The sequence below is a fragment of the Paraburkholderia ferrariae NBRC 106233 genome (assembly GCF_000685035.1).
In the GTDB taxonomy this organism is placed as follows: Bacteria; Pseudomonadota; Gammaproteobacteria; order Burkholderiales; family Burkholderiaceae; genus Paraburkholderia; species Paraburkholderia ferrariae.
The window spans coordinates 1-49,583 of the sequence record NZ_BAYB01000051.1 but is presented as its reverse complement, the minus strand read 5'-3'; the positions used below and the strand labels follow the sequence as shown (position 1 = coordinate 49,583).

At 62.1% G+C, this 49,583-nt stretch carries 45 protein-coding genes, 2 tRNA genes and 2 pseudogenes; 15 read left to right on the top strand and 34 right to left on the bottom strand.

Annotated elements, in window-relative coordinates:
- The 8 genes and pseudogenes from BFE01S_RS34225 to xylA all read right to left on the bottom strand — a co-directional run.
- A partial coding sequence (locus BFE01S_RS34225) for an ATP-dependent Clp protease ATP-binding subunit (RefSeq protein ID WP_169742701.1) occupies positions 1-671 on the bottom strand: 671 nt, incomplete at its 3' end.
- A gap of 491 nt (positions 672-1,162) precedes the next feature.
- On the bottom strand, positions 1,163-1,531 hold the full coding sequence (locus BFE01S_RS34220) for a DUF1493 family protein (protein WP_028229371.1): 369 nt from the start codon (positions 1,529-1,531) through the stop codon (positions 1,163-1,165).
- Between the two features lies 1 nt (position 1,532).
- Positions 1,533-1,745 (bottom strand): annotated as a pseudogene (locus BFE01S_RS46690) (STM2901 family protein); the annotation flags it as partial.
- Positions 1,746-2,040: 295 nt separating this feature from the next.
- Complete coding sequence (locus BFE01S_RS34205) at positions 2,041-3,240, bottom strand: sugar ABC transporter permease (protein ID WP_028229370.1); 1,200 nt, start codon at positions 3,238-3,240, stop codon at positions 2,041-2,043.
- Positions 3,237-4,778 carry a D-xylose ABC transporter ATP-binding protein gene (gene xylG / locus BFE01S_RS34200; protein WP_407668259.1) on the bottom strand — a complete coding sequence of 514 codons (1,542 nt, stop codon included), beginning with the start codon at positions 4,776-4,778 and terminating at the stop codon, positions 3,237-3,239. The genes BFE01S_RS34205 and xylG overlap by 4 nt, the downstream gene beginning before the upstream one ends.
- A gap of 85 nt (positions 4,779-4,863) precedes the next feature.
- Positions 4,864-5,892, bottom strand: a complete 1,029-nt coding sequence (gene xylF, locus BFE01S_RS34195) for a D-xylose ABC transporter substrate-binding protein (protein WP_028229368.1) — start codon at positions 5,890-5,892, stop codon at positions 4,864-4,866.
- Between the two features lie 188 nt (positions 5,893-6,080).
- A complete protein-coding gene (xylB, locus tag BFE01S_RS34190) occupies positions 6,081-7,571 on the bottom strand; it encodes a xylulokinase (protein WP_028229367.1) in 1,491 nt (496 codons plus the stop codon).
- Between the two features lie 71 nt (positions 7,572-7,642).
- A complete protein-coding gene (gene xylA, locus BFE01S_RS34185; RefSeq protein ID WP_028229366.1) occupies positions 7,643-8,965 on the bottom strand; it encodes a xylose isomerase in 1,323 nt (440 codons plus the stop codon).
- 273 nt (positions 8,966-9,238) lie between these two features.
- Between xylA and BFE01S_RS34180 the strand changes: the two genes are divergently transcribed.
- Positions 9,239-10,459 carry a XylR family transcriptional regulator gene (locus BFE01S_RS34180; RefSeq protein WP_028229365.1) on the top strand — a complete coding sequence of 407 codons (1,221 nt, stop codon included), beginning with the start codon at positions 9,239-9,241 and terminating at the stop codon, positions 10,457-10,459.
- Positions 10,460-10,529: 70 nt separating this feature from the next.
- Positions 10,530-11,594: an aldose epimerase family protein gene (locus BFE01S_RS34175; protein WP_028229364.1), complete on the top strand. Its 1,065-nt coding sequence runs from the start codon at positions 10,530-10,532 to the stop codon at positions 11,592-11,594.
- 32 nt (positions 11,595-11,626) lie between these two features.
- Here BFE01S_RS34175 and BFE01S_RS34170 read toward each other — a convergent pair whose 3' ends face one another.
- The 5 genes from BFE01S_RS34170 to BFE01S_RS34150 form a co-directional block, all read right to left on the bottom strand.
- Positions 11,627-12,481: a 3-hydroxybutyryl-CoA dehydrogenase gene (locus BFE01S_RS34170; RefSeq protein WP_028229363.1), complete on the bottom strand. Its 855-nt coding sequence runs from the start codon at positions 12,479-12,481 to the stop codon at positions 11,627-11,629.
- A 141-nt stretch (positions 12,482-12,622) separates the two neighbouring features.
- Positions 12,623-12,943 carry a DUF190 domain-containing protein gene (locus BFE01S_RS34165; protein WP_028229362.1) on the bottom strand — a complete coding sequence of 107 codons (321 nt, stop codon included), beginning with the start codon at positions 12,941-12,943 and terminating at the stop codon, positions 12,623-12,625.
- A gap of 39 nt (positions 12,944-12,982) precedes the next feature.
- Complete coding sequence (locus tag BFE01S_RS34160; protein WP_028229361.1) at positions 12,983-13,549, bottom strand: acyloxyacyl hydrolase; 567 nt, start codon at positions 13,547-13,549, stop codon at positions 12,983-12,985.
- An 876-nt stretch (positions 13,550-14,425) separates the two neighbouring features.
- On the bottom strand, positions 14,426-15,358 hold the full coding sequence (locus tag BFE01S_RS34155; RefSeq protein ID WP_028229360.1) for a DMT family transporter: 933 nt from the start codon (positions 15,356-15,358) through the stop codon (positions 14,426-14,428).
- Positions 15,359-15,931: 573 nt separating this feature from the next.
- Complete coding sequence (locus BFE01S_RS34150) at positions 15,932-16,342, bottom strand: hypothetical protein (RefSeq protein ID WP_156967259.1); 411 nt, start codon at positions 16,340-16,342, stop codon at positions 15,932-15,934.
- Positions 16,343-16,774: 432 nt separating this feature from the next.
- Between BFE01S_RS34150 and BFE01S_RS34145 the strand changes: the two genes are divergently transcribed.
- The 7 genes from BFE01S_RS34145 (at position 16,775) to BFE01S_RS34110 (ending at position 24,764) form a co-directional block, all read left to right on the top strand.
- Entirely contained in the window at positions 16,775-17,131 is a 357-nt protein-coding gene (locus BFE01S_RS34145) for a hypothetical protein (protein WP_028229358.1), read from the top strand.
- A 214-nt stretch (positions 17,132-17,345) separates the two neighbouring features.
- Complete coding sequence (locus BFE01S_RS34140; RefSeq protein WP_028229357.1) at positions 17,346-17,621, top strand: hypothetical protein; 276 nt, start codon at positions 17,346-17,348, stop codon at positions 17,619-17,621.
- Complete coding sequence (locus BFE01S_RS41345) at positions 17,621-18,265, top strand: tail assembly protein (protein ID WP_042339661.1); 645 nt, start codon at positions 17,621-17,623, stop codon at positions 18,263-18,265. Before BFE01S_RS34140 ends, BFE01S_RS41345 begins: the two co-directional genes overlap by 1 nt.
- A gap of 121 nt (positions 18,266-18,386) precedes the next feature.
- Positions 18,387-21,218 (top strand): phage tail length tape measure family protein, encoded by a 2,832-nt coding sequence (locus tag BFE01S_RS34130; protein ID WP_028229356.1) that lies wholly within the window; start codon positions 18,387-18,389, stop codon positions 21,216-21,218.
- 129 nt (positions 21,219-21,347) lie between these two features.
- A complete protein-coding gene (locus BFE01S_RS34125; RefSeq protein WP_028229355.1) occupies positions 21,348-22,823 on the top strand; it encodes an HK97 family phage prohead protease in 1,476 nt (491 codons plus the stop codon).
- 56 nt (positions 22,824-22,879) lie between these two features.
- Positions 22,880-23,128: a hypothetical protein gene (locus BFE01S_RS34120; RefSeq protein WP_028229354.1), complete on the top strand. Its 249-nt coding sequence runs from the start codon at positions 22,880-22,882 to the stop codon at positions 23,126-23,128.
- 283 nt (positions 23,129-23,411) lie between these two features.
- Positions 23,412-24,764 (top strand): phage major capsid protein, encoded by a 1,353-nt coding sequence (locus BFE01S_RS34110; protein WP_028229353.1) that lies wholly within the window; start codon positions 23,412-23,414, stop codon positions 24,762-24,764.
- A 1,130-nt stretch (positions 24,765-25,894) separates the two neighbouring features.
- Here the strand turns inward: BFE01S_RS34110 and BFE01S_RS41335 are convergent.
- Positions 25,895-26,419, bottom strand: a complete 525-nt coding sequence (locus BFE01S_RS41335; RefSeq protein ID WP_052421072.1) for a hypothetical protein — start codon at positions 26,417-26,419, stop codon at positions 25,895-25,897.
- A 232-nt stretch (positions 26,420-26,651) separates the two neighbouring features.
- On the opposite strand from BFE01S_RS41335, the gene BFE01S_RS43685 reads away from it, so the two are divergent.
- The gene (locus tag BFE01S_RS43685; protein WP_084170396.1) at positions 26,652-27,200 is read left to right on the top strand and encodes an HNH endonuclease; all 549 of its coding nucleotides are present in this window, start codon (positions 26,652-26,654) and stop codon (positions 27,198-27,200) included.
- Between the two features lie 160 nt (positions 27,201-27,360).
- Complete coding sequence (locus BFE01S_RS34085) at positions 27,361-28,185, top strand: hypothetical protein (protein WP_028229350.1); 825 nt, start codon at positions 27,361-27,363, stop codon at positions 28,183-28,185.
- Here BFE01S_RS34085 and BFE01S_RS43680 read toward each other — a convergent pair.
- A complete protein-coding gene (locus BFE01S_RS43680; RefSeq protein WP_169742700.1) occupies positions 28,175-28,543 on the bottom strand; it encodes a potassium channel family protein in 369 nt (122 codons plus the stop codon). The genes BFE01S_RS34085 and BFE01S_RS43680 overlap by 11 nt on opposite strands.
- 452 nt (positions 28,544-28,995) lie before the next feature.
- Here BFE01S_RS43680 and BFE01S_RS46685 point away from each other — a divergent pair.
- A pseudogene (locus BFE01S_RS46685) lies at positions 28,996-29,262 on the top strand (hypothetical protein); the annotation flags it as partial.
- A gap of 47 nt (positions 29,263-29,309) precedes the next feature.
- Positions 29,310-29,744: a lysozyme gene (locus BFE01S_RS34080; RefSeq protein ID WP_052421070.1), complete on the top strand. Its 435-nt coding sequence runs from the start codon at positions 29,310-29,312 to the stop codon at positions 29,742-29,744.
- Between the two features lie 24 nt (positions 29,745-29,768).
- Here the strand turns inward: BFE01S_RS34080 and BFE01S_RS34075 are convergent, their stop codons facing one another.
- Complete coding sequence (locus tag BFE01S_RS34075; protein WP_028229348.1) at positions 29,769-30,425, bottom strand: hypothetical protein; 657 nt, start codon at positions 30,423-30,425, stop codon at positions 29,769-29,771.
- Positions 30,426-30,505: 80 nt separating this feature from the next.
- Here BFE01S_RS34075 and BFE01S_RS41325 point away from each other — a divergent pair, with 80 nt between their 5' ends.
- A complete protein-coding gene (locus tag BFE01S_RS41325; protein WP_052421069.1) occupies positions 30,506-31,354 on the top strand; it encodes a hypothetical protein in 849 nt (282 codons plus the stop codon).
- A gap of 140 nt (positions 31,355-31,494) precedes the next feature.
- On the opposite strand, the gene BFE01S_RS42160 is transcribed toward BFE01S_RS41325, so the two are convergent.
- The 16 genes from BFE01S_RS42160 to BFE01S_RS33990 form a co-directional block, all read right to left on the bottom strand.
- On the bottom strand, positions 31,495-33,045 hold the full coding sequence (locus BFE01S_RS42160) for a site-specific integrase (RefSeq protein ID WP_052421068.1): 1,551 nt from the start codon (positions 33,043-33,045) through the stop codon (positions 31,495-31,497).
- A 94-nt stretch (positions 33,046-33,139) separates the two neighbouring features.
- Positions 33,140-33,216, bottom strand: a tRNA-Pro gene (locus BFE01S_RS34060).
- Between the two features lie 72 nt (positions 33,217-33,288).
- On the bottom strand, positions 33,289-33,687 hold the full coding sequence (locus BFE01S_RS34055) for a MerR family transcriptional regulator (RefSeq protein WP_028229347.1): 399 nt from the start codon (positions 33,685-33,687) through the stop codon (positions 33,289-33,291).
- A gap of 96 nt (positions 33,688-33,783) precedes the next feature.
- Positions 33,784-34,194: an integration host factor subunit alpha gene (locus BFE01S_RS34050; protein ID WP_028229346.1), complete on the bottom strand. Its 411-nt coding sequence runs from the start codon at positions 34,192-34,194 to the stop codon at positions 33,784-33,786.
- Between the two features lie 113 nt (positions 34,195-34,307).
- The gene (pheT, locus tag BFE01S_RS34045) at positions 34,308-36,749 is read right to left on the bottom strand and encodes a phenylalanine--tRNA ligase subunit beta (protein ID WP_028229345.1); all 2,442 of its coding nucleotides are present in this window, start codon (positions 36,747-36,749) and stop codon (positions 34,308-34,310) included.
- 104 nt (positions 36,750-36,853) lie between these two features.
- Positions 36,854-37,867, bottom strand: coding sequence for a phenylalanine--tRNA ligase subunit alpha (pheS, locus tag BFE01S_RS34040; RefSeq protein WP_028229344.1), 1,014 nt, complete (start codon positions 37,865-37,867; stop codon positions 36,854-36,856).
- A 207-nt stretch (positions 37,868-38,074) separates the two neighbouring features.
- Entirely contained in the window at positions 38,075-38,434 is a 360-nt protein-coding gene (gene rplT, locus BFE01S_RS34035) for a 50S ribosomal protein L20 (RefSeq protein WP_028229343.1), read from the bottom strand.
- A 30-nt stretch (positions 38,435-38,464) separates the two neighbouring features.
- A complete protein-coding gene (gene rpmI / locus BFE01S_RS34030) occupies positions 38,465-38,662 on the bottom strand; it encodes a 50S ribosomal protein L35 (RefSeq protein ID WP_028229342.1) in 198 nt (65 codons plus the stop codon).
- A gap of 288 nt (positions 38,663-38,950) precedes the next feature.
- On the bottom strand, positions 38,951-39,472 hold the full coding sequence (infC, locus tag BFE01S_RS34025) for a translation initiation factor IF-3 (RefSeq protein ID WP_084170393.1): 522 nt from the start codon (positions 39,470-39,472) through the stop codon (positions 38,951-38,953).
- Positions 39,473-39,522: 50 nt separating this feature from the next.
- Entirely contained in the window at positions 39,523-41,430 is a 1,908-nt protein-coding gene (thrS, locus tag BFE01S_RS34020; RefSeq protein ID WP_028229340.1) for a threonine--tRNA ligase, read from the bottom strand.
- A gap of 277 nt (positions 41,431-41,707) precedes the next feature.
- Positions 41,708-41,784, bottom strand: a tRNA-Val gene (locus BFE01S_RS34015).
- Between the two features lie 107 nt (positions 41,785-41,891).
- A complete protein-coding gene (locus BFE01S_RS34010) occupies positions 41,892-44,117 on the bottom strand; it encodes a RelA/SpoT family protein (protein WP_028229339.1) in 2,226 nt (741 codons plus the stop codon).
- A gap of 123 nt (positions 44,118-44,240) precedes the next feature.
- Positions 44,241-44,594 (bottom strand): RidA family protein, encoded by a 354-nt coding sequence (locus tag BFE01S_RS34005; RefSeq protein ID WP_028229338.1) that lies wholly within the window; start codon positions 44,592-44,594, stop codon positions 44,241-44,243.
- 92 nt (positions 44,595-44,686) lie between these two features.
- Complete coding sequence (locus tag BFE01S_RS34000) at positions 44,687-45,559, bottom strand: alpha/beta fold hydrolase (protein WP_028229337.1); 873 nt, start codon at positions 45,557-45,559, stop codon at positions 44,687-44,689.
- Between the two features lie 181 nt (positions 45,560-45,740).
- Complete coding sequence (locus BFE01S_RS33995; RefSeq protein WP_028229336.1) at positions 45,741-46,382, bottom strand: CoA transferase subunit B; 642 nt, start codon at positions 46,380-46,382, stop codon at positions 45,741-45,743.
- Between the two features lie 13 nt (positions 46,383-46,395).
- Positions 46,396-47,097, bottom strand: a complete 702-nt coding sequence (locus BFE01S_RS33990) for a CoA transferase subunit A (protein ID WP_028229335.1) — start codon at positions 47,095-47,097, stop codon at positions 46,396-46,398.
- 320 nt (positions 47,098-47,417) lie between these two features.
- Between BFE01S_RS33990 and BFE01S_RS33985 the strand changes: the two genes are divergently transcribed.
- Positions 47,418-48,029: a PAS and helix-turn-helix domain-containing protein gene (locus BFE01S_RS33985; RefSeq protein WP_156967257.1), complete on the top strand. Its 612-nt coding sequence runs from the start codon at positions 47,418-47,420 to the stop codon at positions 48,027-48,029.
- A gap of 60 nt (positions 48,030-48,089) precedes the next feature.
- Here the strand turns inward: BFE01S_RS33985 and BFE01S_RS33980 are convergent, their stop codons facing one another.
- Both BFE01S_RS33980 and BFE01S_RS33975 read right to left on the bottom strand, forming a co-directional pair.
- Complete coding sequence (locus tag BFE01S_RS33980) at positions 48,090-48,530, bottom strand: acyl-CoA thioesterase (protein WP_028229333.1); 441 nt, start codon at positions 48,528-48,530, stop codon at positions 48,090-48,092.
- Positions 48,531-48,585: 55 nt separating this feature from the next.
- The gene (locus tag BFE01S_RS33975) at positions 48,586-49,365 is read right to left on the bottom strand and encodes an SDR family oxidoreductase (RefSeq protein WP_028229332.1); all 780 of its coding nucleotides are present in this window, start codon (positions 49,363-49,365) and stop codon (positions 48,586-48,588) included.
- Between the last annotated feature and the right edge of the window lie 218 nt (positions 49,366-49,583).

Here is a 49,583-nt window from a genome sequence, read left to right as displayed (position 1 = left end):
TGCCGCAGCGCTTCGGGCGTCACGCCATACTTCTTGAGCAGCGTGCCCGCGAGGCTATCAGGCACGGCCGCGAGGCCAATCAGCAGATGCTCGGGGCCCACATACGAATGGCCCAGGTCGCGCGAAGCCTGAAACGCGTACTGGAATGCTTTTTTCAGGCGCGGCGAGATCGTCATTTTGTCGATGGGCGCATCGGGAGCGGCGTTACCTTCCTTGGCGTGCTCGTCGATGTAGCTTCTGATGTCCTGCGGCGAGAGTTTCAACTCCTTGAGGAGTGCTGCGCATACATCCGTATCGGCCAGCACGTAGAGCAGATGTTCCGTGTCGAGTTCGTTGCGGCGCAACTCGTGCGCCTTTTCCGCCGCGCGCTGCAGCAGTTCCATCGTCTGCTCGCTGAACGCGTCGGTGGCATCGACGGATTCGCGCGGCACTTCGGCGGCGAGGCCCGCGAGTTCGTCGTCGTGCTCGCCTTCGCCGCCCACGCCGCCGAAAAAGCGCGACAGTCCGCCGCCACCCAGCAGCGAATCGAACGGGTTGAGCATGCTTTGATGACGCATCAGTTGCCGGTAGTCGTAGTCGCAGATCGACATGGACTTGCGCTGGCCGTTTTGCACGACAGTCACGCGCGCAACGGCAGGCCGGGCATTACAGATTTCACAGAGGACTGGCATGGTCGACTTGTCTCCAGTTCGGAGCCGCACGGCGCACGGCCGTGAAGCTCGGCGCGACACGTAGGTGCGCCGGAAAAGCGACAAAGCGGCAGGCGGCGCGAGCAACGCGGCGCTGCGGCGGACGAGCCCCATGCCGGCGGCGAGCTTGCGCGCGTGCGCATGAGCCGGACGGCAGAGGTCGAAAACATTGTGGCAGGAATTGGCGAGACTCGCGCGCTATGTGCAACGCGCTTGCGCGCGCGGGGAAAATGGGCGGGATGGCGGCCCCGTCCCGAGTGCGCGCTCACACGTGAACATCAAAGCGCGCGGGCAGAACACGGGGAGCGTGGCAGCGGGCCATACAGACATGGCAGGAATGGGCCGCTACCGATACCTCATACGTGACTCGTTTGCAATCGTGGCGTTGGCATGGCCTTCGATTACGCGAATACAAAATCGCCGTGAGGACCTGATCTGATTGTGACTGTCACAAAGCGTCCCGCCTTCGCAAATTAGTTGCGCGCGCTCGCTGCTTCGATTTCCGCCGTATTCCATTTGCCGCGCCGCATGGCCTCAGCCAGCATCCCGAGTGTGATTGGCACGAGCGGAACATCGCGGAACTTCTTCGAGAATAGCCCTGCGACCGCACGCACAACGTCCAGAGAATCCGGGCCAAAATACCGGGAATACGGAAAACCATCCGGAGCCTCGATGTTGAACTTTTCAGCCCACTTGTCGATGAATTCAACGGCGTCCACACCGGTCAGCCGTAAATCTTCTTCGATGCGTGACCGCGGATTGAGCTCAAGGCGCCCAAACAACGGGCAGCCCAGTTCTTCACGTGCGAAAGCCTCAAGCGCTTCCCAGGTCTGGTCTGCCATGTCAAGGAACCCTGTCTTCAGCCTTCGCGAGGCGGTTGTACGTAAAAATCGTCTTCTGCATGATCAAGAATGCGTCCCAGCCCAGCATGACTATCCCGACTACCGGAATAGTCCGGCCCACAAACGCTCCCAGACTGCGGGTCATGGCGATTCGCAGTCCTCCCGCGCCAGCCTTCGCGATGGTAGGCAGTCGTATCGCCACTCTGAACGGTAATCTGATTACCTTACCGTACCGCCGTGGCCTCTCGAAATACATCGCAATCTTGCACGTGCGCTGCTTGCGATACCTCAAAGCCCCTCTTGATAGCGCTTCGGACATACCAGCGAATCAGCGCCGAGCGTACTTGCTTGCTCACGTCTCAAGCCAATCCTCGACCCGGACAACGTCCAGAAGGGCATCCCGGATCAATATCGAAGTCCTGGACCAGATGAAACCAATATCCAATCCCGCGCGCGGCAGCACCGCACAACCGTAGCCGGGATGCTGCGCGCGCTGCAAGCACATCCCCTCACCTCCGGTTCGACCCCGACACCACATCCACCCACACCGCCAGCACGAGAATGCCGCCCTTCACGATCATCTGCCAGTAAGCGTCCACGTCGAGCATCGACATGCCATTGTCGAGGCTCGCCATCACGAGCGCGCCGATGAGTGCGCCATACACCGTGCCGGAGCCGCCCCGCATCGAGGTGCCGCCGATAAAGCACGCTGCGATGGCATCGAGCTCGCCCATGGTGCCCGCCGAAGGCGACCCCGCCGCAAGGCGCGCCGTGTTGACGATGCCGCCGAACGCGCACATGAGCCCCATCAGCGCGAAGATGGCGAGCTTCACGCGGTTCGTGTTGACACCGGAGAGGCGCGTCGCTTCCAGATTCGAACCCACCGCATAAATGCGGCGCCCGAACACGGTTTGCGTCGCGATCCACGTAAAGACGCCCACCAGGGCGAGAAGCAGCAGCACGGGCACGGGAATGCCGCCATAGCTGTCGAGCACCACCACGAACGCCAGCACGAGCGCGCCCGCGCCGGCGATCTTCACGCCGTCCTGCCAGAGCGGCACCACGGGAAGCTGGTAGCGGCGCCGGCTCGCACGCTGGCGCACCGTGAGTAGCGCGAGCAGCGCAAACAGCACGACCGCCAGCGTGTCGCCCACGAAACGCGGCAAATAGCCCTGGCCGATGAACACGAAGTTATCCGAGACCGGCGCGATGGTCGAACCGCCCGTAATGCCGAGCAGAATGCCCCGGTACGCCAGCATGCCGCCCAGCCCCACGATGAACGACGGCACGCGCCGGTAAGTGGACCACCAGCCGTTGAAGAGCCCGACCACTACGCCGAGCGCGAGCACGGCGGGTACGGTCGCAGCGATGGGCCAGCCGCGATTGGCGTCGAGTATGGCCGCCACACCGCCGAGCAGCCCCAGCAGCGAGCCCACCGAGAGGTCGATCTCCCCGGCGATGATGACGAACACCATGCCGCACGCGAGCATCCCCGTAATCGACATCTGCCGCAGCAGGTTCGAGACGTTGCGCGGCGTGATGAACGCGCCGTGCGTGAGCACCGAGAAAAACGCCCAGATCGCGGCCACGGCGATGAGCAGCGCGAGGATCTTGTAGCGCGCGAACAGTTGCTGAAAGCGCATGGCGAAACCGCTGCCGCCGTGCGGCGCGCCCTCGCGCGCGGGTTGGGTCGTGACGTCGGGGGTCATGCTGCACTCGCTCTTTCAGGTTGACGGCGCGTGCTCTGGATCGCCGCGCCGAGTATATGTTCCTGCGTGAGGCCTTCGTTGACGAAGTCGCCGCGCAGCTCGCCCTCGCCGATCACCAGCACGCGATCGCTGATACCGAGCACCTCCGGCAATTCGGAGGACACCATCACGATCGCCACGCCGCGTTTGGCGAGCTCGAACATCAGCTTGTAGATTTCGTACTTGGCGCCCACGTCCACGCCGCGCGTCGGTTCGTCGAGGATCAGCACCTTCGGGTTGGTCAGCAGCATCTTCGTGAGCACGGCTTTCTGCTGGTTGCCGCCCGAAAGGCTCGCAATCGAAAGCATGGGGTTGGCCGCGCGCACCGAGAGCCGCTGCATTTCCGTGCGGATCGTATCGAGTTCGGCGGCGGCATCGATGCGGCCGCCCTTCGCATAGCGCTCCAGCACCGAAAGCGTGATGTTGTGCCCCACCCCCAGTTGCGGAACAATACCGTGGCGCTTGCGGTCTTCGGGCACCATCGCAATGCCCGCGCGGATCGCGTCGAGCGGCGAGCGGATCTTCAAGGGCTTGCCGTCGAGCAGCACCGTCGCCGAACAGGTGCCCGCATACGCGCCGAAGATCGCCTGCATGGTCTCCGTACGCCCGGCGCCCACCAGTCCCGCCACGCCCAGGATCTCGCCGCGGCGCACCGCGAACGACACGTCGTCCACGCGCTTGCGGCGCGGGTTCGCCACGTCGTAACAGGTCACGTTGCGGGCCTCGAACATCACCTCGCCGATCGCGTGCGGCTCGCGCGGAAAGAGATTGCGGATCTCGCGCCCCACCATCATGGCGATGATGCGATCGGTGGTGAGCGAAGCCATCGGTTCGGTGGCCACGTGCCTGCCGTCGCGGATCACCGTGACGGTGTCGCACACCGCATCGACCTCGTCGAGCTTGTGCGAGATGTACACGCAGGCCACGCCGCGGCGCTTCAGATCGCGCACGATGTCGAGCAGGATCTTCGTTTCGGCCGCGGTGAGCGACGACGAAGGCTCGTCGAGTATCAGGAGCTTCGCGCGCTTGTTGAGCGCCTTGGCAATCTCGATCAGTTGCTGGTGGCCGCCGCCGTAGTTCATCACGGGCTGCGCCACGTTGATCGCGTCGATCTTCAGTTCGCGCAGCAACTCGTCCGCGCGCCGGTACATGGCCGCATAGTTCATGCGCCCGCCCGGCAGCGTGATCTCGTTGCCGAGGAAGATGTTCTCGGCCACGGTCAGCTCGGGCACCAGCATCAGTTCCTGGTGAATGATGACGATGCCCGCGCGTTCGGTGTCGCGCACGCTCGACGCCTTGAGCGGCGCGCCCTCCCAGCGGATCTCGCCGTCCCAGGTGCCGTGCGGGTACACGCCCGAGAGCACTTTCATGAGCGTCGATTTGCCGGCGCCGTTCTCGCCGCACAGGCCCACGCATTCGCCGGGCCGCACGGTGAGGTCGATGCCGTCGAGCGCCTTGACGCCCGCGAAAGACTTGACGATGCCGCGCATCGTCAGCAATGGTTCGGTCATACGCATTCCGCCTCGCTGCAAAGGGCCCGGTGCGCGGCGCCGCCAGCGCGCCGCACACGCGGGCCGCCCGACGTTACTGGCTTGCCAGTTGTTGCTGCGTATAGAAGCCGTCCTTGACCACGATATCGACGTTGCTCTTCGTGAGCAGCGTAGGCTGCAGCAGGATCGTATCGACCTTCTTCCTGCCGTTGTCGTATTGCGCGTTATACGCCGGCGTCTCGCCCTTCGCGAGTTGCACCGCGAGCTTCGCGGCCTCGCCCGCGATCAGCTTGAGCGGCTTGTACACCGTCATCGTCTGCGTGCCCGCAATCACGCGCCGCACGGCCGCGAGGTCGGCATCCTGGCCCGAAACCGGCACCTTGCCGGCGAGATGCTGCGCGGCGAGCGCCTGGATCGCGCCGCCCGCCGTGCCGTCGTTCGAGGCCACGACCGCGTCGATCTTGTTGTTGTTCGCCGTGAGCGCGTCTTCCATGATGCGCAGCGCCGTGGAAGCGCTCCACTCCGGCACCCACTGCTGGCCCACCACCTTGATGTCGCCGCGGTCGATCGCGGGCTTGAGGACCTTCAACTGGCCTTCGCGCAGCATCTTGGCGTTGTTGTCGGTGGGCGCGCCGCCCAGCAGGAAGTAATTGCCCTTCGGCTGCGCGTTATAGACGCCCTGCGCCTGCAGTTCGCCCACCTTCTCGTTGTCGAAGGAGATATAGGCGTCGATGTCGGCATCGAGGATCAGGCGGTCGTACGAGATCACCTTGATGCCGGCCTTCTTCGCTTCGGCCACCACGTTGCCGAGCGTCTTCGAATTGAACGGCACGATCACGATCACGTCCACACCGCGCGAGATCAGGTTCTCGATCTGCGAGATCTGGCGCTCCTCGCTCGCGTCGGCCGACTGCACCGAAACGGTCGCGCCCATTTTCTGCGCGGCGGCGACGAAGTAGTCGCGATCGCGCGACCAGCGCTCGACGCGCAGGTCGTCGATGCAGAAGCCGATCTCGGGATGATCCTTGCTCGCATGCGCGAGCGGAGCGGCAAGCGAGAGACTCGCAAGCACGGCCCCACATATGAGCGAACCCAGAACCGAACGACGTTTGGTCAATTTCATGTCTCCACTCCTCTTGATGGTCGAAAGCCGCTTGCGCGCTGTGCGGCAAAGCGGCACTGCCAGGGTTGCGAAACGCAGGCGCGCGAACGGGCATCCGCGTGCACGACGTAACGGCATATCAACAGGACTACTATGTAAGAGCGACTCGAAGGGTCGCGTGGCTTCTTGCGTAACCGGCGCCGGTACAGTCAGGCGCCGGTGGCAAAAACAGGTTCTAATGCACGATAGAGCCTATGAAACGTGGGACGGCGTGCCTCGCGATACCAGGCATGGCGCACGGCATCCGGTTCGCGTACCGCGATGACGGGCGGCTGCGGGCACACGGCTTCGAGCGCCGCCTGAGGCTCGAGCGCGAGGTGAGCAAGGCGAGCGGCGCCCAGCGCGGGCCCCACCTCGCCGCCCGCGCGCAGCGTGAGCGCACGGCCACTGATGTCGGCAAGCATCTGCGTCCAGTACGCACTGCGCGACCCGCCGCCGATCACCGTGATCGAGTCCGGCACGAGGCCGGCGGCATGCAGCGCATCCATGCCGTCGAGCAGCGCGAAGCCCACGCCTTCGAGCATTGCGTTCGCGAGATCGGCACGCGAGGTCTGCGGCGTCATGCCGTAGAAAACGCCCTTGGCGTTGACGTTGTTGTGCGGCGTGCGCTCCCCGCTCAGATAAGGCAGGAACCACGGGCGCCGCGCATCGCGTTCCTCGTTCGCGTTGGCTTCGGCATCCGCCAGCAGCGCCGCTACACTCTCGTAGCCGCTCAGTTGCGCCGTGAAGTCGAGACAACTGGCCGCGTTGAGCATCACCGACATCAAATGCCACGTATGCGGCAGCGCGTGACAGAAGCTGTGCACGGCCGAATCGGGATTGGCGCGAAAACCGTCGGACACCGCGAAATAAACGCCGGACGTGCCGAGCGAGAGCATGGCGTCGCCGGGGCGCACGATGCCCACGCCGACCGCGCCCGCCGCGTTGTCGCCGCCGCCCGCCACCACCGGCACTTCGCGCAAACCGAATTCGCGCGCCAGGGCCGGCAGCAGCGTACCGGTAATCTGATTACCCTCGAAAACGCGTGGCATCTGCTCGCGCGTCAGTCCGCATGCGGCCAGCAAGGCATCGCTATAGTCGCGCTTCGCGATGTCGAGCCAGAGCGTGCCGGCGGCGTCGGAGGCGTCGGTCGCAAAGTCGCCCGTCAGCAGATAGCGCAGATAGTCCTTGGGCAGCAGAACGTGCGCGATACGCGCGAACACCTCGGGTTCGTGCTTGCGCACCCATAGCAGCTTGGGCGCCGTGAAGCCCGGCATGGCCAGGTTGCCCGCCACTTCATGCAGTTCGGGCACCGCGCGTTCGAGTTCGAGACATTCGGCGTCCGAGCGGCCGTCGTTCCACAGGATGGCGGGGCGCAGCACTTCGCCGTTTGCATCGAGCAGCGTGGCGCCATGCATCTGCCCCGTGAGGCCGATTGCTTCGATCTGTGCAGCGCCGATGCCGGCACCGGCGGCCTGCGCGATCAGCGCGCGTAGCGCGATGCGGGTCGCCTCCCACCAGTCTTGCGGCGCCTGTTCGGACCAGCGCGGGTGCGGCCGGCTTGCCGTGAGCGGCGCGCTCGCGCTGCCGAGCACGTCGCCCGCACGGTCGAGCAGCACGGCCTTGACGCCGGACGTGCCGAGGTCGATTCCGATGAACATGTCTCCGTCCTTGTCAGCCGCGCGTACGTGTGTACGCGCGCTGTTTTCTTTGTGTTTTCTTTGCGTCGGATTCAGCGCAGCCCGTAGATCGCCTGATTGACGATGTTTTCGAACCGTTCTTGCTGCCCGCTTGCGTGATGCGGGTTCACACCATGCGCAGTGGCATCGGCGGCAAGGGACGAGAGCGAGTAGCCGCCCGCCAGAATCTTGCGGCCGAGCTCCGTATCCCAGCCCGCATAGCGTTGCTTGCGCAACTGGTCGAGGCGCTCGTTCTCGACCAGGACGGCGGCGCGCTCCAGCGCGATCGCCAGCACGTCCATCGCGCCGACGTGCCCGTAGAACAGGTCTTCGGGATCGACGCTCTGGCGCCGCACCTTCGCGTCGAAGTTCATGCCGCCGGTCGTGAAGCCGCCGTGACGCAGGATCTCGTAGAACGCGAGCGTGAGTTCTTCCACGCTGTTCGGGAACTGGTCGGTATCCCAGCCGTTCTGCTGATCGCCGCGGTTGGCGTCCACACTGCCGAACACGCCCAATGCGTAGGCCATGGCGATTTCGTGATGAAACGAGTGGCCGGCGAGCGTCGCGTGATTCGCCTCGATGTTCACGCGAATCTCGTTCTGCAAGCCGTACTGCGTGAGAAAGCCTTGCACCGTCGCCACGTCGTAGTCGTACTGATGCTTGGTGGGCTCCTGCGGCTTGGGTTCGATCAGCAGCGTGCCCGTGAAGCCCGTGCTGTGCTTGTGCTCCACCACCATCGAAAGAAAGCGCGCGAACTGTTCGCGCTCGCGCACGAGGTCGGTATTGAGCAGCGTTTCATAGCCTTCGCGGCCGCCCCACAGCACGTAGTTTTCGCCACCCAGTTTGCGCGTGGCGTCGAGAGCGTGGCACACCTGGGTCGCCGCATAGGCGAACACCTCGGGGTTCGGGTTGGTCGCCGCGCCCGCCGCGTAGCGTGGATTCGAAAAGAGATTCGCCGTGCCCCACAGAAGCTTCACGCCGCTCGCCTGCTGGCGCTCGCCCAGGTAATCGACCATGCGGGCGAAATTTTCTGTGTAGTCCTTCAGATCGTTGCCTTCGGGCGCTACATCGGTGTCGTGGAACGTATAGAACGGCGCGCCGAGCTTCGAGAAAAATTCGAACGCGGCGTCGGCCTTCTGGCGTGCCCGCTCCATCGCGTCGCCGGGCTGGTGCCACGGACGATGGAAGGTGCCCTGCCCGAAAATATCGATGCCGGGCCACACGAACGTGTGCCAGTAGCACACGGCCACGCGCAGATGCTCTTCCATCGTCTTGCCGAGCACCTTTTTCGAGCGGTCGTAGTAATGGAAAGCGAGTGGATTGTCCGACTGCGGACCTTCGTAGCGAATGGCGGGGATGGATTCGAAATACGACATGGCGTCTCCAGTCATGTTGCGGCGCAACGATACGCGCCGTTCTGTGTGACGCCATACTGCCCGCCCCGGCCAAAGCGCGGCAATTGCGAAATTGCGGGAGCCGGATAATGTTTCCTGCCAGCCGGACGCGAGCGCCGCACGCGCGGCGCCATGTCGGCCTAAAATAACCGCACGCTTAATACACCGGTCCCTAAGCGTTCACCGAGTGCCCCTGGGTGTTCCCTGAGGACCGAACGAGACACCGCCCGCCGCGCCCACGGCCCCCGACCGCTCATGAACCGCGCCCCCGCCTCCCAGACGTCGCACCGCATCGCACTGCTCTTCAACGCGAACAAGGTCTATGACCGCGAAATCATCGCGGGCATCGGCCAATATCTGAGCTCCACGCGCGTGGCCTGGGACCTCTTTCTGGAGGAGGACTTCCGGTGCCGCCTCGCGGGCATCGAGCGCTTCGACGGCGACGGCATCATCGCGGACTTCGACGATCCGGCCGTGGCCGAGGCGCTGGCCGGCTGCCCGCTACCGGTCGTGGCCGTGGGCTCCTCGTTCGAAGACGCGGCGCAGTACCCGCCCGACGTGCCCTACATCGCCACCGACAACGCCAAGCTCGTCTCGCTCGCCTGGACCCATCTGATCGGCGCGGGGCTGCCGCATCTCGCGATGTACAGCCTGCCCGCCGCGCAGGAGAACCGCTGGGCGCAGGAGCGCGAGCACGCGTTCCAGAAACTCGCGCACGACGAGGGGCTCGATGCGCCCGTGTACCGCGGGCTCGCGACGAGCGCCCCCGCCTGGAACCAGGCCATCGAGCAGTTGAGCGAATGGCTGCACGCTTTGCCCAAGCCCGTAGGCGTGATCGCCGTAACCGACGCGCGGGCGCGCCATCTGCTGCAGGCGTGCCTCATCCACGGCATTGCGGTGCCGGAGCAGGTCGCGATCATCGGTATCGACAACGACCCGCTCATGCGTGCGCTCACGCGCATTCCCCTTTCGTCCGTGATCCAGGGCACGGGGGAAATGGGCAAGACGGCCGCGCACCTGCTGCACCAGATGCTGCGCGGCGCGCGCTTTCCGGGGCGCCGCATCCTCGTGCCGCCCGTGGGCATCAACGTGCTGGAATCGACGGAACACGAGCCGCTTTCGAGCCCGCACGTCATGCGTGCGCGGCACTTCATTCGCCAGTACGCCTGCCAGGGCATCAAGACCGAACAGGTGGCCGATTACGTCGGCATTTCGCGCTCTTCGCTGGAGGAGTATTTCCGGCGCGAGCGCCATTGCACCGTGCACCAGGAAATCCTGCGCCACAAGCTCGATGCCGCGAAGGCCATGCTCGCGAACCGCGACGCCGCGAGCGCCGAGGTGGCCATCCGCTGCGGCTTTACGTCCGTGCAGTACATGTACGCGGTATTCAAGCGCGAACTGGGCTGCACGCCGCGCGAGTATCAGGACAGCGCAGCACCGGCCGCCGCCGCGCCCGACACCGTCTTGCGAACCTGAAGCCCGCCACCGAAGCCCCGAACCCACGCGCCGGCCCAGGCCGCCCACGACTTCCACCGAACTGCGCCCCATGAACAGCCTCGCCCGTCTGCCTTCCGAACCGTGGGGCACCCTGCCCGGCGGCGACCCCGTCCGGCTCTACACGCTGCGCAACGCGCAGGGCATGAAAGTGACGATCAGCGATCTCGGCGCGACGCTGGTCTCATGGTTCGCGCCGGACCGCGCCGGGCGCCTCGCCGATATCCTGCTCGGCCACGACACGCCCGCGGCCTATTGCGAGGCCAGCACCTACATGGGCGGGCTGATCGGCCGCTGGGCCAACCGCATTGGCGGTGCGCGCTTCACGCTCGACGGCATCGACTACACGCTCGATCGCAACGAGAAGAACAATCTGCTGCACGGCGGCGCCAATGGCTTTCATCGCGCGCTCTGGCAGGTGGTGGACGACCGCGGCGCCCTCACGCTGCGGCTCGACTCGCCCGAGGGCGACGGCGGGTTTCCGGGCAACGTCAGCGTGCAGGTGCGCTACACGCTCGACGAAGACGGCACGCTCACGCTCGACTACGAAGCGCAAACCGATGCGCCGACGCCGCTCAATCTCACGAGCCATCCCTACTTCAATCTTTCGGGCGAGCCGCATTCGGATATCCGCGGCCACGTGCTGACGATCGACGCCGATGCCTTTCTCGAAGTCGATCCGCAGATGATCCCGCTGGGCGTGGCGGACGTTTCGGGCAGCGCGTTCGACTTCCGCCACGGCGCGCCGCTCGGCGCGCGCCTCGACTGGCCGCATGCGCAGCTCGCGCGCGCGGGCGGCTTCGATCATTGCTACCGCTTGCGCGAATCCGGCGGCTCGGCGCCGCGCACGGTCGCGAGCGTGTACGAGCCCGCGAGCGGACGCGAACTCGTTGTGACGACCGATCAGCGCGGCCTGCAGTGCTATACGGGCAATTATCTGGAGGGCATGCCGGGGCGCCACGGCACACCTTGCGTGCGCCATGCGGGCCTGTGTCTCGAAGCCGGCGGCTTCCCGAACCAGATCAACATGGGCGAACCCGAGCACGAAGCCGCGGTGCTGCGTCCGGGCGCAACCTATCGACAGGTGACGCAGTACCGCGTGGGCGTGCGGGCCTGAGCCCGGCGCCGAAGACCGGGCTCACGCGCGCATCATTTGTCGTACTGGTAAACGCCGCGCCCGGTCTTGCGGCCGAGCTGCCCCGCCGCGACCATCTCGCGCAGCAACGGGCAGGCGCGGTACTTCGAATCGCCGAAGTCCTTGAGGAACACGTCCATCACCGAAAGACAGACGTCGAGGCCGATCAGGTCCGCCAGCGCGAGCGGCCCGATCGGGTGATTCGCGCCCAGCTTCATGCCCGCATCGATCTCCCCGGCGCTGGCAGTGCCTTCGGCCAGCACGAAGAACGCCTCGTTGATCATCGGCACGAGGATACGGTTCACCACGAAACCCGGCGCATTCTTCACGTCGATCGGCGTCTTTTCGAGGCGCTGCGCAAGCTCCCGCACGTCCGCGGCCACCTGCGCGCGCGTCTGCAGCCCGCGTATCACTTCCACCAACGGCATCATCGGCACCGGATTGAAGAAGTGCATGCCGATGAAGCGCGACGGATCGGCCAGCGTCGTGGCGAGCGCCGTGATCGAGATCGACGAGGTGTTCGATGCAATGATCGCGTCGGGCCGGGCGGCCGCTTCGATCTGCTTGAGAATGCGCGCCTTGAGTTCGGCGTTCTCGGTGGCGGCCTCGATCACGAGGTCCGCGGCGGCAAGCCGCTGATAATCGGTGGACGTTTCGATGCGCGCCAGCGCCGCATCGCGCACGGCCGCGTCGAGCTTGCCCTTCGAGACGAGCCGCTCCATGCTGTGCGTGAGCGTTGTCACGCCCTTCGCGAGCGCGGTGTCGCTCACGTCGATCATTACCGCCTTCAGGCCGGCCACCGCGACCGCCTGGGCAATGCCGTTGCCCATCGTGCCCGCGCCCACGATCCCTACCGTTTCGATTGCCATGCTGCGTCCTCGCTCCACTGGTCTGCGATGCCGGCCTGTCGCATGTCGGGATGCCGGCCGCGGCGCGTGCTGCGCCGCATCAACTGCAGACAGTGTAGCGGGTTAGGGAAAAGTGGCGGGCCGTCCGTGTCGGGCGAGCGTTCAGGGGGCGCCGATATGCCCGAACTCGAGCGGCGTGCGCGTGTAAAAGAGCGGGACGCCGCCCTGTCCGAGGGTGACCAGCAAGGCGTCGATGGCGGCGTCTTCGGCCACGACCACCACCATGGCCGGCTCGTCCGCCAGTTCGAAGAAACGCGCGGCATGCACGCGCCCCTGCGCGTCCACGCCCTGGCTGCCTTCCATCACAGTCGCGCCGTGTACACCCGCGGCTTTGGCGACCTCCAGTATCCAGTCGATGGCGGACCGGTGGCCGTGCTTCAGGTTGCGGCTTGCGTAAAGCGTGAGTTGACTGCCTGTTGCCATGAAAGCTCCTCTTCGGGCGCAGCCCCCGCGCCACGAATCCTAGAAGTTGTACTGCACGTAGATCTCGCTGAAATCAACGCCGGGATTCGGTTCCTTGATATCCGCATTCGAGAGGTGCTGGAAGCGGAACCCGGCCTGATAGTTCTGATGTTCGCCGAACTGGGCGCCCACGCCAACCATATCGGCAAACTGGAACGACGACGACATCGTGCGATCGGGCGTCTGCCGCACATGGGAAAGCATGCGCACGCCCACGCCCGCTTCGAAGAACGGCCGGAACCAGCCGGTATCCTTGATGATGCGGAACACCGGTGTCAAGCCGAATTCCCAGATGTTCGGATGCACGGCATCCGGCGCCTGCAGATCCCAGTACGCCACGTGCGCTTCGCCGACCACCGTGAAATGGAAGCCCGCGAAATGCCACCACTGGAGGCCCGGATCCCACACGAGGCCGAGATCGAGTTTCTTCACGTCGTGATCGGCTACGCCGGGCGCAAGCTGTATGCCGAACTGGTCCGCCTGCGCGCCGGCGGCTCCCAGCGCGAGGAACGCCGCTAGCGCCCCTCGCACAGCATGTCCCTGCCAGGCCGATTTCTTCTTTGCCATATAAGTCCCCGATACGAACGTCATTGCACGACGCCGGCGTACTGAACACCGAGTGCGGCACGCTGCCTCGGCCGCCCCGCGCATGGGCAGCCGGTACCGCGCTCATTTGCCGCACGGTCGCATGGCAGCGGACCGTCGTGCGTTGCTTCAATGGTTCGCACTGCGCGTAAGAGACGATAGGTCCCCTGCGCAGCGCGGGGCTAAAACTACCGGTTCTTCTACGGCCGATAAACGTTAAATGACGCAATTCATCGTTACGCTTTTGACACCATGGCCGCATGCAAGACTCAATCGACAGGACATGCGAACTTTCAAAGCGCGGATGAATACGTCGCCCATCCTTATCCTTGCAACAAGGGAAGGAAGACCCGAGGTCAAACGCCGCCAGTTTAGACGCGAATTAACGAACCTGCCGGGTACGGTGCCATCGTGACCCTTATGGGGCGCGGGAGACAAGGGAGTCAGGAGGAGTCGCGCGCACAGGCGGCTGACTGATTGCTTTCAAAGCCGCAACCAGGCACTGGGTATTCGTTTATTGCCTGGAGGAGTGTCGGTATATTTTTCGCACGAATCGCGCCATTACGCAGCGAATTACCGATTGCTTTCATTGAATCTCGCGAGCTGATATTGCTCCGCACATCGCATCGATATCAATACGCGTTACGGGATGGCCGGTTATGCTTTTGCGGCTTTTTTAATCAGAGTAATAACGCTGCAGTAATGCACATCACGACAGAACAACCGTGCAGGACATCACTGCGAGAGAGCACTACGAGAGGTCACTGAGAAAGGTCACTGCGCGAGCGAAAACGCTGGCTCGCCGCGCGCGCATCCCATGCCTCTCGCGGCGAAAGCCATGGGAACTGAGGTGCGCGACTACTGCCTGGCCCCGTCCCGCCGCGCGCCCATGCCGGGCAAACGCTTGATGAAGCCCGTTGCGAGCGCAGTGCCGGCCAGAATGGTGAGGCACGCCGCGACCATGCCCGGTGACACGCGCTCGCCGAGAAAGAGCGCACCCCACAGGATGCCGAACACAGGAATCACGAACGTCACCGTGATCGTGCGGGCAGGCCCGATGGATGCGATCAACTGGAAGAACAGCAGATAGGCCACCCCGGTGCACGCGACGCCAAGGCCCAGCACCGCCCCCCACGCATGCAGGGAGACGGGCGTGGCGGGCCAGGTGGCAACGGCGAACGGCAGCAGCACGACGGTCGCGGCGGTCATCGTGCCTGCAGCCACGGTGAGCGGATCGACCCCGGTGAGGTTGCGCTTCGTGTAGCTCGCGGCAATGCCGTAGAGCAGCGTCGCGCCGAGGGCCGCGGCGGCCGCCAGAGCGGTGGTCATGGGCGACGCACCTTCGCCCGCATGCGTGGCGATCTGGTCGCCCACGAGTGCGAGCACGCCCGCGAACCCGACTGCCAGCCCCGCCACACGCAGGCCGCTCAAGCGGTCCTTGAGCCATAGATACGCGACCACCGCGCCCCACAGCGGCGTGGTGGCATTGATGACCGAAGTGACGCCCGCCGAAAGGGTCAACTCGGCCCAGGCGAACAGGCAGAACGGCGCCGCGGAGTTGAGGATACCGACCACGAAGAGCGGCACGGCACGCTCGCGCAGCGTGCCAAGCGCTTCCCGCGGGGAGCGGCGCGAGAACAGCACGAGCAGCAGGAACGCGGCCCCGATGCCCACGCGCAGCGCCATGAGGGGCGCCACGCCAAAGTCGGTCACGCCGATGCGGATAAACAGGAACGACCCGCCCCAGAGGGCGGCAAGAACGAGCAGTTGCGCGAGATCGACGGGATTCATGACTGGGGCTCGGGATAGGCTGGCCGGACGCGTCCCGGGCGGGCGCGTGCGGGTATCGTAAGGCGTGCGGTGCGCGCCTCATAGCGATGTATTTTCACCGATATGTGAGAAAAATTGGCAGCCGGATCTTGCGCTGTCATTCGAGGGGGATGGGGTTCAGCAGGGTCTTTCAGGTGGGCTCGCAGGCGTCTTTTATGTAGCAATCCTGATTGATTGACGCCTGATTACCCGGCACGCTTTACGCCAGGGAGGGGTATAGAGTATCGAAACACATAAAAACAAAGCCCGCGCAATCTTGCGATTACGCGGGCTTTATTTTTCTGGTCGGGGCGAGAGGATTTGAAAGCATCAAACCCTTACCAATCAATGACCTACAAAGCGAAATGCAGTCGGCGACAAGCCGGAGTGTCACAGTTTACCAGCGGGGTAAAAGGCCAGCAAGCTGCGCCAGACGGCCCACGATAGCCGCTCGACCGCCTGCAATAGTTCGCCGTGCGTCAGGATATAGCGATTCCGCAAGTTCCGAACAATATCGGACGTGCTGTGCTTGGTCGCAAACGCTCGCTCTCCGGCCTAAGCCGAACCTTGTTTCTTACGCCTAGCGTCAACCCCTGCGAGGATGCTACGGCCCGCCAATGCTTCAGCTTCGCGGGCGCTTTCCTCGGCAGCTTCGCGGGCACTCTGCCGGAAGACAGCTACGTCTAGAATTTTTTGCAGATCCTCGTCAAAACCGCCCCGCTTAAGCAAACCGAGCACCAGTTCCCGATCCTGGACGGGGGCATCAAGTAGGTTGTACTCGATACATTGATCCACCAGACGGCGCAAGAGGGCAGCACTGTTGATCCCATCCAGGGACGCAATCGCCTTAAGCGCCGCGATCTGAAACGGCGTCATGCGCGTCTGAACTGGCAAATTTTCCGGATTGCTCCGGGAGCCGTTGGTGATAGTGGCCGACATTTTTATAGATGCTTCAATAGGATGCATGGATTCTACTCCACAGAGAGCAAGGCAAACCAAAAATATTTGTTTACTTGTAGTGAAGGTTGGCTTTAATATTCGCTCCATGCTGATCGACAAGGATCGGCATCCGCTCGGCACAGCGACCGGGGCGAGTAGTAAGCGACATGGTTACGGCCTACCAGCCCGGCGCGTAAGTCCTCCTCGGAGGCAAGAACGGGATAAAGAGTCGGAGTCGCGGAGGGAATCCAAAGCAAAGCGAGACGCCACGGAACAATGCGACGCCGGGATACAGAAACGCACCCGGCATGAATCGACGGCAGCGCAGCGCGTGAGGAACGCGAGCGGGCCGACGAGGTAATCGATTCGTAAAGCAGGTTTCAGGTGAGGCGGCGCAGCAGTCACGCCCTCCCCTCCCGGAGCCTGTTTCATCAATCGAAGAACAGGAGCAGAAGCAACATGCACGGTGAACACATCAAGCTTGTCCTCGCATCTATCGCTTTCTCGAACACCGGAATCGGGTTCGAAATTTCCGATATGGCCCGCGACGTTGGCGACGCATTGCCCATCGATCCTATAGCGGAGGTCCTCGCATCGAACAAGCCGCCCCGGGATGAAGATGAGGCATACGACGCTTGGGGGAGCGCGGTAGCGGTACGGCAGGTCGAGCTATCGAGGCGCGCTATCCAGCTTGCGAAAGAACTGGACGCGCTCATGCGAAGCTGGCTTGCGCTTGACCATGCGAGCCACACGCCGATTGCAGGCTGGCAGGACGGGTTGTTCGGACCGTTTGTCGCACCCGTGATAAACCATTGATTAATCTGATTTTCACCAATTTGGTGAAAGTTAGTATTGCGCTATAGGGAGACGAGACTCCGGTAAGTGTCGGCGCAGACCCTCGGTTCGCACCTTCAAGCCTTCGCTTGCTGCCTCCTAGAACGGACTGCGTGAGCCGTGATCGGGTTACGCCACTGCTGTAGGGCGCGGCCCGAAAGTTAGTCCCGGGCTATAGGGAGACGAGCGAATCCGCATGCATTCCCACCGCGAGCAGTTAGCGCCGTGCGCCTTGATCGGGCGTACCCGCTACCTGTTCTTTCTTTATTGTCTACAACTTGGAGATACTTTGAATAAACACGAAGTCCCCGACAAGCCGTATGAGCTTGAGCGGGTCGTCAGTACGCGAATTAAACCGGAGACCCACAAGGCCCTACGGCAAGTGGCTGCGCAGCGCGATTGCAGCGTAGCGGCGGTATTTAAGGATGCCTTGGCGCAGTACCTCGTGCAGTACCGGGAGTGTGCCGCCTAATGGCCGTCCAACTTGCGGATCAGGTCCGCACGATCCGACTCTACGGAAAGCTAGGCGCGCAGTTCGGGCGCGTGCATCGATATGTGGTGAATTCTCCGCGCGAGGCTATCGGCGCGCTTGCGGCGATGGTTCCAGGCTTCGGCAAGGAGCTAATGACGAGCGAGGGGCGGGGCATTCGCTATGCCGTGTTCGTCGGTAAGCGGAATATCGGGGATAAGCAGCTAGAACACCCTAGCGGCTCGTCGGACATTCGGATAGCTCCGATCCTGGCCGGCAGCAAGCACGGCGGCATTTTCCAGACCATCTTAGGCGGCGTAATGATGATCGCAGGGGCGGCCATGATGTTCGCCAGCCCAGGCATGGCCCCTTTCGGCCGGATGCTGTTTGGCCTCGGCCTTGGCGTCACGCTCGGGGGCGTAGCGCAAATGATTAGCCCGCATCAGCAGACCCCGCAGAACCTTCGATCCTACAACTTCAACGGTGCCGAGAACACCACGGACCAAGGCGGCCCTGTGTCTCTGCTTTATGGGGAAATGCGCGTTGGTTCGACCGTGATTAGCGAAGGCTTGCTTGCTGAGGATGGCACCGCGCAACTCGTGGGTAACAACTACGTGCCGACGACTACGGCACCTACCGGGAGCTAACTGCAACACCAGACAGGCAGGCCGCCGATCCTCTGGCCAAGCCGATGCAGTCGGAATCAATTTCCGATCAATCAACTTAGGACTACATCATACGTAAGAGAACTCTCGGTGAGGTCGTCGCTTGAGCGATACCAATAACCAGACAATCAAGTACTCCGTCGATGCTTCGGGTGTCGAGGCCGGAGTAAGCAAACTTGTCTCCGCACAGACTCGCGTGAATCAAGCTATGGCGGATTCTGCGGACCGGGCGGCGAAACTGAATAAGGCCGAGCAAGCCCTTGCGGACCAGGGCCTGTCTGCTACGACGCGGCAGCTAAACGCCGTGATCGCGCAGATGGATCGCATGCGCGACGCCATGACTAAAACGCAGGTAGAACGGTTCTCCGACAAGCTAGGTAAGCTCGGTTTGGGTAATGCGTTCTCGTCGGAGATTGTTGAACTCAAGGAGCTTGAGCAGGCCGCCAAAGGCGCGCATAGTGGTATGGCGGGCGTTAGCCGAGAGCTTCTGGTGATGAGTCACGAAGCCATTACCGGTAATTTCTCGCGCCTTGGTGGCTCGGCTATGGTGCTTGGTGAGCGTATCGACATTATGGGTAAGCTCGCCGCCGTGGGTGGACTGGCTACAGTTGGTGCGTTGGCTGCGGCCGGAGCCGCCGTCTATGAGTTTGTCGAAGGTATTCAGGCGGCTAACTCTCGTGTCGGAGCATTTGACGCGGCGATGAATGACACGATGGGCTACGCACGACAAACGCGGGAGTCTATTCAAGAGCTTGCAGAGGGACTGTCACAGCGATTCGGGGTAAGCGTTGGTCAGGCTACCGACGACCTTAACCAGCTTGTTGCAACGGGCAAGGTAACTGCGGATATATTTCCTCAAGTCGGCACGGTCGCTACCGCAATGGCTAAATCGACTGGCGAGGCGTTCGATAAGGTACTGGCGTCTCTCCTCCGTCAGCAAGAGGATGTGAAGAAGGCCGCAGCGGAATACCAGGCTTCCCACCATTCGATGACAGATGCGCAGATGTCGCTTATCGATTCGTTGACGAAGGCGGGCCAAGCTCACGCAGCATATACGGTCCTCATTCAGCAGCAACTGGCGGACGTAGAGCGCGCAACCAAAGAGAGTACGTCGCATCTGGCTGGATTTTGGGATGACGCGACGGCGGGTATTCAGCGATATTTCCGCGCGCTTGCAGGCAAGTCTACCGACCTTGACATCCTTAACGATCTAAAGGCGAAGCAATCTGCACAGCAGAGCGGGCGCACAACGGGCGACTACACGGACTACGGCCCGTTAATTGCCGCACAGCAGAAGCTCGTGGACGGGAATCGCGCGGAGCAGAAGCAAGCTTCCGAGAATGCCGCACAGAACGCCTTGCTGGCCGACTCTCTTACGACTGTCCAGGCGGAGTACGAGCGGACGCTTAGCCCGCAGCAACGGCTGACAGAGGCGATTACGCGTGATAACGCTGTGATCGATACGCGGATCAAGCTGCTTTCCCAGGCCGGCAAGTTGACGGACTCCTCACGGGCACAGTTAGAGGCGCAGCGTAAGCAGATGATCGGCTTCGACACGGACCGTATTACGCCAGCGCACAAATCGGACAAGAGCCGGGTGGCCGCTATCAATGCGGATACGCAAAGCTCCCTCGAAATGCGCCGGCTGATCGAGCAGCAAGAGCAACAAAAGCTGCAATATCAGCGGGAGCTTGGTCTTGTGTCTGAGCGGCAGTACTACGCGCAACTTCACCAGATTCAGGTTGACGCCTTGAATCAGGAGGTTGCGGACGCACAGAAGCGAGCCGATCTCTTGAAGGGTTCGAAGGATACCGCAGCGTACAAGCGCGCACAGGGTTCATTGGCTGTCTTGCAGCAACAGCGCGCCGGATTGGATCAGACTTACAGCCAGCAGACAGGCACGCTAGATTTCAACGAGGGTTTGGCGAACCGCCGCGAGCAGGCCGGTAATGCTTTCCAGCTTACGCAGCTTCGTGCCAGCATGACTGCTACTGACGATACGCGCGACATGTCCGCCGTGCAGAAGCAGCAGTACGACGAGCTTTTCCAGATCAGGCAGCAGTATGCGCAAAAGGTCGAGCAGCTTTACGAGCAGTACGGGCTTGACCCCGCGTCTGATCAGAAGGAGTACGCGGACAAGCTCAAGAACGCTCAGGAGTATTACGCTCAACTGCTACAGACTCGTCAGCAAGCTATCGACGCTGACAATACGCGGCTCAATAGTTACACGGGCCAGATGCGTAGCGCCATATCCGATGTTAGCAATGCGGGTATCACGAATGCCCAGGCTACGGCGGAGGCTTTCACGACTGCGTGGCAGGACTCCTCGAATGCACTCAATGATTTCCTGACTACGGGCAAAGGTAGCTTCGATCAGTTCACGGCAGCGATTCTCGCGGACATGGCAAAGATCGCATTGCAGCAGGCCGAAATGGCTATGTTCAATGCGATTGTGGGCGGAGTCGGCTCCCTGTTTGGCCTCGGCGGTGCGGGGAACTTCACCGGCGGTACAACGCCGGCTACGTCCGGAGACCCCTTCATAGGTGCGGGTGCTTTCGCTACGGGCGGACACATTACCGGGCCGGGCACGGGAACGTCCGACAGCATTCCGGCGATGCTCTCAAATGGCGAGTACGTCATCAACGCTGCGGCGACGAAGAAGTACCGGGGCCTCTTGGACTCGATCAATACGGGCAAGCTCTCGCACTTCGCTACAGGCGGCGCGGTCGGTTCGGTGCAGTCCTCGGCGGTATCTTCCAGTAGTGGCAGCAGCCCTGTGTCCATCGTCGTGCATAACAGCGGTGGCGGCAATATGACGGACCAGGACGCGAAGGACTTGCATAAGCTCGTGCAGTCATTTGTGGATCAGCGCCTGTCCTACCAGATGCGGCGCCAGGGCGGCTACGCGCAGCAGATTCGTTACGGCCAGATTTGATAGGGGCACAGTAACAGCAGTACGTAGGTTAGGCCGTCTGTGGGTGCGACTGGCCTAGCCGATGACGATTCGCACCATTCAAACAACGCGGGGGCTTTGGTCTGTCCCGCCATCCTAATAAGGACTGCTTTGCAAAAATCAATTTCGACATTTGAGATTAAATCTCTCGATGAAGAAAAGCGCGAAATCGAGGGTGTTGCCTCTACGCCTACCCCGGATCGCGTCAAAGATGTGATCGACCCGATGGGCCTCACATTTGCGCCGGAAGTTCCGCTCCTCCTGAATCATAAGCACGATTTACCTGTAGGCACGGTGCGATTCGGTAGAGCTACGTCGAAGGGCCTACCGTTCAAAGCGAAGATCGCCAAGGTTACGGAAGCCGGTACGATCAAGGACCGAACTGACGAAGCTTGGGACAGCGTGAAGCATGGGCTTATCAAAGGCGTCTCCATTGGGTTCATCCCGAGCGAGGCAAAGCCCCTCCCGAGTGGCGGCGTTCACTTCGCCAAGGCCGCAATTCACGAGCTGAGCTTGACCTCGATCCCGTGCAATCCGGACGCGCGTATCACCGCCTTCAAATCCACCGAACTCCACTACCAAAAGGACATGCCTATGATTGAACCGATTCGCCTGAAAGACAACACCTTTATCCGCGCTGCCATTGCCAAGGCTGCTGTAGGAGGAGCCAATGCGGGAGGCTACGCCGCCGAGAGATGGGGTCAGCACTCCGCAGCAGCGGCGTACACCAAAGCGGCGGTAGCGCCGATGCTGGCCGGCACGGACGCAGCCCCGCAGGGCCTTGCAGTCGGTACGATTAGCCGGTCCGAGTTCGTGAAGGCGGTGTTTAGTCAGTCGATCCTCGGACAGATGGCGGGAATCGTCCAGGTTCCGGCAATCACCCGCATCAATACGGAGGTATCGCCCGTATCCGGTGCGTTCTTTGGCGAGGCCACGCGGCCGCCGCTCGCCCAGGGCGATATCGGCGTCTATCTTGTGGACAAGCGTAAGGCCGGCATCATTGCTGTGTTGTCACGGGAACTCGTGATGCTGACCAACGACAGTGCAGAGGCCACGATTACGGGCGTCCTTGTTCGCGCCCTGAGTCGGGGTATCGATGCGGCGCTGCTCGGCTCGCAAGCGCGGGATGTCGTCTCTCCGCAAGGCCTCGCCAACGCCGCTGTCCAGATCGGGGCAAGCACTACGGTCAATGCCAGCTTTAACGCAGGCGTGGAAGCCTTCACGGGCGACCTCACGCAAGCCCACGTTCTCGTGAACCCGCTTACCGCCGTGACGTTGCGCAGCCCGACCGAAACGCAAGTTACGGCGCGCGGCGGTGTTTATGGCGGTCTCCCGGCGATCTGCTCGTATGGTGTCCCGGTCGGTCAGATGTTCATTGTTGATGCAAGTCGTATCCTCGCCTACATCGGGGACGCTGTTGTAGACGCCATGGAACACGCAGATATTTACGGCCTTGCTGGTGTAGCCGCTAACGTACCGGTGAACATGTTCCAAACTGCCCAAGTGGCCATGGCGGCGCAGCAGTACGTTGATTGGGAACTCGTTCCGGGCGCAGCCGTGCAAATCGCTCTGCCGCCCGCGTCGTAATTCACCGATCGTAACCGGGGCCGTAATCGGACCCATAACATTAGGAATGCATATAAATGCAAGAAAAAATTCTGGCGACGGAAGCCGTACCCACGCTCGAATCCATCCGCGCCATGTTGGCCGCGAAGAACCGACGCATTATCACACTTGAATCCGCTTTGCCTACGCTCGGCGGAGGCCTCGTAGCGGAGGCGGTCATGTTCTATCTGATCGCACTAAATACGGAGTACTTCGCGGCGTGCAAAGCCCTCGCGGAGATTGCGGGCGAAGCGCACGAAAACAATGCCGAGGCGGTGGCCGCTTGAGCCTGTACGACCTCGCCGGGAGTCGCGACGCGGCTCACCTGAGCGCGCTTGTGAAGGCCGCAGACCGTGATAGCGCGGAGTGCCGCGCGCGCATCGCACGTAACGACCAAATCAAGGCAGCGTGCCAACTCTCCCTGATCCGTGCGCAGCCTGAGGAAGCGGAGCGCGAGTGAGCCGCGCGAATCGATCTTTCGTCTAAATCGTAGCACCCCGTAAACACCAGAGACCGCCTTTAATCGCGGCTTACTTCTTTTTCTCATCATCTAAATAAGGACTATAAAGTATGAAAATTTCCGCTCAAATCAAGGCCCTGACGATCAAGCTCTCGGAAATCGAAGCCGAGCGTAACGAAATGGTCATGCTGTCGGCGACCGCAGGCAAGGCGCTTACGGCAGAACAGGTTACCCGCGCCGAAGCGATTACGCAGGAACTGGAGGCAGGTAAAAAGCAACTCGCTGTGTTGAGCGACGTTGAAAAGTCGCTCGCGGCACAAGCCGTAGCAATTCCGAGGAGCGAAGCCGCAGCGGCCGCAAATATCAATATCACGGGTACTTCCCGCGTCTCGGTCGAGCGCAACGCCCCGAAGGGTTCGATCATGACGCGCTTTGCCATGCTGCAAGCTAAGGCGAAGGGCAACCTTACTCTTGTCGGTAATCTCGCAGAACAGCACTATAAGGATGATGACAAGTTGCAGGCCTTCGTAAAGGCCGCGGTTGCAGCAGGTACGGCGAGCGTAGCCGATTGGGCAGGCTCGCTGATCTATCCGCAAGAGTACTTGTCGGACTTTATCGAACTTCTGTACCCGCAGACGGTTCTCGGCCGCCTCAATCTCCGCAAGATTCCGTTTAATGTGACGGTGGCAGGACAGACGGGCGGTACTTCGGTCGGCTGGGTCGGTGAGGCGAGCCCGATGCCGGTTACGGCAGCAGCCTTCAATCGCATCTACCTGACGCACACGAAGATTGCGGCACTGGCAGTCCTTTCGGAGGAGCTTATCCGATTCTCGAATCCGGCGGCGGAGGCCATGGTGCAGGCGGACTTGCTCAAGGCCGCGTCTAAGGGTCTCGACCTGTCGTTCCTCGGTAACGCCGCAGCAGTCGCTAACGTGTCGCCTGCCGGTATGCTAAATGGCGTTACCGCCTTCGCCGCTTCGGGCACGACTTGGCTCAGCGTCATCACGGACGTACAGGCGCTGCTGGCCCCGTTCATCGCGCTTAACTATGACGTGACGAGCGCTGTTATCGTCATGCAGCCTTCACTTGCCCTGTCCATTGGGCAACTCCGTAACGCACTGGGTGGCCAGTGCTTCCCGAACCTGGATATGGAGGGCGGCACGCTGCTCGGCATCCGCGTTATCACGTCGAACAACGCTGCTCCGGGCACGATGACGCTCTTCATTCAGGATGAAATCTACCTGAGTGAAGACGCAGCGCCGCAAATCGACCTATCGAAAGAAGCGTCGATCATCATGGACAGCGCCCCGGCCTCGGCCTCGTCTGCCCCCGTGTCGATGTTCCAAACCGGCCAAGTAGCAATCCGGGTCACGCAGATGATTAACTGGCAGCTTCGCCGCTCGGCCGGTGCGGCCTCGCAAGTTACCGGCTGCGCCTACGTGTCCGAAGCCCCGGCAGCATAATGCCCCTGTTGCCCCGCGCAAAGCGGGGTCTATCTATTAGGATATCTAAATTGATAATCTTGTTTGTATGTTCGGGTGCGGATGGATAGCGTAGCCAGCCAGAAGGCGCCACGTCCGTATCCGGATCGTGCGTTCCGTGTCAGCGGGTATGGTGCATGGCGGCTCATGTCTGAGTCGCAGGCGTGCGGCATGAGCGCAGCGCAATACTTCCGACGCAAAGCCCGCGCCCTCGGCCAATCGGTCGGCCCGCAATTCACCGTCAGGGGCGCTTCGTTGGATCGAGAGTTCCGCGCCGGTATCCACCCCAGCGACGTTAGCAAGCTTCACTCGGTCGCAGATAATCTGCGCGTACCTCACCGCACTATATGCGAGCTTGTAGCCTGCTGGAATGCGCCGGAGGGAGCAATATGAGCCGGAGTCACCTTCTCACGGCGGCCCATATGCTGTACCTGCCAACTGACGAATGGCGTGACGGGAAGCGACGCGCACGCGTCAACATGCGGCTGCGCAGCGACATCCTCACCCGATGTTACGGACCGGGACTTACGTGCAATTACACGTCTCCCGCCGATGCTGACACGGCGTGTCTGACGGCAGCACGGACGGCGACGGGCGAACTGGGTGAGTCGTTACGGGATGCCCAGGCGCATCTACGGAGTGCCGCGAGGTACCTGCATCAGCTATGCAGCCGGCAACAACTGTCGAATCGTGATGTAGCAGCCGAGGAGGTGCTAATACGCGTGATCCAGTGCGAAGTGAGACAGGCGATGAAGCTACACGACCAGCACGGGGTAGCGAATGAGGCTATCTAACGATAATAACGTTTGCCCGTCCTGCGAAGAACGCTTCAAGTCCTCGCGAGCATTCGACATGCACCGGACAGGCGCTTACGGTCGAGTCGGGCCAGATGGAAAGTATCTACCGCACGATAGGCGATGTATGACCCTTGCGGAAATGCAGGGCCGGGGAATGAGTAGGAATGCCCGGGGTCTATGGATAACGAAGGCCCGGGAATTGCCGCTCCAAATGTACCGAACGCAGGACGCTACATAGTAGGTAAGGCGTAGGTAGTGGCGGTTCTGTAGGGGCCGTCATTCCCTCACGCACGCGTGCGCGCACAACATCGGGACCTACCTACTCCACGGAAATCGATATCGCTCGATTGCAAATGCCCGCAGGGCGACGACGAGATCGGTTCCCCGCTTGTCAGCGTTCTCGACTAACTGCAACGCGTTTCGTAGCATCATGGCCGAATGCGCCGGCTCAACCTCGTGGGCGAACTTTGCAAGCGTCTTTGTGGTCATTCGAAAGGCTCGGATTGCCTCATAGACGTACGCAACCTCCTCCGCCAATTGCGGTCCAAGCAACCCTATCCGGCCCACGTTCGCGTCAAATACGGGGCTGTTGGCCGATTCAAAATCACGCTGCACAACCTGGAGGCTACCGTTTGGCCCCTCCAGCCTGGAGAGCAGGTTCTCAAGTGTGGTCTTGAGGGTCGGGATTGCAGTGCCGTGAGATTTCAGTTCACCAGCAAGCGCCCCGGCCAGAGCCTGCCCGTCTCGGAAGCGGCGGTAATCCTCGCCTATGAAATTGTTAAAGTAGCCGCCTGCAACTACCCCGGCAAAGGCTACTAAAGCCGTCACAAAATCGCTCATGGCCTCTCCCGTCGAATGGACGCCTTATTTTATTCGAGAGTGTGCCAGGCGGGGTATCCATAGGGCTAGCCAAGCGCCTCTCGGGAGATTTCCTGCCGGAATTAAGGACTTCCTTGAGCTTTCAAGAGCGGTGGTCAGTTTCGGTCAGGAATTTTTGGACTTAGCGATATTTTGACTTTGACCAGTCGGTGCTTCGGCCTTCGACCTCCGCAATTTCCGATACCCCCCCCGTATGCGAATACCTCTACGACTGTCGTACGGCCTCTCTGAAACCCTTGCAGCGCGATGGGTATGGCACGGTATACCCAAATCATTGCAACGGCTCTACGGGCCTATAATAAGGAGTGCGTTATTGTCAGAATGTAGCAAGCATCCTGAATGGCAACCAACAGGGCTTGAATGGCGCTGTCCGTTCTGTGTTGCATCGTCCAGCACTGGGACTAAGCGTAGACCGAGGAATGGGCGGCGTGCTGTGCGGGCCGGACAGTCCGAGGGTAAGCGCCTCAGTGACCTGTCGGGTGGTGCATGGCAGACCATACGAGAGCGTATCCGGCTACGGGATAAGTACACCTGTCAATGCTGCGGCATTGCTGTCCGTACCGGAGAAGTAGACCACATCATCCCGGTTGAACAAGGCGGAACAGATGCAGATGAGAACTTGCAATTGCTCTGCCATGATTGCCATGTAGACAAGACCAACAAAGATAACGGATACAAGGTCAAGAGTGCTTACGGACCTGATGGATTTCCACTTGATGCTAGTCATCATTGGAACCGTTGATTCAGGACGAGCTATGTTCGGGTTGCGATAGCAGACCGGGCAGAGCGAGTACGATGCCTGAATCGTCATCCCAAAGAACCATTCCGGTATCTCGCCGTATATTAATAATAGTCGGGTCCGAAAAGCCCCGTCCCGCAAGGGTTTCAGTTTTTGAAATCTGGTGTTTTCCACCACTTTTGGAGAATTCAAGATCAGCTTTGACGTATCCCGCCTGATACAAAATCTGGCTGCATCGGGGCAGCTTGTACACGATCCCGACACGATCAACTATCCGCATCTTTTCAAGAAGCGCCGCTTTACCGATGAGGAAATCGCTAAACACCAGGCCAACTACCAGCCTCGGCCCGTGTATGGATGGGGCAGCCGTAGAAGCACGCTGGACGATGACGAACAGTACGCCGGGAGTTACCCGCCGCCGCGATGCGTACCTATCAGCGGCATTCATCGGACGCGTAGCAAAATCGAACTGAACGCGATTGGTTGGCGTGCGAGGCCCGTTCTCGGCAAGGTGACGCAGGTACAGCCGGATACTTGGGCCGATGCCGAGACCGGCGAGATTCTGACCAGCACAGAGGCCCGCAAACGTGGTGCATACGTTGCGGACTCGCCATCCGACCGCGCTATTCGCATTCACGGCTTGATCGCCGCCAGTGCGCCAACCGAGCGAGAGTTCATCCGGTATGTGCTCAAGATGCGTAACAGTCGGGGCGGTCTCTTGGAACCTCTGGCCGATTTGCTCGACAGATGGATTGCATATACGTGCGCCTGCATCCTACCGAACCACAAGGCACGCAAGCGTAAGGCATTGAAGGCCATTCTGTACAAGCGCGGCATCTTGGCCGATGACCAGACCCTGACGCGCGAATTTCAGGTGTCCTCGCGGACAACCAAGCGGGAACGGATTGGGGAGGCTTGCAAAGCGACACTTGTATTGCCGGTTCGACAGGCGTTGAGGACGAAGCAATCTGCCCCGATCATTGCTTAACAGGGTCTCGGCGTTTGGTTAAAAGAATGGCCAAGCCAGTAGCCATGTAAATCGAACAGGTTAGCGCCTGAGTGGATGCCAGCATTTTTGCCCCACCTGTAAGTGGAGCGAGATCACCATATCCCAATGTGGTTGACGTAATTATTGAGAAGTAAATTGAATCCTGCAATCCGGGATGATTTGCTAGCTCACTCAACAATTGCTTCCGATCACTTGGATTGGGTGGCCCGTAGCAACCAAGAAAGTACCATTCAATAATGTAAAACACGACAAGCAGGACGAAGCCCATTGTGTATATAAAAGGAATTCCCCAGTCCTGACCTTTTATTTCGTCGTCCGCGATTTTCATCTGCGTCATGCGAAATAACAGCAGGACGAGCAACGCCACACCGGTAATGGAGGCGACATAAAATGCTAGATCATGATAAAGATACGTGCTTCCCGTGCTTGCTGACAATAGGATGGAACTTATCGTCAAGATTAACGATAAAACAACAAAATAATTTTTTCGCATTCTAATAAGATTATTTTACCGGGGGGCATCTGCCCCGGTATGGGCGGCACGCAGAAACAGTGTGGGCCGGTATTGTTGTGTCGGGAACCGGTAAACCCCGCAGCGGCAGCCCATCCCGAGTTTCGCCCTGTCGGAGGCGGATGCAGCTTACGGGTCCGCCGACCTGTATCTTAGCGCGATTGCAAGTCCGTGTCTGATTACTTGGGATAGTCATGCGGAAGAGAGGAGACCGTCTTTGGGATCGAATGACTGTGAGTTATTGACCCTGTTGCCGGAAGCGGCGGGTTGGCAAACCCCAGCAGCGCGACACCAGCAACGATCCCCGCCTGTCGCACATCTTTACGAATAAGGTCATCAAAGTATGTCCCGCGTTCCGCGACTTCTATGGGATGGAGGACGTGATAGAACAGGTGGCCGCATCAAGCCTCCAGACCGAACGCGGGACTCCTGAATCGCTCGTCTCTACTAATGCCCGGTCGAAGCGGCTGATCCCATGGCGCGCAATCTATCGCGGTTCACAAGCGGCCTTTCTTCCATCTATACCCAATAGGACTACTATATAGCAAAAATCAATACGGCTATCGTCGCCAGGGCGGCAGGTTCGGCGGCGGTGGCTATTGCCCTCTTCACTTCGGGTTATGAGGGCATCCGCAACACGGTCTACAAAGACCCGGCAGGAATCTCGACGGTATGCGCCGGCCACGCCTACACAGGACCGGACGGAAAGCCACTAAAAGCCGGCGCTACGTACTCGGACGACGTTTGTAGCTACCTGCTAGGGCAGGATATCGCGACGGCACAGAGGGCCGTTAAATCGCTCGCAAAGGTGCCTCTGACTGCGGGCGAGGACTTGGCCTATACGGACTTCACTTTCAACGTGGGGCAGGGGAATTTCGCCCGCTCGACCATCTTGCGGGACTTGAATGCAGGACGCCATGAGCAAGCCTGTAAGGGCCTCGCCGCATGGGTGTATAGCGGAGGTAAGAAACTGGCCGGCCTCGTGAAGCGTCGCGCAGCAGAGGAGAAAGCCTGTTTAGGCTCGTAACAGGCTCGCTCATGGTGTTGCCCTTTAAGGGTGCCTCAGAACGACATACGGGCCTTCCGCCTGGGCCAGTATCATCTTTGGCACTAGCGAGCCGCGCGGAATCTCTACCAGCCACACCCCTGAGACTTCGGGGGTACGAATAAATGCGACGTGTAGTTCAATAAGGCCGTGTGCAGCCTCCACCGTGCTGGCGATAAGCTCAGGTAAGCCCGCCAGTGCGCTCCCTGTGCTCCAAGGATTGCGCGCATGCAAATGCTTGCCAAGGCGGTCGTAAATGTCGGTAAATGCGTCTTTTGTGAGGTAGCCCGATTCCTTGCAGTCGTAGTGAAAGAGGTTGTTAGGCGAACTCACGGGGGCAATGTTTTTACCGGGCAGAATAGGTAGCGGATAAAAGTCGGGGTTGACTCGCGCCAGATCGTTTAGTATCCGCTTAGCGTGGTAGTCCTTGGTGTAGTCGGGACTCTTCTCAGCCTTGGCGCGATGCTTTGCATACGCCGAGTGATTGGGTGCGATGGCAGCAAATGCGATTGCCTCTAACCCCTTGCGCAATTGCAGCGCGGACGCTTCTAGATAGGCAACACCTTTACCGTCCTTGAACAAATCGAGGAACGTTGAGGCAGCGGCAAGCCGGTTGGCTGCTTCGCTAATCATATGGGTATATATGTCGGTGGCTTGTTGCATCCCGCGTGTATCCTATCTGGCCCGTGACGGCGTGTCCCCGCAATATACCCGCTCCTATCCTGAACCGGAGCACCCGCAGCATGACAGGTAAATTATCCTTCTGGGACTTGATCGCGCAGGCCGCCAAGCGCAGTCCTCACATTAGCAAAGTACAAGGAGGCGGCCACGAAGTCCCTGCTGATGGGATTGCCCGCGCCCGGTTCGTTGGCTACTACGAGGTAGGCAAGCACGAGGAAGAGTTTCAAGGACAGAAGAAAGTCCGCGACAAGGTGGGCCTCGTTTTTGAGCTTTCCGGCCCGAACCATCCGCCGCGCGATGCAAACGGCGAGAAGGAACCGCAGCGTATCGCGGCATGGGAAAACCTCGTCCTGAACGAGAAAGCACACTTCTACAAGCTGTTCCGGCAGATGAACTACTCGGGCAAAGCTAAACACATGGCCGAGCTTTTGGGCGAGCCGTACCTCGTAGAGATTTTCCACTCCAAGAGCAAGGACGGCAAACGAACCTACGCGAATCTGCGTGGGCCAAATGGCTACAACGTCAAGGGCACAACCGTACAAGACCCGGTAAGCGGTAAGCAATTCGACGTACCTGTGCCACCATCCTCGACGGACCTCAAGGTGTTCCTGTGGGAGTTCGCCGACAGGGAGGCGTGGGATTCCATCTACATACCGGGCGAGTATCCCGAACAGAAGGATGCACGGACAGGCGAGGTGATCGTACCGGCCAAGTCCAAAAATGTCCTTCAAGAGAAGATCATGGCCGCGAAAAACTGGCCGGAGCATCATCTTTACGAGGATGTAAAAGCGCGGCCGAGCGTAGCCGTGTATCGAGAGTCGGCGGCACGGGCGACGACCCAGGAGCAGCAGGGCGAGACCGACCGTGAATTACCGGCGGCGCAAACCGCGAGGCGGAAAGCCATGAGGTGATGAGGTGGGCCGGTATTGTTGTGTCGGGAACCGGCAAACCCCGCAGCGGCAGCCCATCCCGAGTTTCGCCCTGTCGGAGGCGGATTCAGTCCTACGGGTCCGCCAAATTCATAATAGCGCGGTTTACGCGGTTCCGGTATCTAAGGGGTCTGCATAACAGGCGTGGGCAGTTCCAGCCCCTGCACACGGTATCGGTCCATGGCCTCAACAAGTGGCGCAAGCGGGTATGTGAGACCCCCGTAGACCTGCCTCGAAACCTTGCCCGAGGCGTGGCCCGTCAACGCGTCGTGCACCTCTTCGGTTATTCCACGTGCGCGGCAGATGTCCTTGAATGTGTGGCGAAAGCTATGAAACGTCATGCGAGCGTTCTTAACCTCGCACGACCTTCGCAGGTACTTACCGAACCACTTGCCGAAGTTCGCCCCCTCCCGGCCCCTGCTGTCGAGAGCCATTGCAAAGATGCGCTTCTGGCCCACCCGCTTCCGGATGAATTCGATTAGGCCCCGCTCGATCAGCGCGAGGTGAACCGGGATGCGTCGCACGCTGCCCCCGTTCTTCACTCCCTGCCCCTCCCCTTCGTCGGTAAAGCGGAACACCCAAGCGGAGCGAGCAGTATCCTCGGCGTCATCCGCGTAATAGGTTTCTTCGTAGACGTCCCCTGGAGCAAGCTGCGCGATCTCCTCAATGCGCGCGCCGGAATACAAGGCGATGAGGGGCAACCAATACGCCGCCTCGGGTTCCCAATCGATGCCATCGGGCCGGTAGCCTACGGAATAAACAGGGCTCTCGAAAATGGACCTCAAGGCAGGCAAATCAAATGGCAGACGCGCAGCTTTGGCGTTACGTCGATCACCCACCTTGATGCCGTCCGCAGCGTTATACTCGGCTTTAAGGTTTGCGACCGCGAAGTTAAGGAGCGTGCGGAGATTGGTCAGATGGCCGTCCGTGTTCGCGCTAGACTGTCCCGCTTCCAGCATCTTGTCCTTGAACTGGACTACATGGGCCTTAGTAATCGCATTCACGGGTACACGGCCTACGTATTCGTAGAAGCGCCCTACCACCCGATCCATGATCGCTACGGTCTGCTGCTCGGGCTTGCGCTCCTTAGCCCACGATTCGGCCAGCGCGGCGAGATGCCCCTCGGACGCTGACCCCTTGATGGCACTCGGATACGTTGTTTTGGCCGGGGGTGATGCAGGAGTCACGCGCTCTGCGTCCACCGCCCGCGCGACGAGTAAGGCAGTTTTGTACTTGCGCGCGTCCTTTACCTGCCGCTTATATCCTTTGGATAAGGGCTCCCCGCTACCCCTTAGCACGGCGTCCTCATACAGGAGCGCCGCAGGTTCGCCGGCAAGCGTGACCTCTACATGGTCGCCCGGATTGGTGGGGTCGAAAAGCACCTTCTGCCCCGATGGCAGGCCGTCGAGCGTGTCAGGGTCCAAGACGTATTCGCGCAGTACCACCGGCTCCCGCTTAGGTGGCGATGCAGGCTCACCGAGCCTCCTGCGGGCGTCTTCAAATTGCACGTTTATCGCTACCGTGTGCTCGGCAGCAAGGCGCTTGGCTTCAGCGTAGTCGCGCGTCCTCAGCGAATACATGACTTGCGCTCGCTGGAAGTGCCTTTGAAGATCGACGGGAATTTTGCGGCGGAAGTAATAGACGTTGCCGCGCTTTTCGAGATTGTTTGTCATGGCGTGCAGAGTGTAACAAGTGTATATGACACCGGCTACACCCTGCTTTAAGCCATTGATCCACTTGAATTTTTAGAGAATTCAAGGGTTTATCTGGTCGGGGCGAGAGGATTTGAACCTCCGACCACCTGCACCCCATGCAGGTACGCTACCAGGCTGCGCTACGCCCCGAAAGAGCTAGAAAGTATAACAGACCCTTTGACCAATTAGAACTGCTCACACGAAAATTCGCCCGCGCCCGCTTTAGCGCCCGAGCAGATCGAGCACATGCAGCAATTCCTTGCGCAACTGATCGACATCCACCAGCGCCGTCGTCCCCTGCACAGCGGTAGCCTGCTCCGCATCGGGCGGCGCCGGCTCGTCGATCGCGCCGCCATGCGTATCCAGACGGTTGCGCGCGCCATTAATCGTGAAGCCCTGCTCGTAGAGCAGTTCGCGAATGCGCCGGATCAGCAGCACTTCATGATGCTGGTAATAGCGGCGGTTGCCCCGCCGCTTCACCGGCTTCAACTGCGTGAACTCCTGCTCCCAGTAACGCAGCACGTGGGGCTTCACGCCGCACAGCTCGCTCACCTCGCCAATCGTGAAGTAGCGCTTGGCGGGAATCGGAGGCAAGACGACCTTTTCGATTGTCGATGTCATCGCCGGGTTGCCGTCGTGGTGGTTGCGCAATATCGCGGTGCCGCTTCGTCACGCTGCCCGCCTCGCTGCCGCCGCGGCGGGGGCGCCGGTGCGTGCTTAGCGGGTAAAGCTCGCTTCGGCGCCGCTTTCCACCAGCGCCTTCAATTTCTGGCTCGCATGAAACGTCACCACGCGGCGCGCGGCAATCGGAATCGCCTCGCCCGTCTTGGGATTGCGGCCGGGACGTTGCGGCTTGTCGCGCAGCTGAAAATTGCCGAAGCCCGACAGCTTCACGCTGTCACCGCTTTCCAGCGCGTCGCGGATCACTTCGAAGAACGCTTCCACCATGTCCTTCGCTTCACGCTTGTTGAGCCCGACGTTGTCGAACAGCAGCTCCGCCAGTTCGGCTTTGGTCAGCGTGGGCGTGTCCGTCGTGGCGTTCGCCGATGAGGCAGGAAGGTCGCGAATCATGGCGCTACGCTGTGCCGCAAGGAGGGCTTCGAAATCACTCGAGTTCATTTCGTTCATCTATCTTTGAAATGGCGCGCTTCCGGATGCAACGGCGTCGCAAGCCGGAAGCCTGTCAACGGTACGCGTGAGCCTCGGCCTTTTTTGAGGCCTGTCTCCAGGCCTGTCAGACCTTAGCCACGCAGCCGGGCGCCATACACTCGAGCCAGGCGATCCACCAGGGACTTGATGGCCGCATCGACCGTCTCGTCCTGAAGGGTTCCGCCAGTATCTTGCAGGGTCACCCGGAAGGCAAGGCTTTTCTCGTTCTCGCCAAGTCCGGAAGTATTTGATTTTGCACGAAATTCATCGAACAACGCAACCCTCTGGACAATCTTGCAGGCCTCGTCCTGGAGGCCCTTCTGGAACTCGTCCAGCAGTGTCTGCACCTCGATCTTCTGATCGACGACGAGCGCGATATCGCGGCGCACCGGCGGGAACTTCGAGACCTCGGCGGGCGTGGGCAACTCGCGCGCCATCAGCGCATCGGCCTCCACTTCGAAGAGGATCGGCGCGTGCGGCAGGTCGTACTTCTGCATCCAGCGCGGATGCAATTCGCCAATCCAGCCCACCGCCTTGCCATCCACTTCCACGCGCGCGCTGCGGCCCGGGTGCAGCGCCGGGTGCTCCGCTTTCACGAAGCGCGCCGCCCTGGCCGGACCCAGCGAGGCGAACAGCGCTTCGAGATCGCTCTTCACGTCGAAGAAGTCCACGCCACGCGTGGCCGCGCCCCACTGCTCTTCGAGCGCGGGACCATAGGCCAGCGCGCCGATCATCTTCGGCTGGGCGAAGCCTTCCACCGTCATCTCGCCAGCCTTGATCGAGCGGTCGTGCAGGAACACGCGGCCCGCTTCGAACACGCGCACGCGATCCGCGCGGCGGTTGAGGTTATGGCGCAGCACGTTAATGAGGCTGCCGAAGAGCGTCGTGCGCATCACCGAAAGCTGGCTCGCAATCGGGTTGAGCAGTTGCACCGGCTTGTCGTTGCCCGCGAAATCCTGCTCCCACTCGGCATCGACGAAGCTGAAGTTGATCGTCTCCGCGTAGTCGCGGGCGGCAAGCGCATGACGGACCGCGTGAATCGAGCGGCGCGTCTCGTGGGTTGCGCGCATTTCGCTGCGCGCAACGGGCGGGTTCGCCGGAATGTTCTCGAAGCCGTAAATGCGCGCGACTTCCTCGATCAGGTCTTCCTCGATCTCGATGTCGAAGCGGTACGGCGGCGGCGTCACGCTGAACGTGTCGCCGTCGCGCGTGAACGCGAGGCCGAGGCGCGTGAAAATCTGCGCGATCTCGTCCGCGCCGATCTGCACGCCGATGATGCGAGCCGCGCGCGCGACGCGCATCGTCACCGGCGCGCGCGTGGGCACGTTCACGCTCTGGTCGTCGATCGGGCCGGCCGCGCCGCCGCAGATGTCGAGGATCAACTGCGTGATGCGCTCGATGTGCTCGACGGTCGTGGACCAGTCCACGCCGCGCTCGAAGCGATGACCCGCATCGGTCGAGAAGTTGTAGCGGCGCGAGCGGCCGCGAATGCTGTCGGGCCACCAGAAAGCGGCTTCGAGATAGATGTTCTTCGTATCGAGCGAGACGGCCGTGCTGTCACCACCCATGATGCCGGCAAGGCTCTCGATCTCGCGGTCGTCGGCGATCACGCCCACCGTTTCATCCACTTCGACGGTGTTGCCGTTGAGCAGCTTGAGCGATTCGCCCTTGCGGCCCCAGCGCACGTCCATCGAGCCGTGGATCTTGTCGAGATCGAACACGTGTGAGGGGCGGCCCAGTTCGAGCATCACGTAGTTCGAGATGTCGACGAGTGCCGAGATGCTGCGCTGGCCCGACCGTTCGAGACGCTCGACCATCCACTGCGGCGTTTTCGCGTGCGCGTTCACGCCGCGGATCACGCGGCCCGAGAAGCGGCCGCACAGATCCGGCGCCGAGATCTTCACGGGCAACGTTTCGTTGAGTTTCACTTCGACCTTCGGGAACGCGGGCGCCTTCAGGGGCGCACCCGTGATCGCCGCGGTCTCGCGCGCGACGCCGTACACCGAAAGGCAATCGGCCTTGTTCGGCGTGAGCTTGATTTCGAAGATGGTGTCGTCGAGGTTCAGCGTCTCGCGGATGTCCTGGCCGATCGGCGTGTCTTCCGGCAGGATCAAGAGGCCGCTGTGGTCTTCCGAGAGCTTCAGTTCGCGCGCCGAGCACAGCATGCCCTGGCTTTCCACGCCGCGCAGCTTCGAGAGCCTGATCGCGAACGGCTTGCCACCCTCTTCGGCCGGCGGCAGTTCCGCACCGACGAGCGCCACCGGCACCTTGATGCCGGGCGCCACGTTCGGCGCGCCGCACACGATGTTCAGCGTCGCTCCCGTGCCGGCATCGACCTGACACACGTTGAGCTTGTCCGCGTCCGGGTGCCTGGCGACTTCGAGCACGCGGCCGACGACGATCTTCGAGGTGGGCGGCGCAGCCGGGCGCAGGCCTTCGACTTCGAGGCCCGACATCGTAAGCGCGTGGGCCAGTTCGTCGGTCGTGAGCTTCGGATCGACAAAGCTTCTCAGCCAGGATTCGGGAAATAGCATTTCGTTTTACGTTCCAGACAGATTGAGACCGTCGCGTTGCGGATGACCGCGCACTGGCACTTCAGTGCTGCGTCCGCAACGCGAACCGCGGATGCGTGGCTTCTTTAAGCGAACTGCCGCAAAAAGCGCAGGTCGCCTTCGAAGAACAGACGCAGATCCTGCACCCCGTAGCGCAGCATCGTCAGACGTTCGAGACCGCTGCCGAAGGCGAAGCCGATGTAGCGCTCCGGGTCGAGTCCCATGTTGCGGATCACGGTCGGGTGCACCTGGCCCGAGCCCGAGATTTCGAGCCACTTGCCGGCGTTCTTGCCTTCTTCGAACATCATGTCGATTTCGGCCGAAGGCTCCGTGAACGGAAAGTACGACGGACGGAAGCGCACCTTGATATCGTCGCGCTCGAAGAACTTCTTCAGGAAGTCGCTGTAGACGCCCTTCAGGTCTGCGAAGCTGATGTTCTCCTCGATCCACAGGCCTTCGACCTGGTTGAACATCGGCGAGTGCGTGGCGTCGCTGTCCACGCGGTACGTGCGGCCCGGCACGATCACCTTGATGGGCGGCGTGTGCGTGCGCGCGTAGCGCACCTGCATCGGGCTCGTGTGCGTGCGCAGGAGCAGCTGCCGGCCTTCGGCGTCCTTGCCGTCCACGTAGAACGTGTCCTGCATCGAGCGCGCCGGATGGTTCTCGGGGCTGTTGAGCGAGGTGAAGTTGTACCAGTCGGTCTCGATCTCGGGACCGTCGGCCACGTCGAAGCCGATCGAGCCGAAGATCCGCTCGACGCGCTCCCACGTCTGCATCACGGGATGCAGGCTGCCCGTGCCCGTGCCGCGGCCCGGCAGCGTGACGTCGATCGCTTCGGCGGCGAGGCGCTGGTTCAGGAGCGCATCCGCCAGCGCCTGGCGGCGCGCGGTGAGCGCGGCTTCGACCTGCTGCTTCACGGCGTTGATGCGTGCGCCTTCGGTCTTGCGCGTCTCGGGATCGAGCTTGCCGAGCCCCTTGAGCAATTCGGTCAGCGCGCCCGACTTGCCGAGAAAGCGTGCCTTCTCGTTTTCGAGCGTGTTGACGTCAGGGGCGGCGGCGAAGGCGCTTTGCGCGTCGGCGACAATCTGGTCCAGATCCATTGATCCCATCTTTTTCGGCGTCAGTGTTTGAGTCTTGCGCCATGCCTCGCGAAACGGGCGAAGCACGGCATGAAGCGTGCGCGGCAAACGTATTGACCAACAAAAACGGGGCTCGGTGAGGAGCCCCGTTTTTGTTGCAGCATCACCGAAACAACCGGAGTGTCTGCTGCAACGAACCTGCGCAATACCCGTTTGACGGGGTAACGATCAGGCGGCGACGGCGGCCTTCACTTGCTGGACGATCGCAGCAAATGCAGGCTTGTCGAACACTGCCATGTCGGCCAGAACCTTGCGGTCGAGTTCGATCGAAGCCTTCTTCAGGCCGTTGATGAACACGCTGTAGGTCATGTCGTGCTGACGCACCGCCGCGTTGATACGCGTGATCCACAGTGCGCGGAACACACGCTTCTTGTTGCGGCGATCGCGGTAGGCGTACTGGCCCGCGCGCATGACCGCCTGCTTGGCGATGCGATAGACGTTATTGCGACGGCCGCGGTAACCCTTGGCCAGCTTGATGATCTTCTTGTGACGGGCCCGTGCGGTAACCCCACGTTTGACTCGAGGCATGTTTAGCTCCTGTGAGTTGTCGGTTGAGGATTACGCGAACGGCATCATTGCGCGAACGGACTTCAGATCGGCCTCATGAACGGCCGTTGCACCACGCAGATGACGCTTGTTCTTGGTGGTCTTCTTGGTCAGGATGTGACGCTTGAAGGCTTGACCGCGCTTGACGGTACCGCCCGGACGGACCACGAAGCGCTTCGCAGCGCTCTTCTTGGTCTTCATCTTCGGCATGACAAAAACTCCATTATTTGATGGACATGGGTGTGCGGCTGGCTCAGTGTTCAGGACACCTTGCCCTCAGACCGCCCTTCGAAACCCACTCCACTTGTTTTGGCAGCTGGCCGGCTTTTAAAAGAACAAGCTCGCCGCCGCTTTCAGGAAAAACGCCCGCTGGTTGCGCGGGCGCCGTTCCGGAACCTGCTTCCCGCCGCGGCTGCCAATGCCGCCGTGGCGTACTTCAAACCGCTCTCACCCGAGGCGCAGTCCGATCAGCGATCGAAGCCTGCGCGCCTCGCATGCTTACTTCTTTTTCTTCGGAGCGAGCACCATGATCATCTGGCGCCCTTCCATCTTCGGCATCTGCTCGACCTGGCCCACCTCTTCGAGGTCGGTACGCAGACGTTCGAGCATGCGCATGCCGATTTCCTGGTGGGCCATTTCGCGGCCCCGGAAACGCAACGTGATCTTCGTCTTGTCGCCGTCTTCGAGGAAGCGGACGAGATTGCGCAGCTTGACGTTGTAATCACCGTCGTCGGTACCCGGGCGGAATTTGACTTCCTTCACCTGGATCACCTTCTGCTTGAGCTTGGCCTCGTGCTGCTTCTTCGCCTCCTGGTACTTGAATTTGCCGTAATCCATCAAACGGCAGACCGGGGGCACCGCCTGCGGGGCAATTTCAACCAGATCGACGTCCTGCTGTTCCGACATGCGGAACGCTTCGGCCAGCTTTACGATGCCAAGCGGCTCGTTCTCGATTCCGACGAGACGCACCTCGGGCGCAGTGATTTCGCCGTTGATGCGATGCGACTTTTCAGTAGCGATGTTACGTTTCCTCTAAAAATTAAAAAAACAAGCCGCGCTGCCGGAGTGGTTCACCGGAACGTCTGCACGTCCTCGCGCAGGCGCTCGGAGAAGGCATCGAGGGGCATGACACCCAGATCGACGCCGCCACGGGCACGCACGGCTACCGTCTGTGCTTCACGCTCCTTGTCGCCGACGACAAGCAGGTACGGGACCTTCTCAAGCGTGTGCTCGCGTATTTTATAGCTAATTTTCTCGTTGCGCAAATCGGCCTGCACTCTAACCCCTTGTTTTTGCAACGATTGGACCAGATTGGCGGCATATTCGGCCTGACTTTCCGCGATATTCATCACGACAGCCTGCACCGGCGCGAGCCACGCAGGCATCGCACCGGCATGGTGCTCGATCAGAATGCCGAGGAAACGCTCCATCGAACCGAGAATCGCCCGGTGCAGCATGATCGGGCGGCGGCGGCTATTGTCCTCGGCCACGTACTCGGCGCCGAGGCGCTCCGGCAGCACCATGTCGAGCTGCAGCGTGCCGCATTGCCAAGAGCGGCCGAGCGCGTCCTTGATGTGGTACTCGACCTTCGGGCCGTAGAACGCGCCCTCGCCCGGCAGCTCTTCCCACCGCAGGCCGCAGGCCGTCAGCGCGTCGCGCAGGCCCTGCTCGGCGCGATCCCACGTTTCATCCGTCCCCGCGCGCGAATCCGGGCGCAGCGAGAGCTTGATGTCGATGTGATCGAACCCGAAATCCTTGTAGATGCTCATCGCGAGCGTGTTGAAGGCGATCGACTCGGCGATGATCTGGCCTTCCGTGCAGAAGATGTGCGCATCGTCCTGCACGAAGCCGCGCACGCGCATGAGGCCGTGCAGCGCGCCCGACGCCTCGTTGCGGTGGCACGAGCCGAATTCGGCGTAGCGCAGCGGCAGGTCGCGGTACGAGCGCAGGCCGTGGTTGAACACCTGCACGTGGCCCGGGCAATTCATCGGCTTGACGGCGTAGTCGCGCTTTTCCGACTCCGTCGTGAACATGTTCTCGCGGTAGTTCTGCCAGTGGCCCGACGCTTCCCACAGCGAGCGGTCCATGATCATGGGCGTCTTGATCTCGTCGTAGCCGGCCACGCGCAAGCGGGCGCGCATGTACTGCTCGACCTGCTGCCAGAGCGTCCAGCCCTTCGGGTGCCAGAACACCATGCCCGGCGACTCGTCCTGCATGTGGAACAGGTCGAGCTGCTTGCCGAGCTTGCGGTGGTCGCGCTTTTCGGCCTCTTCGAGCATGTGCAGGTACTGGTCCTGGTCTTCCTTCTTCGTCCAGGCCGTGCCGTAGATGCGCTGCAACTGCTCGTTCTTCGCGTCGCCGCGCCAGTAGGCACCCGCGACCTTCATGAGCTTGAAGACCTTCAGCTTGCCCGTGGACGGCACGTGCGGGCCGCGGCACAGATCCGTGAAGCCGCCGTGCGAGTAGAGCTTGATGTCCTGATCGCCCGGAATCGACTCGATGATCTCGGCCTTGTACTTCTCGCCGATGCTCTTGAAGTAGTCCGCCGCCTCGCCGCGCGAGACGACGCGGCGCGACACCGGCTCGTCCTTCTTCGCGAGCTCCTGCATGCGCTTTTCGATCTTTTCGAGATCTTCGGGCGTGAACGGGCGGTTGTAGGCGAAGTCGTAGTAGAAGCCGTTGTCGATCACCGGCCCGATCGTCACCTGCGCTTCTGGATACAGTTCCTTGACCGCGTAGGCCAGCAAGTGCGCCGTGGAGTGGCGGATGATGTCGAGGCCGTCGGCGTCCTTGTCCGTGACGATGGCAAGCGATGCGTCGCGATCGATCAGCGTGGACGTATCGACCAGCTCGCCGTCGAGCTTGCCGCCGAGCGCCGCCTTGGCGAGACCGGGGCCGATCGACGCCGCCACTTCGGCAATCGTGACGGGATGATCGTACTGTCGAACCGAACCATCGGGCAGACGTATCGCAACCATGTTTTTCTCCAGAAGTGCCCTGAAGGCACGTCGTATCCGTTCGTGGGAACAACCTGCGCAAATCTCGCGGCGAAAAAAAATGCGGCCCCGCTTTCGAGGGGCCGCATTCACTTTTCAAACCAGATTGCAGGGCGAAAGAGGTCCTCGACTAGCGTCGCTCCGAAGTGGTTTCGGTGAACGTTCGCGGTGTCATAACCGTATTCGCCTTGAGCGCCTTGCGCCTTACTGCACATGAAGCCTCGATGCCGTTGCCCTGCCATCGCGACTTCGATTTCGTTGGTAGGCTCGATTGGACTCGAACCAACGACCCCCACCATGTCAAGGTGGTGCTCTAACCAGCTGAGCTACGAGCCTGAAGAAGTGAGACTATACGATGTTCCGGCGACCTTGGCAAGCCCTATTTTGCGGTGCGGCATTGCCCCGGCAAGGCGCCCGCGCCCGCATGCCCGCAAACCGCCGCATCAGCCCTTGCGCGCCGCCCTCACCACGCCGCCTACTTCGCCGAGCAGCACGCACGCGCGCTGGATCTGCGCGGAGCTCGACACCTCGACGGTAAACAGCATGTACGCCGCATTGCGCCGCGACTGCGTCTTCACGCCGATCACGTTCATCTTCTCGCGCGCGAACACTTCGGAGATGTCGCGCAGCAGACCCTGGCGGTCGCTCGCCTCGATCGAGATATCCACCGGATAAACCGACTGGCCGCGCCCGCCCATCACGTCGGCCGACCAGGTGGTCTGCAGCACGCGCTCGGGCGCGCGGTGCGCCATGCGCAGGAAGGTCGGGCAGTCGCTGCGGTGCACCGACATGCCCTTGCCGCGCGTGACGAAACCGCTGATCTCGTCGGGCGGCGCCGGCCGGCAGCAGCGCGCGAGCTGCGTGAGCAAGGCGTCCACGCCCACCACGAGCACGCCCGACGAACCGCCGTGCGCCACGTTCGCGCCGCTCGCGCGCCTCGTGAACTGCTCGGGCGTGGCCTCGGCTTCGGGCTCCGCCGCGGGCGCCTCGTGCAGCGCCGCCTCGACGTTGCGCAGGCTGAACTCTTCCTTGCCGACCACGGAGAACAACTCGTCGGTCGTCTTGAAGCCGAGCTTCGCGGCAAGCTGGTCCAGGTTGACCGAGGTCTTGCCTTCGCGCTGCAGCGTCTTTTCGACCATCGCGCGGCCGTTCGCAACGTTCTCCGCCGCGTCGATCGTGTTGAACCACGCGCGCACCTTCTGCCGCGCGCGCGTGCTGTGCAGGTAGCCGAGCTGCGGATTGAGCCAGTCGCGCGACGGACCGCCCTCCTTCACCGTGATGATCTCGACGGTCTGACCGTTGTGCAGGGCCGTGTCGAGCGGCACCATCGCCCCGTCGACGCGCGCGCCGCGGCAGCGGTGCCCGAGGTCGCTGTGCAGGTGATAGGCGAAGTCGAGCGGCGTCGCCCCCTGCGGCAGCGGGATCACCCGCCCCTGCGGCGTGAGCACGTAGATGTGGTCGTCGTCGAGCGTGGTGTTGCGCAGTTGCTCCCAGGACTGCTGGCCGTCGGCGACATCGTCCTTCCACGCGAGCAACTGGCGCAGCCACGCGATCTTCTCGTCATAGCTGCCGCTCGCGCTCACCTGGCCGCCGTAGCCCTTCGAGCCGGCTTCCTTGTAGCGCCAGTGCGCGGCGACGCCGTACTCGGCGAACTGGTGCATCTCCTGGGTGCGGATCTGCACTTCGAACGCGCGGCCGTCGTCGCCGATCACGACCGTATGGAGCGAGCGATAGCCGTTGGGCTTCGGCCGCGAGATGTAGTCGTCGAACTCGCGCGGCACCGGCTGCCAGAGGTTGTGCACGATGCCGAGCACCGTGTAGCAGTCCTTGATGTCCGGCACGATCACGCGAAACGCGCGCACGTCGTAGAGTTCGGAGAAGTCGAGGTCCTTGCCCCGCATCTTCTTCCAGATGCTGTAGATGTGCTTGGGGCGCCCGCTCACCTCGGCCTGGATATGCGCGGCAGCAAGCTCGCGCTCGAGCCGCTCGATCGCGCCCGTCACATAGCTTTCGCGCTCCGCGCGCTTCTCGTCGAGCAGCTTTGCGATGCGCTTGTAGGTGGCCGGCTCCTCGAAGCGGAACGCGAGGTCTTCGAGCTCCCACTTCAGTTGCCAGATGCCGAGGCGGTTCGCGAGCGGCGCGTAGATCTCGAACGTCTCGCGCGCCACTTCGGGGGCAGGCGTGATCTTCGCGGCGGCGTAGTAGCGCAGCGACTGCAGCCGCGAGGCAAGCCGGATCAGCACCACGCGGATATCCTGCGCAAACGCGAGCAGCATCTTGCGCAGCGACTCGACCTGGGCGCGGCGCTCGGACTGCGCGTCGCGGCCGGTGTCGGCCGCGGCGTTCTGCGCGGCGCGCAGGCTCACGGTGCCGAGCTTGAGCAGCTTGCGCACGTCGAAGACGAGCCGCGTCACCTCGGCGCCGAAGCGGGCTTCGAGCGTCGTTTCCGGGTCGTCCAGATGCGGGGCGAGATTGAAGAGCGCCGCCGCGAGCACCGCCGGCGGATCGACGTTCAACAGCCCCATGATCGACGCCGTGCCGATCGCGTGGTCGACAAGCAACTCGCCGGTGGACAGGCGTGCGTCTCCCGCGTGCTCGCGCACGAAGGCGAGCGCATCTTCGATCGACGGCAGCACGGCGGGCGGGTGCGGAACGGTATCGCTACTCATGAGACGGGGCCCGCCGGGCAGGCTGGCAGGCTACGGCAGAACTTGTCGAACATCGGTGAAACGGCAACGCAACAAAGAACCAGCGCAAAGCGCCAACGCAAAGAGCCAACGTCGGCGCGCCGCTCAGTCGCGCTGCGCGGCCACCACCACGATTTCCACGAGGCATTCCGGATTCGCGAGCTTCGCTTCGACCGTCGCGCGCGGCGGCGTGGCGCCTTGCGCAACCCAGGCGTCCCATGCGGCGTTCATGCCCGCGAAGTCCTTCATGTCGGCGATATAGATCTGCACCGAGAGCAGCAGCGACTTGTCGCTGTTCGCTTCGCCGAGCAGGCGGTCGATATGGCCGAGCACTTCGCGCGTCTGGCCGACGATGTCCTCTTTCGTATCTTCCGCGATCTGGCCGGCGAGATAGACCGTGCCGTTGTGGATAGCCGTTTCCGAAAGACGCGGACCGACGTGATGACGAATGACTGCCATGAACATTCCCGTAGAAGTTGAATGCCGGCGCGGGCGGATTCGCGATCCGGGCCACGCCGTCTAATCTCGTATTATGACGCCTCGGCGCGCACTCAGGAAAAGAAGCGCCGCGCCAGCTCGATCTGGTCGGCGGCCAGAAACGCCGGCGCGTGCCCCGTGCCGGCAATTTCGACGCTCGACACGTCGTGCCCCGTTTCGACCATCTTCGCCGCCGTTTCGCGCGACAGCAGATCCGACTGCGCGCCGCGCACTACCAGCAACGGCCCCTTGAACGCGGCCAGCGAGCGCCACAGGAACTGCTCGCCCTGCTCGTTCTGCTCCGGCGTGACGGACTTGAAGGGCTCGCCGATGCGCGGGTCGTAACGAAAGCGCCAGGCGCCATCCACTTCGTGCAGCAGCGGCGTATTGATCTCGCGCCACTCCCCGGGCGTGAGCGGGCCGAACGAAGCCGCGAGCAGCGCGGCGTGATCGATGCCGGCCTGCAGCGATTCGAACGGCTGGTCGCGTCCCACGTACTCGCCGATCCGGGCCAGCGCCTCGGGCTCGATGTGCGGACCGATGTCGTTGAGCAGCATGCGGCGAATCGGCGTGTCGGGCAGGCCGCCGAGCGCCATGCCGATCAAGCCGCCCATCGAGGTGCCGAACCAGTCCACGGTCTGCGCGCCCGTGCGCGCGATCAGCGTGACCATATCGGCCACATATTGCGCGACACCGTAGCCACGCGGATCGACGAGCCACGACGAGAGCCCGCGCCCGACCACGTCGGGACACACCACGCGATACGTGCCGCAGAGCGCGGCGGCGAGCCGGTCGAAATCGCGGCCCGAACGCGTGAGCCCATGCACGCAGACGAGCACGCGCGGATTGGCAGGATCGCCCCACTCCGTATAGGCGAGGCGATGCAGACCCGAGGGGCTCAGGCACTGGACATGGTTTTGACGCGGCACGGCAGACGGTACGCTCATCGCTCGATCCTCGTTGAAAGGCTGTGCGGCGATTGTAAACGGCTTTGTGCCGCGGGACCGGCGTGGGCGCCGGTGCGCCAGAACCGAGCCTGCAAAAACAAGGCGGGCGGGACCGAAGTCCCGCCCGCCTGGCCTGAAGCGGTTGCGCCGGCGTGCGTGCCGGCGCCCAACCCGAAAGCAATCAGCTCACGGCGCTCACGTCGAGCGGCGCGCCCGTTTTGGCCTTGATCTCCTCCACGCTCACGCCCGGTGCGAGTTCGGTCACCTTCAGGCCCGCGTCCGACACCTCGATCACGCCGAGATCGGTGATGATCACGTCCACCACGCCCACGCCGGTGAGCGGCAGCGTGCAGGCTTCGAGAATCTTGTGCTGGTCGCCCTTGGCGACGTGCTCCATCAGCACCACCACGCGGCCGACGCCCGCCACGAGATCCATCGCGCCGCCCATGCCCTTGATCATCTTGCCCGGGATCATCCAGTTCGCGAGGTCGCCTTTTTCGCTCACCTGCATCGCGCCGAGAATCGCCAGGTTGATGTGGCCGCCGCGGATCATCGCGAACGAATCGGCCGAGGAGAAGATCGACGAGCCCGGCAGCGTGGTCACCGTCTGCTTGCCGGCGTTGATCATGTCCGCGTCCACCTGCTCTTCGGTCGGGAACGGGCCGATGCCGAGCAGCCCGTTTTCCGATTGCAGCCACACCTCCATGCCCGCGGGCACGTGGTTCGCCACGAGCGTGGGCAGCCCGATGCCGAGGTTCACGTAGAAGCCGTCCTGCAGTTCCTTCGCTGCGCGTGCGGCCATTTCATCACGATTCCATGCCATGATCGGTCTCCCCTCAGTTGCCAGCGCGCACAGTGCGTTGTTCGATGCGTTTCTCCGGTTGCGCATTGAGCACGATGCGCTGCACGAAGATACCCGGCGTATGGATCGCATCCGGATCGAGTTCGCCGTTCTCGACGATTTCCTCGACCTCCACGACCGTGATCTTGCCCGCCATCGCGCACATCGGGTTGAAGTTGCGCGCCGTGCGGCGATAGACCAGATTGCCCGACTTGTCGGCCTTCCAGGCCTTCACGAGCGCGACATCGGCGGTCAGCGAGTGTTCGAGCACGTAGTGCCTGTCGCCGAACTGGCGCGTTTCCTTGCCCTCGGCAATCAGCGTGCCGAAGCCGGTGTTGGTGAAGAACGCCGGAATGCCCGCGCCGCCCGCGCGCAGCTTTTCGGCCAGCGTGCCTTGCGGCGTGAATTCGAGCTCGAGTTCGCCCGAGAGATACTGGCGCTCGAACTCCTTGTTCTCGCCCACGTACGACGAGATCATCTTCTTGATCTGGCGCGTTTCGAGCAGCAGGCCAAGACCGAAGCCATCGACACCCGCATTGTTGCTGATGCAGGTGATGCCCTTCACGCCCGAATCGCGCAGCGCGCCGATCAGCGCCTCGGGAATGCCGCACAGCCCGAACCCACCGACCGCGAAGGTCTGGCCGTCCTTGACGATGCCGTCGAGCGCGGCAGCCGCGCTTGCATAGACTTTGTTCATCAGTGTGTCCCTTCCTCGAATGGAAATCCGTCGATCCGGTTCGTTCCGGCCTCGCGTGCGGGCATCGCAAGCGCAGCGCGCGTGGCGTGTGCGGCAGCCAGGCGAGCGCGCCCGGGCAAAGCCTTATTTTATCCACGAGCGCGGCGGCGTTGCCGCGAAGCGGCCAGATCCTTTGCCCGATGCCGCGCCCGATGCCACCGCAGTCGGCCGCGACGCCTCGCCGCCCTGGAACCGTCCCTCCAATGGGTGCAAAGCGTACGCTTGCCGCGCGATACGGCACAATACGCAAAACTACATAAAGCAATACCCGCACCGCCGCCATGCCGCCTACGCCCAAGCCTGCCAAGCCCAACGTCGCCACCGCTACCGCCGGCGTCGCGCCCGAACGCTCCGCGCTCGACTACCGCACCGCCTTCCATCTGGCGCCCATCGGCCTCGTGCTCTCGCGCGAACGCATGATCGAAGACTGCAACGATCAGGTTGCGGCCATCTTCCGCTGCCCGCGCGAGGCGCTGATCGGCCAGTCGTTTCAGGTGCTGTACCCGTCGGCGGACGAATTCGAGCGCATCGGCGAGCGCATTCCGCCCATCATGACGGCCCAGGGCAGCTACGCCGACGACCGCATCATGAAACGCGCCGACGCCGAGCTCTTCTGGTGCCACGTGACGGGCCGCTCGCTCGACCGCGCGGCGCCCCACGCGGCAGGCGTGTGGACGTTCGAAGACTTGAGCGCGACACGCCGCGTTGCCGTGGAGCTGACGCCGCGCGAACGCGAGATCGCCGCGCAACTGGTCACGGGCAAGACGAGCAAGCAGATCGGGCGGATTCTCGACATCAGCTCGCGCACGGTGGACGTCTATCGCGCGCGGCTCATGCGCAAGTACGACACCGGCAACGCGACCGAACTCGTGCAGCGGCTGCTTGGGGAGTAGCGCCTCGCGCGGGGAAGCGGCGCCTGCGCCGGGGCGCGCAGCGGGCGCGGGCGCCGCGGCTCAACCTGGCCGGCTGGCCTTCACGAGCGGCGCGTGCTCGAGGGTATCGCGCAGCGTATCGGGAATCGGCACCGATTTGCCGGCCGCATAGTCGATCCAGACGCAGCGCGCCCCGCCGCGCGCATAGAGCGTTTGCGGATCGTCGGCGCGGCGCAGTTCGAAGCCCGTGTCGAAACTGCTGCGCCCGGGCTGGCCCACGGTCATGGTGCACACGATATCGCCCGGATAGTGCAGTTGCTTGAGGAACTCCATCGACGCATTGACGATCACCGGCCCCTGCCCTTGCCCATTGCCGCCGGCCACGCCCAGTTGCTCGAACCAAGAGATCCGCGCCTGCTCCATGTAGCGGAAATAGACCGTGTTGTTCACGTGGCCGAAGGCATCCATGTCGCCCCAGCGGATCGGCATGGTCATTTCAAAAACGGGGTGGTAATCGCTCATTGCACTTCTTTTTTGCATGAAAACGGGACGCCGCCCGAGGCGCCGGGCACGCCGTTCAGGCGAGCCCGAAGCCGTCGTCGGCGGCGATGATCGAGCCGTTGATGAACGACGACTCGTCGGCGGCCAGCAGCAGCAGCAGGCCGTCCAGGTCTTCGGGCGTGCCGACGCGATGGCGCGGCAGCATCGAGACGAGCTTCTGGCCCTGCTCGGTCGCCCAGTGGTGGTGATTGATCTCGGTGTCGATATAGCCGGGGCAGATCGCGTTCACGTTGATGCCGTAGCGCCCCCATTCGAGCGCCATCGCCTTCGTCATGTGCACGACCGCGGCCTTGCTGATCGCGTAGAGGCCGATCTGCGGCAGCACGCGCAGCCCCGCCACCGAAGCGATGTTGATGATCCGGTACGCGGGCTTCGGACCGCCGCCGTTGCCGCGCATGATCATGCGCTTCGCCACTTCCTGGGCGACGAAAAAGGCGCCGCGCGCGTTGGTGTCGAACACGTATTCGAAGTCGGCGGGCGTGACGTCCGCGAGCTTTTGCGTGGTCGAAACGCCGGAGTTGTTGACGAGGATGTCGATGGTCCCCGCCTCCGTTTCCGCGTGGGCGACAGCCGAGCGAATGCTCTGGTAGTCCGTCACGTCGAGCGAGACGACATGCGCCGCGCCGCCTTCGGCCTCGATCTCGGCGCGCAGTTCCTTGAGCCGCTCCACCCGCCGGCTCGCCAGCACCACCTTCGCGCCGGCCTGCGAAAGCACCTGGGCAAAACGCTTGCCCAGGCCGCTCGACGCGCCCGTGATCATCGCCACCTTGCCTTCCAGATTGATCGAACGGCCCATGTGCGCTTCCTGTTCAGGTATGAGGGTTCGCCGGACGGCCCTTTCCGCGGAGAGGGTGCCATTCTGGCATAAAATAGAACGGTCGTGCTAAAGTTGGCTCGTTGGGTTGCGGCCCGGGGAGCCTTACCCGACAATACGAACCCGAAAAAAGCATTCTAATGGCAAGAGGAGCTTTAATGACCCCCGCAAGTCTTTTGGAGCAATACGGCCCACGCGAG

Excerpts from the sequence above, each read along its gene's own strand:
- BFE01S_RS34075 (WP_028229348.1), bottom strand. The coding sequence starts at position 30,425 with ATGCAACAAGCCACCGACATATATACCCATATGATTAGCGAAGCAGCC.
- BFE01S_RS41335 (WP_052421072.1), bottom strand. The coding sequence starts at position 26,419 with ATGAGCGATTTTGTGACGGCTTTAGTAGCCTTTGCCGGGGTAGTTGCA.
- BFE01S_RS34155 (WP_028229360.1), bottom strand. The coding sequence starts at position 15,358 with ATGAATCCCGTCGATCTCGCGCAACTGCTCGTTCTTGCCGCCCTCTGG.
- BFE01S_RS34160 (WP_028229361.1), bottom strand. The coding sequence starts at position 13,549 with ATGGCAAAGAAGAAATCGGCCTGGCAGGGACATGCTGTGCGAGGGGCG.
- thrS (WP_028229340.1), bottom strand. The coding sequence starts at position 41,430 with ATGGTTGCGATACGTCTGCCCGATGGTTCGGTTCGACAGTACGATCAT.
- BFE01S_RS34165 (WP_028229362.1), bottom strand. The coding sequence starts at position 12,943 with ATGGCAACAGGCAGTCAACTCACGCTTTACGCAAGCCGCAACCTGAAG.
- BFE01S_RS34205 (WP_028229370.1), bottom strand. The coding sequence starts at position 3,240 with ATGACCCCCGACGTCACGACCCAACCCGCGCGCGAGGGCGCGCCGCAC.
- pheT (WP_028229345.1), bottom strand. The coding sequence starts at position 36,749 with ATGCTATTTCCCGAATCCTGGCTGAGAAGCTTTGTCGATCCGAAGCTC.
- BFE01S_RS43685 (WP_084170396.1), top strand. The coding sequence starts at position 26,652 with ATGCGAATACCTCTACGACTGTCGTACGGCCTCTCTGAAACCCTTGCA.
- BFE01S_RS34150 (WP_156967259.1), bottom strand. The coding sequence starts at position 16,342 with ATGCATCCTATTGAAGCATCTATAAAAATGTCGGCCACTATCACCAAC.
- BFE01S_RS34010 (WP_028229339.1), bottom strand. The coding sequence starts at position 44,117 with ATGAGTAGCGATACCGTTCCGCACCCGCCCGCCGTGCTGCCGTCGATC.
- BFE01S_RS34000 (WP_028229337.1), bottom strand. The coding sequence starts at position 45,559 with ATGAGCGTACCGTCTGCCGTGCCGCGTCAAAACCATGTCCAGTGCCTG.
- BFE01S_RS33990 (WP_028229335.1), bottom strand. The coding sequence starts at position 47,097 with ATGAACAAAGTCTATGCAAGCGCGGCTGCCGCGCTCGACGGCATCGTC.
- BFE01S_RS41325 (WP_052421069.1), top strand. The coding sequence starts at position 30,506 with ATGACAGGTAAATTATCCTTCTGGGACTTGATCGCGCAGGCCGCCAAG.
- BFE01S_RS34140 (WP_028229357.1), top strand. The coding sequence starts at position 17,346 with ATGCATTCCCACCGCGAGCAGTTAGCGCCGTGCGCCTTGATCGGGCGT.
- BFE01S_RS34175 (WP_028229364.1), top strand. The coding sequence starts at position 10,530 with ATGAACAGCCTCGCCCGTCTGCCTTCCGAACCGTGGGGCACCCTGCCC.
- rplT (WP_028229343.1), bottom strand. The coding sequence starts at position 38,434 with ATGCCTCGAGTCAAACGTGGGGTTACCGCACGGGCCCGTCACAAGAAG.
- BFE01S_RS33980 (WP_028229333.1), bottom strand. The coding sequence starts at position 48,530 with ATGAGCGATTACCACCCCGTTTTTGAAATGACCATGCCGATCCGCTGG.
- BFE01S_RS33995 (WP_028229336.1), bottom strand. The coding sequence starts at position 46,382 with ATGGCATGGAATCGTGATGAAATGGCCGCACGCGCAGCGAAGGAACTG.
- BFE01S_RS41345 (WP_042339661.1), top strand. The coding sequence starts at position 17,621 with ATGGCCGTCCAACTTGCGGATCAGGTCCGCACGATCCGACTCTACGGA.
- BFE01S_RS34170 (WP_028229363.1), bottom strand. The coding sequence starts at position 12,481 with ATGGCAATCGAAACGGTAGGGATCGTGGGCGCGGGCACGATGGGCAAC.
- xylA (WP_028229366.1), bottom strand. The coding sequence starts at position 8,965 with ATGTCGTATTTCGAATCCATCCCCGCCATTCGCTACGAAGGTCCGCAG.
- BFE01S_RS33975 (WP_028229332.1), bottom strand. The coding sequence starts at position 49,365 with ATGGGCCGTTCGATCAATCTGGAAGGCAAGGTGGCGATGATCACGGGC.
- BFE01S_RS34005 (WP_028229338.1), bottom strand. The coding sequence starts at position 44,594 with ATGGCAGTCATTCGTCATCACGTCGGTCCGCGTCTTTCGGAAACGGCT.
- BFE01S_RS34110 (WP_028229353.1), top strand. The coding sequence starts at position 23,412 with ATGAAAATTTCCGCTCAAATCAAGGCCCTGACGATCAAGCTCTCGGAA.
- BFE01S_RS43680 (WP_169742700.1), bottom strand. The coding sequence starts at position 28,543 with ATGACGCAGATGAAAATCGCGGACGACGAAATAAAAGGTCAGGACTGG.
- BFE01S_RS42160 (WP_052421068.1), bottom strand. The coding sequence starts at position 33,045 with ATGACAAACAATCTCGAAAAGCGCGGCAACGTCTATTACTTCCGCCGC.
- BFE01S_RS34145 (WP_028229358.1), top strand. The coding sequence starts at position 16,775 with ATGCACGGTGAACACATCAAGCTTGTCCTCGCATCTATCGCTTTCTCG.
- xylF (WP_028229368.1), bottom strand. The coding sequence starts at position 5,892 with ATGAAATTGACCAAACGTCGTTCGGTTCTGGGTTCGCTCATATGTGGG.
- BFE01S_RS34055 (WP_028229347.1), bottom strand. The coding sequence starts at position 33,687 with ATGACATCGACAATCGAAAAGGTCGTCTTGCCTCCGATTCCCGCCAAG.
- BFE01S_RS33985 (WP_156967257.1), top strand. The coding sequence starts at position 47,418 with ATGCCGCCTACGCCCAAGCCTGCCAAGCCCAACGTCGCCACCGCTACC.
- rpmI (WP_028229342.1), bottom strand. The coding sequence starts at position 38,662 with ATGCCGAAGATGAAGACCAAGAAGAGCGCTGCGAAGCGCTTCGTGGTC.
- BFE01S_RS34120 (WP_028229354.1), top strand. The coding sequence starts at position 22,880 with ATGCAAGAAAAAATTCTGGCGACGGAAGCCGTACCCACGCTCGAATCC.
- BFE01S_RS34050 (WP_028229346.1), bottom strand. The coding sequence starts at position 34,194 with ATGAACGAAATGAACTCGAGTGATTTCGAAGCCCTCCTTGCGGCACAG.
- xylB (WP_028229367.1), bottom strand. The coding sequence starts at position 7,571 with ATGTTCATCGGAATCGACCTCGGCACGTCCGGCGTCAAGGCCGTGCTG.
- pheS (WP_028229344.1), bottom strand. The coding sequence starts at position 37,867 with ATGGATCTGGACCAGATTGTCGCCGACGCGCAAAGCGCCTTCGCCGCC.
- BFE01S_RS34220 (WP_028229371.1), bottom strand. The coding sequence starts at position 1,531 with ATGGCAGACCAGACCTGGGAAGCGCTTGAGGCTTTCGCACGTGAAGAA.
- BFE01S_RS34180 (WP_028229365.1), top strand. The coding sequence starts at position 9,239 with ATGAACCGCGCCCCCGCCTCCCAGACGTCGCACCGCATCGCACTGCTC.